A 57671-nucleotide genomic window follows, 5' to 3' on the forward strand; every position below is an offset into this window, starting at 1 on the left:
TCTTTTTATCATGTAAATATCATTTATTTTTTATTGTTCAAGCATTCAAGATTTAATAGAAACTCAAACCCTCATGCAAGAATTTATTGGCATGAACTAAAAATCTCGCCTATATACAGGATTCATCTGCGCACAAAAGAATAAAGCGCACCTGCCAAGGAGGCTCGATAACATGACAATAATCCAAAACCGTTCCATTCAATTTGCGAACAGCACGCTCATGCGGCACTTTTCCCTTCCGACTTTACGCGCATGTTATGGCATCGGCTTAGCAATCATGTTCCCAATCGGATGGGTTGTTTTACAATGGATAGCAGGTCGAAACCCTTTCTCTAATGTCTCGTTCGATATTCTTTTGTATGGCTACATTACATGCATGAGTGCAATCGTTTTCGCGAGGTTTGGTTACATCATTGGAAAACGTGAACAAACAATGACAGACCTAGCATTAAGCGATGGTCTGACCGGCTTGTATAACAAACGTTATTTCCAAACTCGGCTCGATCAAGAGTTCGAGCGCTATCAACGCTACAACACACCAATGTCTTTAATTCAAATAGACTTAGATCATTTCAAACGTGTCAACGATACTTGGGGTCATCAAGCCGGCGACATGGTTCTTAAAGAAGTTTCTAAACTCATACTTGATAATTTACGAACGGGTGAGATTGCCGCACGCATTGGGAGCGAGGAAGTCTGCATTATTGTCTGTAATTCTCAGTCTAACGAAGCCTTTCAGTTAGCAGAACGTTTAAGAAAAAGGATCAAAGAACTACGTCTTCAATGGAATGGAGAGGAAATTCGAATCAGCGCCTCATTTGGTATTACTCAAGCAAGTCCAAATGTTCTTACTAAATGGCAGCTATATGAACGCGCCGACAAAGCACTATACCAAGCTAAGAAACACGGTCGCGACCTGACCTTCATTCACGATGAAAGCACTAGCTCCAGAGCTACTGAAGTTGCGTAAGCGATAGCCCTCGTTCACGCAACAACTCAACAACACCTGCTGGCCCATCTAAGTGGCCAGCGCCCACCACAACGAAACACACACGCGTTTGCATACATGCAACAATTTTATCGGCCATCGTACGATTTCGCTCAAAAAACAGTTTTTCAAAATAAGGTTTCAATTCGGGAAAATCACGCATTGGTTCAGCAATAACCATGTTATAAAGAGCAACTCCATCCGAGTTTTTCCATGCCGCTTCTATCGCTTGCCATTGTTCTTGGTAGTCCGCCATCGCGAGTAATGATTGCCCAAACACTGCTTCATTTATCGGCAAGTGTTCAAGCAATTCCATTTGAAAGGCAAGCCCCTCTAACTCTTCGACCGGTTTTTTATACTGCGCTCGATCAAGGAAATAACGGTCAATGCCATAACTCGCTTCATAGCCGAGCGACTGAGCTTGGAGAGCGGCTAAGCTCAGTCCAAGAAAACCAGGCCGGTATGATCCAAACAAAGCGTCAGGCTCACTGATACCCAAAGCACGAAACATCATTTCAATACGTTCAACCAAGGGTGCAGAAAGTTCATCGCGATAATGCACGCCTTCTGGATATAGAGCATATTTTGACATCAATGCATTCATATCAGCCTCTGAAACGCGACTTTCATCCGCTTCCACCAAGAGAACATCTGACTTTGTAAAACGATCAAGAATCTTCTTGTCGAATGGATAAAAGCTGCTATTTGCCATGTGAACCGCCCCTATCAAGTAAGCACTTGCATACTTGTCAGAGTCTTTTTTTACATCCCAGCTCAAACCAACATAAGACTCTCGCGCCAGAACAGAGCAAGAAAAGACGAGAACAATCAAAGCCAACAAAGTCGCTTTCATAACTGGCTATTCCTCTTCCAGACTAATACCCAAATTACTAACACCGTTATCATGAGCCAAAGTTCGAATTTGTATCATCAGATCTTTTGAAAGTTTATCGGCGCTGCGCAGTATGTCGCATAACTCCTGCTGAAAAGAAAACTCTCTCGCCATCAAATCATGCTTCTCAAAAAGACGAATCAAATCATTTTCATCTAAGCCTTCGCCTTCAGAGAATTCGAGAAACTCTGTCACGCTTGTAATAGATAATTGACTGCCTTCCTCTGCTCTCTTCTTATCTCGATTCAAAGCAGAGAGAAGCGCGAGCTCCCATAGACTTAAGCCAAGATTGCAAGGAATGGCTCCGAATGCAGTTTCTGCATCTTCGACAAAGTGCGCGGCCACCGTATCAAGGCACAAGACCAAACTTTCATCATTGGGCGCCATGACTCCAGACTGCCAACTCGAATCAAGTAAAGAGGAAAAGCCCTTAGGAAAAAATTCAGGATCAACATCGAGACGATCAGTACTCTCTAAAAACAAACGAATATTTGGTAAAGAGCGCTCTACCAGAGCCAATAGAAAAGCCGTCTCTCTCCATCCAGACAAAGCCTTTACCGATTTCATTAATTTTTTAGGGTTCATAGTTGTTTGTTCCTAAACAAAACTTTACCAATACGCGGCACATGTCTATTGCAATGCTGCATAAAAAGCCATTATAAAAAGAAGTTGAAAATCGCTTCATCAAGAGAATAAAGAGAGTAACAATGAAATTAGAATCACTAGCATTACATCATGGCTACGAATCCGAAGCTACTACCAAATCTGCTGCTGTACCGATCTATCAAACCACATCATTTACCTTCGACAACACCCAACACGGCGCAGATCTGTTTGACCTGAAAGTACCCGGAAATATCTATACGCGAATCATGAACCCAACCACAGGCGTGTTAGAGCAACGAATCGCGGAAATGGAGGGTGGCATCGGTGCGTTGGCGGTTTCATCTGGCATGTCGGCCATCACATACTCTATTCAATGCTTAACTCGTGCTGGAGATAACATAGTGAGCACGAGTCAATTATATGGTGGCACTTACAATCTGTTTGCTCATACTTTTCCGCAACAAGGAATAGAAGTAAAAATGTGTGACCATCGAGATTTCGAGAAAATGGAATCCTTGATTGATGATAAAACTCGCGCACTGTTCTGTGAATCGATTGGAAATCCCGCCGGCAACATTGTTGATATCAAAAAGCTATCTGAGATAGCGCATCGTCATGGCATTCCAGTTATCGTCGACAATACCGTTGCAACACCTTACATCTGCCAGCCTTTCAAACTTGGCGCCGATATCGTTGTTCACTCTCTAACAAAATACATTGGCGGCCACGGCCTAGCGATCGGTGGCGCCATTGTTGACTCAGGGAATTTTGATTGGGCGGCAAACAAAGAGCGCTTCCCTCTATTTAATGAACCTGATCCGTCATACCATGGTGTGGTCTATACCGAGGCAATGGGTCCTGCTGCCTTTATTGGCCGCTGTCGCGTCGTTCCTCTTCGTAATACCGGTGCCGCATTATCGCCGCATAATGCCTTCTTGATTCTCCAGGGCTTGGAGACCTTAGGCCTTCGTATGGAACGTCACTGCAACAATGCCGAGCGTGTGGCTGAACATCTTGCAAGCCATCCCAAAGTAACTTGGGTTAACTATGCAGGTTTGCCGACCAGTCCTTACTATGAAAACTGTAAAACCTTATGTGGCGGACGCGCCTCAGGCATACTCAGCTTTGGCATCAAAGGAGGCAAAGAAGCCGGTACACGATTTATCGATGCCTTGCAGATGATTCTTCGCCTCGTAAATATTGGCGATGCGAAATCTCTTGCTTGTCATCCAGCTTCAACGACTCACCGTCAACTTGATGCAGAAGAACTAGCTGCGGCAGGAGTGAGTGAAGATCTAGTACGAATTTCTGTAGGGATAGAACATATTGACGATATTATCGCCGATATAGATCAGGCGCTCGAGCAAGCATAACTCGATTGCTTAATACCAAACTTTAGAAACGAAAAGGGAGCGTTATTACACTCCCTTTTTTGAATCTGAGCTCTCATTTGACTTAGGTTTTCGGCAAGGTCACCCCAGTCTGGCCTTGATACTTACCACCGCGATCACGATAGCTAGTCTCACACACTTCGTCCGACTCAAAGAACAACATTTGTGCAACGCCTTCGTTTGCATAAATTTTTGCAGGCAAATTCGTAGTGTTCGAAAACTCAAGCGTTACATGCCCTTCCCATTCTGGCTCCAAAGGCGTGACATTTACGATAATGCCACAACGCGCGTACGTTGATTTGCCAAGACAAACAGTCAGCACGCTTCTTGGAATACGAAAATATTCCACGGTACGCGCTAATGCAAAAGAGTTCGGAGGGATAATACAAACGTCGCTATCGATATCAACAAAGCTCGTTTCATCGAAATTCTTCGGATCTACCGTTGCAGAATGTACGTTCGTAAAGATCTTAAATTCGCTCGAGCAACGTACATCATACCCGTAGCTAGATGTGCCATAAGAAATGATACGCCCATCATTTCCTTCACGTACTTGTCCCGGCTCAAAAGGTTCAATCATGCCCTCTTGCTCAGCCATTCGACGAATCCACTTATCAGACTTAATCGCCATCGGTTTTCCCCACTATTCAAATTGCGAGCAATCATACAGCGAGAGCATGCGAGAAAAAAGACTCCCGCCGTGCACAAAACTGGAACTTGCTCAAAAAACGCGCAATAATCAGTGATTCGGAACAGGATGTATTCGAGACACGTCAATGCTCATGCCAAAGGCGATATTATGGACAAAAAAGGCATCAAACTACTACGCCCTCAAAAGCTAGGTGACCGTTTAGCGTGGTACTTCATTTCCATCGGTTTAATTTTCACACTCGCCGTCTTCATTACCCTCATTGAATACGAAAACCGTATACATACCGAAAAAATCCAAAGTAGCAGTAAAGAAGCCGTCGGCGCAATCAAAGCGCAATTAGAACGCAACTTATGGAATGTCGACGATGAAGGCGTTCAAACACTTCTTGATGGTTTATCTAGATCTCCAGCAATTACCGGAGTTCAATTAATAGACGAAAATGGTTTTGCAAAACGTTCAGGTAATTTTGAAGATACTGACGCCGACCTCGAGCAAGTCCTTTACTACGAACAACAATACCTAGGCACCCTTCAAGTACAAGCAAGCAATTCCTATTTAAACCACGAGTTTGTCGACAGAATTAAACTGCTAGGCATCGCAGCCGCAATTTTTATCGGCTTATTCGCATGCTTTCTTCAAATCATCGTTCGTCGACTTGTGACCGATCACTTGGTCACAATTAGTACCGCCACACGAGATATAGAGCGAACGAAACAAAATCAATATACGCCTATTAAGCTGAATCGTTCCCCGATCAACGATGAATTAACCGATCTAGTTCAGGCATTGAATCAGGCACAGCAGCAAGCGATTGAATTCCGCCAAGCACGCGAGTCATATGAAAATCAATTGGAATATCAGGCAAGTAATGACGCTCTCACTCATTTGCCTAATCGACGTCATATCGAAAAACATCTCACCAATGAAATGGAAAAAATCTCGAAACAAACAGGAGCAAATCGCTTAGCCTTATTCTTTATTGACTTAGATGGATTCAAAGAAGTGAATGACAGTCTAGGCCACAGTGTTGGCGACCGCGTTCTTCAAGCAAGTGCGAAACGTTTAAAAGAACTTATTGCCAATAATAACAATGGCTACGTCGCGCGTTTTGGGGGCGATGAATTCATCGCTACATGCTCCTGCAATACAAAGCGCGAAGCCGAAGATATTGCGGAATCAATCATTCATTCATTTCGTGAAAACTTTGCGCATAACAATGCACAACTGCAGCTCGGGTGTAGTTTAGGTACAGTGTTTTTCCCTGATGATGGTGTAACAACAGAAGAATTGATTCGCAAAGCAGATACCGCGATGTATCACGCCAAAAACTCAGGACGTAATACTTTCGCCTTTTTTGAACCCAGCATGTTGCAAGACGTCATGCTCAAAAACACGATCAAGAACAAACTCCAAAATGCGCTACGCGACGAAAAGCTCGAAATTTATTATCAGCCACTGGTTAATCTCAGAGACATGTCGATTAGTGGCTTTGAGGCATTATTGCGCTGGGAAGATGAAGACTTAGGAGAAGTGAGACCCGATCTTTTTATTCCCATTGCTGAACAAACTGGATTGATATTCCATCTTGATCGCTGGGTATTAAGGACCGCATCAAAGCAAGTCAAAATCTGGCGCGACAAATTCGATCGACCCTTCAATTTATCCGTAAACTTCAGCCCAACGAACTTCCATCATCGTGAGATGATGCCTTGGATTCATAACGATCTCGCCCAAGAAAGCGGTCTTGAGTGGGTCGAATTAGAAGTAACAGAACGTCTGGTTCTTAATTACGATGACAACGTAATACAAGGTTTGGAGGAACTACTGAAACTTGGTGTCAGCTTCAGTATTGACGACTTTGGGACAGGCTACTCATCACTCGGTTACATCAAAAAGTTCAGTCATATTTTGTCGAAGATCAAAATTGATCGTTTATTCGTACACGAAATCATCAATCACAGCTCTGACCGCGCATTGGTGCAAAGTATCGTGACGCTTGCTAAAAGCTTGAATATAGAAGTATTAGCAGAAGGGGTAGAGTCTCGTCGCCAAGAAGACGTACTTATTCAATTAGGCTGCGACTACGCCCAAGGATTTATTTATGAAAAACCCTTGGGCGTTGATGATATTCCCGAGTTTTTAGATACATGGCTGAAAACACCACGTGTCGTTCGTAGCTATTAATCGGTCGATACAATAATTTCGGGGAAGTTTCCTTTAGCATCTTGCGTTTGTTTCGAGATTTCGGCACCAACTTTTCGCGCAATGTCTTTGTATAGCAGAGCTACTTCACTATCTGGTTCTGCTGTTACTGTCGGAGCACCAGCATCCATATGTTTACGAATGGTTTGATGCAGAGGCATTTCACCCAACACAGTTGTGTCATAAGCTTCCGCAATGCGTCGACCACCACCTTCACCAAATAATGGTTCATGATAACCACACGCACTGCAAATATGCATACTCATATTTTCAATAACGCCAAAGACTGGAATGTTCACTTTGCGGAACATTTCGATTCCTTTTTTACAATCTAACAACGCTATATCTTGAGGCGTCGTTACGACAATCGATCCTGTCACGGGTACTTTTTGCGCCAAGGTCAACTGGATGTCACCCGTTCCAGGTGGCATATCAATGATCAGGTAATCTAAATCGTTCCAACGTGTTTGCGTTAATAATTGCATCAGCGCACCACTTACCATTGGTCCTCGCCATACAACTGGAGTTTTATCTGTCACAAGGTAAGCCATGGACATCGACTGAATACCATGCGCTTCGATCGGCACAAACATTTTATCTTCGTAGGTTTCTGGGCGTGCATCTTCAGCAATGCCTAACATCATGCCAACACTCGGGCCGTAAATGTCCGCATCCAAGATGCCAACACTAGCACCTTCCTGTGCAAGCGCTAATGCTAGATTCACAGCACTAGTACTCTTACCTACCCCACCTTTACCAGAGGCAACCGCAATAATGTTTTTAACATTGCTTAAACTCGGCAAGTTATTCTGGGCCTCGTGCGCAAGCACGCGTTGTCCCACTTGGACATCTACACTCGCTACCCCATCTAAATATTCAATCTGAGTACTGAGCAGTTGCTGCACTGCGCCGTGTAACCCTAAGCTTGCATAGGGCAGTTCTATACGAACCGAGACCTTTCCGTCTATCTCCTCAACCGATTTAACTGCACCAATGTCATACAAATTTTGTTGTAAATAAGGGTCGATGTATTGCGCAATCGCATCCTTTAATTCTTCAGCGTTGACCTGACTCATAACTTATCCCCTTATACATAACACTGACTTGAAAGTTGGCTTCACCCCTCCACTAAATCGAGGCAGATAAAAAAAATTCAAGCTTATAAAGCGAATCTAAGCATATAAGCGTAAGAAAGATGAAAAGTATCGCTTAGATCGGTATGATAGCGCCGCATTTTTCTGTGCTAGGCTCATGCAGCTTAGCAGTGCGATCACAACTTCCTTTTGAATGTTTGAGAGACTTATTCAGTGCGTAAAATTCTTGTTACTAGTGCTCTACCCTATGCGAACGGCCCGATTCACTTAGGCCATTTACTTGAGTATATTCAAACGGATATTTGGGTACGTTTTCAAAAGAGCCGCGGAGAACAATGTACTTATGTGTGTGCCGATGATGCGCATGGCACTGCCATCATGTTACGCGCCGAAAAAGAAGGCATTACACCAGAACAACTAATTGATCGCATCAACCAAGAGCACCAGCGCGACTTTGCTGGATTTTCAGTCGGTTTTGATAACTACTATTCAACGCATTCACCTGAAAACCAAACGCTCGCAGAATCAATCTACACCGCACTAGACAAAAACGGAAAGATCGCCCGTCGTAGCATTACGCAAGCATACGACCCTGAAAAAGAACTGTTCCTAGCAGACCGTTTTGTTAAAGGAACCTGCCCGAAATGTGGCGCTGAAGATCAATATGGTGATAACTGCGAGAACTGCAGTGCAACCTATTCACCAATGGAGTTGATCAACCCTGTTTCTGTAATTTCTGGTGCTACACCAATTGAAAAAGACTCTGAACACTTCTTTTTCAAACTTCCTGAATTCCAAAACTTTTTAAGCGAATGGACACGCAGTGGCACGCTGCAAGATCAAATCGCAAATAAGCTTTCTGAATGGTTAGATGCCGGACTTCAAGAGTGGGATATCTCGCGTGATGCGCCATATTTCGGTTTTGAAATTCCGGAGCAACCAGGCAAGTACTTCTACGTTTGGCTAGATGCTCCGATCGGTTACATGGCGAGTTTCAAAAATCTCTGTGATCGTCGTGACGATCTGGATTTTGACGAATATTGGAAGAAAGACTCAATCACAGAGCTATACCACTTTATTGGTAAAGACATTATCAACTTCCATGCTTTGTTCTGGCCAGCAATGCTGAGCTGCGCTGACTGTAGAACGCCTACTGCCGTTCATGCGCACGGTTTTGTCACTGTTAACGGCAAAAAAATGTCGAAATCTCGTGGGACATTTATTAAAGCAAGCACCTATCTTGAACATCTAGATCCAGAGTACTTACGTTATTACTTCGCGGCAAAATTAACGTCGAATGTCGATGATCTCGACTTAAACCTCGAAGATTTTGCTCAGCGAGTTAATTCGGATTTGGTTGGCAAGGTCGTCAATATTGCGAGCCGTTGCGCAGGATTTATCACTAAAAAGTTCGATGGACAATTGGCTGCTCAAGCAAACAACGAGCTGCTGCAGCAATTCATCGAAGCCGGTGATCAAATCGCTGATTTCTATGAAGGCCGAGAGTTTGGTAAAGCCGTACGTAAAATTATGGAGCTTGCGGATATCGCAAACCAATATATCGATGAACAGGCACCATGGGTTGTTGCAAAAGATCCTGAGCAGAGCGAGCTTCTGCACGAGATCTGCTCCAACGGCATAAACATGTTCCGCCAGTTAATGACGTATCTTGGCCCAATTTTGCCTGTCATGCGTGAAAAATCAGAGGCCTTTCTTAATACAGAATTATCGTGGAATGCGCGAGAAACTCTCCTGACAGCGCATGCCATTACGAAGTTCAAGCCACTTATGACACGTGTCGAAATGCCTAAAATCGATTCTATGCTTGAGGCTTCAAAAGAAGCTGCAGCTGCCGAAGCGCAATTAGGTAAGAAATACGATGCGTCGGCCAAACAAGAAAATAATGCCGAGCCGATTGCAGACGAAATTGAGTTTGATGACTTCGCCAAAGTTGATTTACGCGTAGCCCTTATCAAAAACGCTGAACACGTTGATGGTGCGAAAAAACTACTCAAGCTAACGCTTGATTTAGGCTTCACCGAAAAACAAGTGTTCTCAGGTATCAAGTCTGCCTATGCGCCTGAAGATCTCATTGGTAAGCATACGGTGATGGTTGCCAACCTCAAACCAAGAAAAATGAAGTTCGGTATGTCTGAAGGTATGGTTCTAGCAGCGGGCCCTGGTGGCAAAGACATTTGGCTTCTTGAACCTCATGAAGGCGCTCAGCCTGGCATGCGAATTATGTGAGACGCCTGAGAAGTAAGCAGCATGACGGAATATCTACTCATATTAGTGAGCACAATTTTGGTCAACAACTTTGTGCTCGTGCAGTTCCTCGGTTTATGCCCATTCATGGGTGTATCGAATAAGCTTGAAACGGCAATGGGGATGTCCTTTGCGACAACCTTCGTGCTTACTTTGTCTTCAGTGTGTGCGTATCTCGTATACACCTATCTACTAGAACCTTTCGATCTTGCGTATTTGCAGACGATCTCTTTCATTCTAGTTATTGCAGTTGTCGTGCAATTCACAGAACTCGTTGTACGCAAAACAAGCCCTTTGTTGTACCGCGTACTGGGTATTTTCCTTCCGTTGATCACAACAAACTGCGCAGTACTTGGCGTTGCTTTACTCAACATCAAAAAACAAAACGGATTTGTCGAATCCATTCTGTATGGCTTCGGCGCAGCGATTGGGTTTTCTCTCGTTATGATCTTGTTTTCAGCGATGCGAGAACGCCTCGCATTTGCTGATATTCCGAATGCATTTAGAGGCTCAGCTATCGGAATGATCACCGCTGGTCTTATGTCATTAGCATTTATGGGCTTTACCGGATTGGTGGCGTTCTAATGTCCATTGCAGTAACCGCAATTATCGTTTTATTAAGCTTAGCCGCAGTCTTTGGTGCGATTTTAGGATTTGCAGCGATACGTTTTCGTGTAGAAGGCAACCCTATCGTTGATCAAATTGATGATCTACTACCCCAAACTCAATGTGGACAATGTGGTCACCCAGGATGCCGCCCATATGCTGAAGCCATCTCAAATGGTGAAGACATTAATAAGTGTCCGCCTGGTGGTGAAGCAACGATCCAAGCTCTTGCAGATCTTTTAGATGTCGAGCCTTTACCACTCGATGCAGAGCATGGTGAAGAAAAAGCGAAGCAAGTGGCCGTCATTCGCGAAGACGAATGCATTGGCTGTACCAAATGCATTCAGGCGTGTCCGGTCGATGCAATATTAGGCGCAGCCAAGCACATGCATACGGTCATCGCATCAGAATGTACAGGCTGTGATCTGTGTATTGAGCCTTGCCCAGTCGACTGTATCGACATGGTTGAAGTAGACAATGGCATTGCAGGTTGGCACTGGTCAGCACCGCAGTCGTCGATCATAACGACAGATAAAGGTGCAGCATAATGGCAAAGCTTCGTATTGCGCATACTAATTCACGCACACTGCATGACTTTCACGGCGGTATACACCCTGAAGAAAACAAGACACAAAGTACCCAACTAGGTATACAAAAAACGAGTCTACCTTCGACACTCATCGTTCCGCTTCAACAACACGTAGGGAAGTCCGCAAAGGTCCTTGTGAACGCTGGCGACCGAGTTCTGAAAGGCCAATTAATTGCAGACGCAGATGGTGTAATCAGCGCCTGTGTGCACGCACCAAGCTCTGGTGTGGTTCGAGAAATAAGCGATCAAGCCATCGCACACCCATCAGGATTAAGCGCTCCATGTGTTGTCATTGATACCGACGGCGAAGATCAATGGTGCGAACTAGAAGCACATGAAGATTATCTAAATCTTGAGCGCGAAAAGGTCCTTAAGTGTATTCGTCGTGCGGGCGTTGCTGGCATGGGCGGAGCTGGCTTTCCAAGTGAAGTAAAACTCCACCCAGCAAACCAAAAGAAACTCAAAACATTGGTCATTAATGGTGTGGAGTGCGAGCCATATATCACCTCCGATGACATGTTAATGCGCACCTATGCCGACGAAATGCTACGCGGCATAGAGATCATGGCGCGCCTACTTGAGCCGCAACATATCGTATTAGCGATCGAAGACAACAAGGCTGAAGCTTATACCGCAATTCAAGAAGCACTTGCCGAACATCAAGGCCATACTAGTGCCAGCCAATACACGATTGAACTGGCAGTCATCCCCACTAAATACCCATCTGGTGGCGAAAAACAGCTTATCTATATTCTGACAGGTGAAGAAGTGCCTAGCGGCGGCATCCCTGCCGATATCGGCGTCGTATGCCAAAATGTCGCAACGGCTCGTGCAGTGTATCGCGCAGTTCGCTACGGAGAGCCATTGATCTCGCGCATCACAACGCTCACCGGTGATCAGTTCAAAAAATCATGCAATGTTGAATCGCTTATCGGTACACCGATGTCGCACTTGCTCCAGGAATTTCAGTTTCAAGATAGTCGCGATGCGCGCTTAATCATTGGCGGTCCAATGATGGGTTACACCATCGAACAGCTCGATACGCCGGTCGTTAAAACAACAAACTGTATTCTTGCGCCGTCTGCCAAAGAGTTGCCATTTGAAGATCAAGCTCAAGCCTGCATCCGCTGTGGCCTTTGTACAGAAGCCTGCCCAGCAGAGTTATTGCCTCAGCAAATATATTGGTTCTCTCGTTCTGCCGAGTATGAAAAAGCTGAACAGCACAATCTATTCGATTGCATCGAATGTGGCGCCTGTGCCTATGTTTGTCCTAGTTCCATTCCACTCGTTCAGCACTACCGACACGCAAAAGGTGAGATAAAAGCAAAACGCCTGGACACAGACAAATCAGAAAAAGCCCGTATTCGTTTTGAAGCACGCCAAGAACGTTTAGAACGTGAAGCGCAAGAAAAAGAAGCGAAACGAAAAGCACGCGCAGAAGCAGCAGCGAAATTACAAGCCGAGAAAAAAGCAGCGGCAGCCAATGCCGAATCTGTTGATCCCAAAAAAGCCGCTATTGAAGCAGCATTAGCGCGCAAAAACGCGAGCAAAGCAGAAACCGCTTCGGCACAAGTCTCCGTTGAAGAATTACAAGGCAACTTAGACAAAGCCCAAAGCAAGCTCGATAAGATGATCGATGCACTCGAAGATGCCAAGGCCAATGCACCGGATAATGTTGCCAAACTGCAGCGCGCGGTCGAGAAAAATCAACTACGCGTGAATCAGGCGAAACAAGCACTAGAAAAAGCGCAAACCGTTAGCGCGCCAACACCACAAGCGGTCCCAGAAGTGTCCCTTGAAACGCTGCAAAGCAATGTCGATAAAGCGCAGGCGAAACTCGATAAGATGATCGATACGCTCGAAGATGCAAAAGCTAACGCACCCGAGAACGTCGAAAAATTCCAACGCGCCGTTGATAAAAATAAAGCTCGCGTAGAACAAGCGAAGCAAGCATTGAACGATGCACAAGCGGCCTCATCAGAGAATAAACCAGAGCCGAAAACTGAAACAGTCCATGTTGAGGTATTAGAAGCTAATCTAGAAAAAGCGCAGGCCAAACTCGATAAGATGATCGATACGCTCGAAGACGCAAAAGCTAATGCTCCCGAGAACGTCGAAAAATTCCAACGCGCCGTTGATAAAAACAACGTGCGTGTAAAAGCCGCGCAAGACGCACTAGCACAAGCTAAGAGCCAAGAGGTTGAAAAATAATGGGACTACTTACTCGAAGCTCACCACATACTAAACAAAATCAAAGCACCTCTAGCATCATGCGCTGGGTTATCCTGTTATGTATTCCGGGCTTGATCGCGCAAACTTACTTTTTCGGCTGGGGCAACCTACATAATGTGCTCCTTTGCAGTATTACCGCAGTGCTCAGCGAAGCTGCTATTTTAGCCTTACGCAAACGTCGTATCGGTTTTTACTTAAGTGATTACAGTGCCTTGCTGACAGGGGTGCTGCTAGGAATAGCGCTACCACCATTAGCGCCATGGTGGATAAGCGTTATTGCCGCAAGTTTCTCAATTATCTTTGTGAAGCAACTCTATGGCGGTCTGGGCTACAACCCGTTCAACCCGGCTATGGCTGGCTATGCGCTCGTGCTCATCTCCTTCCCTCTTGCTATGACGAGCAACTGGGCAAGCCCGACCACACTTCAAGAAAATTTCCCTAGCGTCCAACAAACGCTCGCTAGCATTTGGGAAATAGAGAATGCTCCCGACGGATACTCTGGCGCGACACCCTTAGACGTATATAAGCATGAGGTGAAAGCGAGCACTTATGAAGCGATTACCAGCCAAGACATCTTTGGTTCGGGAATCGTTCTTGGTTGGGAATGGGTAAATGTAGCCTTCTTACTTGGCGGTCTTGGTCTTCTGGCACTAAGAATCATACCTTGGCAGACACCTGCAGGCGTATTACTCGGCTTAGCACTTCCATCAATTTTATTTTCGTCTAACCCCGACCAAGCCGTGCCATTAAGTATTCACTTACTTGCGGGTGCGACGATGTTTGGTGCTTTCTTTATCGCAACGGACCCAGTCTCTTCATCAACAACACCACGCGGTCGTTTTATTTTTGGTCTAGGTGTTGGCTTATTTACCTACATTATTCGAACCTGGGGCTCTTACCCTGATGCAATTGCTTTCGCTGTGCTACTGATGAACTTTGCAGCCCCCCTAATCGATGTCTATACGCAACCGCGAACCTTTGGCCATAACAAAGCAAAACGCGGCCCTAAGGCGAAGGTATAAGAATTATGAGCGATATGGATCAAAACGATCAGCCAAACGAAACGCCAAGTACTTTTCAGTCAGCAGTGCGTGCTGCGATTGGTCTCGGCTTATTCGCTATATTAACGGCTGGCTTAGTCGCACTTGTACAAACCAATACGAGTGAACGAATCGCTGAACAAGAAAAGAAAGCTCGTCTAGCGGCCTTATACGCCCTTGTTCCTGAATCTCTGCGTAGCAATGACCTTCTCGCTGATAGCTATTTACTAAGCTATCAAGGCGTCGAACGAGAAGTATTCCTTGCAAAGAAAGATGCGCGTACGACAAGCTTAATTTTCCCATGGACTGCGCCCGATGGTTACACCGCTCCGATTGAGTTACTTATTGCTGTAGGTATTGACGGAGAGTTAATCGGCGTCAGAGTGCTTACTCACAAAGAAACACCAGGGCTTGGCGATAAAATTGAATTGAGCAAGTCAGATTGGATTCTAAGTTTTAACGAAAAGTCTCTATCAAACACAGATACCGAAGCATGGAATGTTAAAAAGGATGGTGGCGAATTCGATCAACTCACCGGCGCGACCATCACTCCACGTGCCATTGTTTCGGCGGTATACGACGCTCTAACTTTTTTCGAGACACACCAAGATCAGCTTTTATCTCAAGCACCAAAATCTAAGCTGAGTCTTTAAAGCCACATTAGGCAGGAATAACGATGTCGAATTTAACTGAAATCAAAACCCTAAGTAAGAATGGTCTCTGGTCTAATAATCCAGCAATCGTTCAATTACTCGGTTTGTGCCCGCTGTTAGCCGTAACAGGAACCGTCGTCAATGCGATTGGTCTTGGCTTAGCAACGATGCTGGTATTGTTGATGTCGAATATCGCGGTGTCTTTGATTCGGAACTATGTGAACGACTCTATTCGCCTTCCTGCTTTCGTAATGATTATTGCTTCGCTCGTAACTTGCGCGGAGCTACTCATGCAAGCCTTTACCTATGAGTTGTACCAGATTCTAGGCATTTTCATTCCGTTAATCGTAACTAACTGTGCGATTTTAGGACGTGCCGACGCCTATGCTAGTAAGAACAATCCACTTTTCGCCGCAGTTGATGGCTTTATGATGGGCTTAGGATTTCTCATCGTGTTGGTTCTTTTGGGCGCTGCACGCGAAGTGATTGGCCAAGGAGCATTATTTAGCAACATGCACCTCATTTTCGGTGACATGGCGCATGCTTGGGAGATTACACTTGTCGATGATTACAGTAACTTCCTGTTTGCGATATTGCCTCCTGGAGCCTTCGTCGGCATGGGTCTAATCATCGCCCTGAAAAACTGGATAGACACAGAAGTTGAGCGCCGACAAGTGTCCAATACAGAGCAAATAAAGGGCTCAAAACGCGTTCGAGTAACAGGAAATATTTCCTAAATTTCTATTTTGAGCATTCCCAAAATCTTGTACTAGACTTGCTTCCACATTAAGTCAGTAGAGATGTTTTTTGATGGGTGCACAAAAAGTCGTGTTTTTTCACGCTGCAGGACGCGATAGCTCGAGTTACGGCGAGTTAAATGAACTCGAAGGATCACTGCATCTCACACTTCCTACCGACACAGCATCATTAAGCTCAAATGACGATGTTGTGAAAGGCATTGCGCATCATCCGCACGCCATTCTTTTCGATATCGTCGAAAACGTTGACTACCACGCTCTCATTGACCATCTAGAGCAGAGCTTCCCCGAAAACACCCCAACAATGCTGGGCTTTATCGATGATTCACTAGAGCAGAAGCCCTGTAACATGCTAACCACCTTGCCTTTGGATAGTTATATCGGACACAACTGGGAAAAAAAGCGGGTGGAGAATAAGCTTCAGTCGTTTGTGAAGCTAAAAAAACATAACCAAGAAAATTAAAAACAAGCACTGATACTGCATTAACAGCAATGCGGGCAGCATCAGAAATTGGCTTATTAATGCAATTAGTCGAGTGGTTGCAAGAATCGAGCAGCATCGATGATGTGGCAAACGCTCTGTTCCGACTATGCAACAGCATGGAGTTGTCGACCTATACCCTAATTCTCGACAACAACGAACGACATTATTACCCAGAGGGCGCTGTTCACGGGGCCGCTGAAAAGATTCTTGATGAAGCAATTACAACGGACATTCGTGTTCTTTCAAAGAATCGCATTTTAGTTTTCAAACTCGAATATCTTGTTATGGTTGTGACAAATGCTCCTTGGGAAGATCAAGAAAAGTACGGTCGATTACGCGACATTCTGTTGCAAGGCGCAGCTCTGGCTGAAGCAAAAGCCCGAACCATCGCCGTCAATAACTTGATTAATAGCCAGCATGACCAAGTGAATTCAATTATGGATTTAATCAAATCGGTCTCGGCAGAAACTCAGATGTATGCGCGCGATATTATGAAGAATCTATCGGACGAGTTACACATCGCTGCGATGACTTTAGATCTCACAGAAGAACAAGAAGCGAAGCTGCTGCAACTCTCAAGTGAAGCCTTTGATTCAATGGAAGTGCTCTATCAAAATAGCGATGCCTTAGAATTGCACTTTCATAGTCTAATCAGCTCGATCACAGCGGTAGAAGCGTTAACAAAAAATGTCGTCACAAAATCTGAACCAGAACCACCAAGTGACGACGACGTAGAACTCTTCTAGGCTCTTTTTAACATTGTTTACAGCATTCGCTGACAACCATGTCACGTTCATCTCATTACACGCTTGCCGTGCTTTACCCCTGTTTGTAGGATAGCGCTCTCGAAAGCTAACTTATTTATAAGGGAATGTTTCTTCGATGAAGAAGTTGATCATCACCAGTCTTGTGGCCATGACTGTTTTGTTTAGTGGCTGCTCATCATTTCAAAAAGAGCGCGATCTTGAATTGTATCTAGTCGGTGCTGCACTCACTTATGCGGCGGGCAAACATATTTGTCGAACAAGTAACCACGATGAAAAGTGTGGTCTTGGCGCAGCTGCAGCTTTCGTTATCTGGTATTAAGAACCACTTTCTTGTGAAGCGCGAGGTTGAGCCAGCCAGCGCTTCAAAAGCGATTTATCTTGCAGATAAGGCTCTAGCGCTTTCGACCAAAAGTTCATTCCTGCTTCATATTGTCCTTGGCATAAGCCATCACTACTCGCCACGCGAATACCTTGAGCATCATAAGCTTGCATAATGCAAAGCACTTGGCTTAATCGGTACTCATCCGCCGCAAACTCATTTTTGAATCGCTGCGCCTCAATTGATGCGACAGCACGATCAATTAGCAAAAACTCTTCTGCAGCATCTAGTAAATAGTCTTGGCCGACACGTTCATCGTTGAGCAAAATGATGGTTGCCAAGGCATCAACTCGCTCGGCCTCCCAGCCGGTAATGCGCAATGACTGCTCAACTGAAATCGCACGAATTAGCTCCACTAAAAAATAGAACTGTAAGGTTGTATTAAAAATAGTGTTCTGTACTTCTGGCTGATGTGGAAAGCGCGCTTGTAGATCATCATTCACGCGATAGAGATTAGATAGCGGCAGATAAACACGACGCTCACTTTGCTCATAATAGGCATAGGGGCGCGCCGACACTTCTATCCTAATAGGCTCGTCTAACGACAATTGCTTAGTGACAAAAGACTCTATTGGTAAAGAGAAGTCGTCAAAAATACGCTCGTTTAGGCGGCTATAATCTAAAGCATATGCAGGCTCGCTCCACGAGATTAATGCATTCTCATCAGCCAAAACTGGTTTGGCAAAAAGCAATACAAACAGAAGAGTGAGCCGCATAAACATCATCATGCTAACCGTTTAATAATCTAGCAGCGTCTTTTGCAAAGTACGTCAGAATGGCATCGGCACCAGCACGTTTGATACACAATAAAGATTCCAAAATCATTTTGTCGCGATCTAACCATCCGTTTTCAAATGCTGCCATATGCATCGCATATTCGCCGCTCACCTGATACACAAAAGTCGGCACACGCAACTCAGTTTTAACGGCTTGTACCACGTCTAAATACGGCATGCCTGGCTTAACCATCACCATATCGGCTCCTTCTTCAAGATCTAAGGCCACTTCATGAATCGCTTCTTGCAAGTTAGCAGGATCCATTTGATAGGACTTTTTATCCGCTTTACCAAGATTTGCTGCTGAGCCAACCGCGTCTCGGAAGGGTCCATAATAGGCCGATGCATATTTCGCCGAGTAAGCCAAAATAGAAGTATTTACATGACCCGCTTCTTCTAATGCTTCACGCACAGCAGAAATACGACCATCCATCATGTCGGACGGCGCTACAATGTCCGAACCAGCTTCTGCATGAGATAAAGCTTGTTTCACTAATGCTTCGACCGTTTGATCATTTAGCACATAGCCATCATCGTCTATCAAACCGTCTTGGCCATGGCTAGTAAAAGGATCTAAAGCAACGTCGGTAATGACCGCAAGTTCTGGAGTGGCATTTTTCAAAGCACGGACAGCCCGCTGGGCTAAGCCATCAGCATTCCATGCTTCTTTTGCACAATCAGACTTTGCCGATGGAGGCGTCACTGGGAACAGCGCGACAGCTGGTATGCCTAAAGCAACTAGCTCTTTGGCTTCTTCGACCAGAAAATCGATACTGACACGCTCAACACCTGGCATGGATGGCACAGCCTCGCGCTGTTGTTCACCCTCAATCACAAACATCGGATAGATCAGATCAGAAGCTTGCAAAGTATTCTCTGCAACTAAACGTCGGGTTGCATCTTGAGCGCGCAAACGACGCATACGAGTGTTAGGAAACTGTCGTGATAGCGAAAAAGCCAAAAGTAACTCCAAAAACTAGGTAATCGTTGATAGGGCTATGCCTATTGAACTAAGCTGATTATAGTAAGTCTTATCTCGCTGAGCATCCACTAAGTAAGAGCATTTCATGTCGGTCAAAAAACTCATTCTCATTATTGCCATCGCGGCTGCTTTTGTCGTGTTTTACAGTCTTGGTTTAGATCAATACCTAAGCCTGGATTATTTTCTAGCGCAGCGCGACGCTCTACTTGATTATCAAGCTAACGAGCCTTTTAAAGCTGCCATAATTTTCTTCCTAATCTATGTCGCGGTCACCGCGCTGTCACTCCCAGCAGCCACACTGATTACACTCGCAGCAGGTGCAATCTTTGGGCTCGTGCAAGGGCTATTGCTCGTCTCATTTGCTAGCACAATAGGCGCAAGTATCGCGTTCTTAATGGCGAGAACTCTGTTCCGCGATTCGGTACAGCAACGCTTTCAATCTAGCTTCAGTAAAATCAATGAAGGCATTGATAAAGAAGGGGCATTTTATCTATTCGGTTTGCGCCTCGTACCCATCTTTCCATTTGTCGCAGTCAACTTACTAATGGGGCTGACAAACTTTCCATTGCGCCGCTACTTTTGGGTGAGCCAGCTAGGTATGTTGCCGGGCACATTTGTCTACGTGAATGCGGGAACACAGTTAGCAGAATTAGATTCGTTATCAGGCATCGCATCTCCTGCAATTTTATTGTCCTTTGCTGCCTTAGGCATATTCCCGTTTGTCGCCAAACGCGCACTGGAACGTATTAAGGCCCAACGCGTTTACAGCGAGTACGATAAGCCAAAGAGCTTTGACTCAAACATGGTAGTAATCGGTGCAGGTGCTGCCGGTTTAGTAAGCTCTTATATTGCTGCGGCAACAAAAGCCAAAGTCGATCTTATCGAGCGCCATAAAATGGGTGGAGATTGTCTGAATACAGGATGTGTACCGAGCAAAGCATTGATTCGATCGGCGAAGATCAAGCATTACGTCGATACCGCAAACACCTACGGCGTGAATGTAGAAAACACGAGCGTTAACTTTGAAGCTGTCATGGAACGCGTGCAAGAAGTTATCAAGAAAATTGAACCTCATGATTCCATCGAGCGCTATACCGATCTGGGAGTGAACTGCATTACAGGCAGCGCCAAAATTCTTGATCCCTGGCGTGTTGAGGTAAACGGCGAAACAATTGCCGCTCAAAATATCGTCATTGCGACGGGCGCTCGTCCGACCATGCCAACTATCGAAGGGCTCAATACTGAACTGGCATACAATTCAGATACGATTTGGAATCTTCGTACACCACCAAAATCTATGGTTGTCGTTGGAACAGGCCCGATCGGCTGCGAACTCGCTCAAAGCTTCCATCGTTTAGGTGTGAACGTCACCTTGGTAGGTCGCGACATGCGCCTATTGCCAAAAGAAGATGAAGATATGTCTTCGCTCGTACTGGCGAAAATGCGCGATGAAGGCATGAATATTTTACTTGGCCATTCTGTTGTCCGCGCTAAAGACACTACTGATAGCTCGCAGCAGCTACTCGTTCTCGACGCTGGCGAACAATCCAAAGAGATCGAATTTGACTGCGTGTTGTTTGCTGTTGGTCGTACAGCGAATACCCGAGGTTTTGGTCTTGAAGAACTAGGTATCGAAAATTCAGAAAACGGCACGATTGAGGTCAACGAATATCTTCAAACTAAATATCCAAACATCTATGCCTGCGGTGATGTTGCTGGTCCTTATCAGCTTACGCATGCAGCTTCGCATCAAGCATGGTATGCATCGGTGAACGCCCTATTTGGCACACTGAAACGCTTTAAAGCAGATTATCGCGTGATTCCTTGGGCGACCTTCACCGACCCTGAAATCGCGCGAGTAGGCTTAAGCGAAGATGAAGCAAAACAAGCTAACATCGAATATGACGTGCACCGCTACGGGATTGATGACTTAGATCGCGCCATTGCCGATAGCGTCGATTATGGTCAAGTAAAAGTGCTGACAGAAAAAGGCAAAGACAAAATACTAGGCGCTTGCATTGTCGGACATCATGCTGGCGACTTGATCACCGAGTTCGTGACGGGCATGAAGCATAATCTTGGCTTAAACAAACTTCTGGGAACGATCCATATTTATCCTACCCTAGCGGAATCGAATAAATACTTAGCCGGAGAATGGAAACGCGCTAGCGTTAAACCGAGCACTCTAAAGCTGGTAGAACGATTCCACCAATGGCGTCGAGGTGCTTAGATAATACTCGGTAGAATTGCCCCTACGACAATACTGCCGGAAGCCACAAAACAACATGCACCGAAAACTTGCGACATACGAACACGAACAGCTTGCTTTCGGTCATAGAAACTCTTACGCCATTGGTTGAAAGCCGTTGGCTCACGCAAACAATAGCGCACGTCACCGTTTTCAATATCAAGCGTTTGTAGGTTCTCTGTTTCGTCTTGCTCTCGTTTAAAACGAACGATCACAAATAAGCAAACTGCAACAACGAACGACGCAATAATAATGTGCATCAAACCGATGCCTGAATCAGGAACAAGTGCTGAAATCAACATACCGCTAACAAGCAGGCTCAACATCAAACTTAATGCGACAAAAGTACGGCAATTACGCGAGTGACTTCTGCGTGACTTAGATACGTGAAGCTTAATTTTGTCGCCAATATGGAAGCGATCAGCCGCTTCAGGGTCGATACAAGTGAAGCTTACAGGGCCGTCTTCACTTCTATATTCTAGAACAGGGTAGTAACCACTTTTGGTCGTTCCACGATGAGAGGATGGTGAAAAGACATGTTGAACACTTTTAACAAGTGCATTCATTTTGTGCGTACTTTGAAGGAACCTTACATAGTCCCGCGTCAATAACAGCCCAGCAATTGCCATGGTCGCGGCCATTGCTATATTGTACATCTCAACCAACATCTACTACTTACAACCTCTTATAACACGCGTTTAGCAACATCCTGTCTACACGTTTGCGTTTTCGCTGCCGTCATTCTTATGCTTTCTAATCAACAGCGTCACACTAAAAAGGAGAATTGCTTCTCATTTGGGAGGGTGATTATGCGCACAAAGGCAGTGCTTTGCAAGCACGCATAAAAAAAGCGCGTATAAACGCGCTCACATGAATACTACTTCTTACCTAAAGCCGGACTGAAATCTACTTACTTCTTACTACACTACTGCTTACTACTGGCTACGCCCTAAATTGGGGCAGAGCCATAATTCATTGTTGGTTTTTTAGGAGGATCTGCTCGTACATTGTCAGCAATCTGGCTAACTGCGCCACCTTTACTCAAAAACGCGTCTACATCTGCGCTGAGTTGCTGTCGAACATTATTACGTAGGTTGGCCGGAGACTCGCTCGAACACGCAGCGATAGGCCCATTGGCTTGCTGAGACATAGTGATACCTTTTTACCCGCACGGTAAAGCTATTTAGTTGTCATTACTGCGCCACTTTGTGTGGCTTAATTTTATAGTTTGTAGCCGGTCGGTCTGTAAGGTCTGGAGCTTGGTAGAACTCGTTAATGACCTTCGCCAATTTTTAGCTTACGTAATAAATATAAAGCACATTCTAGCTTTTGCAAGGTAAATGCTTGTTTTTTATAGCTTGACATTTATTTACCTATTAACAGTTGTTGTTTTATGTAACGAGATTATTGAATTTCAGGTGTTTTTCGTTACCCGCCAAGCAGACGACCAAAACTAAGCTAGGGTTAAAAATATAGCGCAAGGGAAATGACGGCGCGCTAACACCTCTCCAATGTCATTTCCCAAATCCCTAGTTGTTATAATACTTTCGGGCTTCCTTTTAGGAAGCCTTTTTTTATCAATAACTTAGAGCACGCCGTAAAGAGTTTTACATTCTGGCGCTACCATGGTGCTACCGTAAAAAAACGAATATCGACTATAAAAACCCTCCATAGAAACCACATAGCCTCGAAACTTATCGACACATCAATTTAGCTTGCAAAGAATCCAAGCCCAAATAAATGCAGCGCGCACTAATAGACAAAAGCCGACATAAAGCTAAGGCAAATTTCTGATGTTAATTAGGCAGATTTCTTGGGGGAACGGACGAACTGAACAAGATTATTCGAAACTAGTTACGCCTTCTTTTTTACTAAACTCTCAGGAAAGGCATTAGTTTATCTGCGTTGTAAAAGTCCATTAGATGGTGTTATCAAGGGGAAAATTTAAGAAGTTCTTTGGGTGTAAATGAATTAGCGTCAGCCGCCTGCCAATACATAGACCATTCGTCAGCTTGTTCTTCTTCATTAATGAGAGCTCCCTCCGTGAGCGGCGGAAATGTTAGACCGCCCTCAAAACTCAGCCCATTTGCGTTTCTGCGTCTTATCATAAAGGGCTGCAATTGGTCTGGGTTTTCCAAACCCATCGCGCCAACCAGCTCTAAAAAGCTATCTACGGTTGCCTTTTGAAAGTTCTTAATACGCTCTGATTTGCTCTCGACATTAAGCGCCTTGGAACGCACCGGGTCTTGTGTTGCGATACCTGTAGGGCAATAGTTGGTATTGCAGGACTGCGACTGGATACAACCTAGAGCAAACATCATGGTACGAGCTGCCGAAACAATATCTGCCCCAAAAGCGACTTTTGTTAAAAGATCAAATCCAGAAGCGGTTTTACCAGAACTAATGATGCGTATCTCATTCCTCAGGCCACAACCAAGCAGTGCATTATGAGCAATGTAGGTGGCTTCCAAGCATCCCATACCCAATCGATTGGAAAATTCAACAGGAGCAGCCCCCGTTCCACCTTCCGCCCCATCCACCGAGATAAAATCAGGCGAAATACCCGTTTTCAACATCGCTTTGCAGATGGCCAGAAACTCTGCTGGGTTGCCCATACAGAATTTGAAACCCACGGGCTTTCCGCCTGATAGTTCCCTCAATCGTTTCACAAAATTCAACAAGTCTATAGGGGTGCGGCATAGCGAATTAACTGGAGGAGAAATACAATCCCGATCCTTGGGGATACCTCTGATACGTGAAATCTCATCACTGATCTTTGCCGCCGGCAGCACTCCACCATGGGCTGGTTTCGCGCCTTGTGATAGCTTTATCTCTATCATTTTGATGGCGCCTTGGTTCGCTAATTCACTAAACGCGCGATCAGAAAAATTACCATGGATATCTCTACAACCAAAAAATGCCGTACCCAATTGCCAAACCAGATTGCCCCCATGTTTTAGGTGAAATGGGCTGACTCCGCCCTCGCCGGTATTGTGGAAGAAATCACCTTTAGCTGCGCCTTTGTTCAATGCCTCAATAGCGTTTTGGCTCAGCGCACCATAACTCATCGCTGAAACATTTAGGCGTGAGCAGGAATAGGGTTTTCTGCACTCTTTCCCCCCGACCATAACTCTAATATGTTCTGGGTGAACTTCTTTTGGGGCTAGCGAATGCCAGGCACATAGATAGTTTTGCTGGAAGATATCTCGTTCTGTACCGAAGGCCTTCGTATCAATTTCACCCTTTGCTCTTTGATATACAAGTGACCGCTGCTCTCGATTAAATGGCAGCTCTTCCGTATTATTTGCAATAAAGTATTGATGAATTTCAACTCGGTAAGACTCAAGAAAATAGCGGATATGTGCGACGACGGGGTACAGCCTGTTTAAAGTATGCGCACTGTAGTTTAAATCGTAAAACCCGACCACAGAGTAGCTGATAGTCAGTACCAACATAACCGTGAAAAATGTTTGACCGGTCACCATCCAAAGTGACAAAAATAGCAGGTTTCCGAATACAGAAACCAAATAAAAAACTTGTTGCATTGCAGTCATCACATACTCCACTCATTTGCTATATCGTTGCAATTTTAAGGCGTACTAAATTAATTGGCATCGTAAATCTGAAACACATTTAACCCTCCGATGTTTGATCAGGCGGAAGAGATTATATGTACGCCTTGAGTCCTTCATGGCGGCCCTGGTGTTCCGATCTCTTCAGAATGACCGACACAAACAAGACCTGGCGTAACTGTCCGCAAATGGCTATCTGAGATGCCGAAGGTTTCTTTTATCTGAAGTGAAAGGGTGATACAAACCTTTAGCAGAAATCAGTTGCAAAGCTCCGTTGGCATCATAGAGTTGGACATTTCTCATTCGTTTTTGAACTAAGCTATCTACACTTAGTGTTCACCGCCTGCTAGGCCGATACCAGCCAGTATTGAACCCAATACTTTCATTCTAAGCCCTGCAGCCTTAACAACTCCGGTAGCGGCGACAATGTGCCCGAAAACCCCTTCCAAGTTATTGGTATAGGTCTGTACGATACAACCCGAACCATCCAGCAATAAGGCTTCATGCTCATTGTGAATAAGTTCCAGCATGGCATGAATTGTTCCGCGCTGTGATGCATTTTGTAGATCTTTTAAGTCATCACTGGGGGTCACTTGACCCGTCGCAACAGCGGGCTGCAGTAAAACGATCCGTGCAGGAAGTATTGCATTTCTATAAGATAGGCTCGCATTAGTGTCACAAGCGATTTCTGCTGGCATTCCCTCATAAAGGGTCGTTTTCGAAACCTGAGAAAATCCTGCAGAAACACGTACTGATGTGTTTTCAGGTCGATCGGGAATGATGACCATCGATGGTCTCAATACAAGTGTAGTCGTTGGGCTGCCAACGCTGAGTGCCAGCTGGGTTACGGTTCCATTTGTGAACGATCGAACCTCTGTAAAATCCAAGGCTGTTCTCGCTTTTTCAATCGCGGCTTCGGATGCTGCCAGTCTTGCGGGGATACCCTCTGTTAGTTCAACATCAGTAAGATCAAGCTGAGCTTTCGCTGCATCCAGATCCGCCTCTCCCACCTGAACTTGAGACCGAGCCTCAATCACATTATTTGTTGTACCATAACCTCGTTTCAGTATGCTTTTTGCATCGCGTAGTTCATCTCGCAGACTTACCAATCGAGCCTGAATCTCGCGAACACTGGCTTCAGCTATAAGTTTGTTATCTTCTGCTTTGGCTTGCTCAGCTTCAATGACCGCCAATTGAGCCTCTGCCTCAGACAATGCTGCGAGCTGCGCACTATTTTCAATACGAAACAAAAGATCTCCGGTATTTACTCGCTGGCCATTTTTTACATAAATGTCTGTCACTGGTCCTGAAGTTTGAGCAACGACCGAAACCGTCCTAAAAGGCACCACGCCTGCATACGTTTTTGGGTGAAAATAAAAAATAACTACAAACACAGTAAAAGCCATTATCGCCCACAAAAAAACAGCTGTTTTCATATTCCAAACCGTCATTGACTCCCCGCGCCGGCGCAGCTGGAAATAACGTATGACCGCAGGAAACGACGTAAATAAAAGTTCAAACATCGCGCACCTTGTCAGCACCTTTAACCATATCAACTTCGTTACACTCATGTTGTCCAGTATGACCTTGCTCCATCCCGGAGTGTGGGGCTGGTAGTCTATCTGACGATGATTTATGTAGGTGGAAACGTGACCAGTCCGCCATCAATGCTATAAGAATTGCACTGAGAGGGAGGAAAGCATGAAAGTGATCAACGGGAAATATCTCATATACTAAAGCGATAGCGAGTAAGGTAGGAATAGTTCGAGCTAGCGGTGTATTTGATGACTTTCGTTCCGCCCAGCGGTCAAATGCCGCGTAAAGATAGACAACACCATACAAACCTACCAAAAGCAGAATGATAACGATCACTGCCAGATAGTCCGTATGCCCGGGATCAATAAACCAATGAGGCTGCGCATGCCCGACCCCCTCTTTTTCTGAAATCAATCATCTCTCCTTAGGAAAATATAGTCATTTATGATTCTGTGTTTTTTCTTGATGCTCGCTCTTTAACTATGGTTGAGCCCTGTTGCGAAACGCGATTTAATGTTACGTCAGAAACGCACTATATTGCTACCGATCCTCAGCAAGACACTTGTTCATATAATTTAATGGCATGTTATCGTGAGTCACGCTTCGAACTGGACCTACACGGGGTATAGAAACTGTATCAAGTTTTTTGCGAAATTTTCACGTTTCTTCTCGCGTTTGCAAACTAGAGCCTAGCTGTTTCTCGTTATTAACCGAATGTTATGAAAGACCAGTAGCGCAATCGTTGCTTTATTAAAGTTACTTAGAATAGTTTTATTTATTGAAAGCTGAGGGCATGCTCATTGGAACTAATATTTAGTTACTGGATATTTTAAAAGTCTCTTTTGAGCAAGGACTATCCAAAACTTATTATCAGTTCAGGAGTATAACTTATTCGTTGCAACGAAGGTGTTGTCAGACTAGCAATTAGTGCTTTGCATTTGAATAAGAATTTAAATGTCATTTAGCAGAGCGATTAATAATGTCTTCTTTCATCTTTAATTGAACAAAGGAAACTACAAGTGCGAAAGGGCCGCTAAGTTCGGGCCATAGACGTCGTACACTCCTTATCTGAACTTTTACTTCTGGCCATGAGGAAATCAAAACAAAGCCTACAATTTCATCGGCTTTGTTGTATCTTCGTACTAAACCCAAGTTATGATAGCTCAGAACCCAAGGTCTCCTTTCTTCTTGAAGTAGGCATCGAGAATGGTTCAGTGCCAAGATCTGCAATTGTCTATTTGCGAATGGAAAACCAATGTCCGCTTTTCATTCCTTGTGTGCATCATAACTGAACACAATTGGCTTTAGCCTTTAGTGCCATTCTAAACTAAGTTCTTTGTGTGTTGCTGCGCAGTCTTTGAGATAGAGATTAATTAAGTTTTGATAGGGTATGCCATTGGACGCCGATAACGACTTAAAGTACTCAATAACGTCCTCATCAAGACGAATGGTGATTTGCTTTTTAAGTTTTTTCGCGTAAGGGTTTGGTACTGAATCTGAAAAATCGTAGTTGTCACGCATAACTAAAAGCCCTCATATTGCTTACTTTCACGCTTGTCAGCTTTCCGAGCTGAAATAATACGAATGGTATCTTCAGAGTCTCGATAGCAATGACAAACGACTAGTGTTTTTAAATATGAGCTTTGTCCCAAAAGGATAAAACGCTCTTCACCTTCTGAGCTATCTGGATCGGGAATCAGCCGCGCCGCATTGTCGTAAAAGACAGACTTGGCTTCTTCGAAGCTAACTCCGTGCTTCTTAATATTTGATGCGGCTTTATTTGCATCCCATTCAAATTTGTACTTGCTCATAATTACATTGTAGTTATGTTATGGCTTGAATGCAATTTTCAGTACTGGCTTGCGTTGTGTATAAAGTGTTCTAACGAGGCATATATTTCTACGACCGTTGATAATTCCATATAAAATCGAAAAATACCTACCCTTACTCAGTACATTGTCAGCTTTGTTAGCAGAGCGAGCATTAAAATAGGTATTGGAGCAAGGTCTTCAACTGTCTATTTCTGTGCATTCACAAACCAGATTCCGGATACCCCAGGGCACCCTCTCTTGCGCATTGCGCAATTCACCTTGTCGCGCTTCGCTGTCCGGAATGACGAACGGGAGGATGGTCGCTTCTATTTATTCCCAAACATAGAATGCTAAACAATAACTTTTTATGCGTAGGGTTAAACAAACAATTCGATAGACAACAAAAAAGGGCGCTCAATGAGCGCCCTTCTTCTTAGATCTTACTAAGGACTAGTTGATTAGTCTTTAGTGAACTCTGGGTATGCTTCCATACCACATTCTGAAAGATCCACACCTTCGTACTCTTCTTCTTCAGAAACTCGTAGACCGATAACCGCTTTGATTACGCCCCAAGCGATCAAGCTTGTTACGAATACCCATGCGAAGATTGTTACCGCACCTACTAGCTGACCCATGAACGTAGCGTCTGCGTCTGAAAGTAGTACCGCGAAGATACCCCAAAGACCAACAACACCGTGTACAGAGATCGCGCCGACTGGATCGTCAAGCTTAAGCTTATCAAGAGTAACGATTGAGAATACGACGATCACACCACCGATTGCACCGATTACAGTAGCAAGTAGTGGAGATGGATCTGCAGGCTCAGCAGTGATAGCAACAAGACCAGCTAGTGCGCCGTTCAATGCCATTGTAAGGTCTGCTTTACCGAACAAGATGCGTGCAACGATAAGAGCAGCAATCAAACCACCCGCTGCAGCAGCGTTTGTGTTCAAGAATACGCTAGCAACTTCGTTTGCTACAGCGATACCGCCAAGCTTCAAAGTAGAACCACCGTTGAAACCGAACCAGCCCATCCAAAGGATGAAAGTACCAAGAGTCGCTAGTGGAAGGTTAGCGCCTGGGATAGCGTTAACTTCACCGTTAGGACCGTACTTACCTTTACGAGCACCAAGAAGGATAACACCAGCAAGTGCAGCTGCTGCACCAGCCATGTGAACGATACCAGAACCTGCGTAGTCGCTGTAGCTAAGCTCATACAAGCCGAATACTGCGTCGCCGTTCCAAGTCCAAGCACCTTCCATTGGATAGATGAAACCAGTCATGATTACCGCAAAAACTAGGAAAGCCCAAAGCTTCATACGCTCTGCAACCGCACCAGATACGATAGACATTGCAGTTGCAACGAATACTACCTGGAAGAAGAAGTCAGACGCGCCTGAGTACTCACCCATGTCGCCGAAACCAGCTTCAGTTGCAGAAGCAAGTACGCCAGCGATTGCAGCTTCGTCCATAGAAGCAACGCTGTCAGTAGCACTTAAGAAGTAGCCGCCGCCGTACATGATTTCGTAACCGCATACTAAGTACATAGTACAAGCGATCGCGAACAACGCGACGTTTTTAGTCAAAATTTCAGTCGTGTTCTTAGCGCGAACAAGACCTGCTTCAAGCATGGCGAAACCTGCCGCCATCCACATTACTAATGCGCCGCACACCAAGAAATAAAAGGTGTCCATCGCATATTGAAGTTCAAATATGTTATTGGATAACTGTTCCATGATAGCCCTCCGTACCTAGGCTCTTATGATTTATAAAATGGTTATACAGCGTCAGTGCCGGTTTCGCCGGTACGGATACGAATCGCTTGCTCAAGAGCAGAAACGAAGATCTTACCGTCACCGATTTTTCCTGTGTTTGCAGCTTTAGAGATTGCTTCGATTACTTGATCAAGTAAATCAGAGCCAATAGCTACTTCGATTTTTACTTTTGGAAGGAAGTCCACAACGTATTCCGCACCGCGGTATAGTTCTGTGTGACCTTTCTGACGACCGAAGCCTTTTACTTCAGTTACCGTAATACCTTGCACGCCAATTTCAGATAATGCTTCTCGCACATCGTCCAGCTTGAAAGGCTTGATAATGGCAGTTACGAGTTTCATATATGTCTCCTTATTATGCCGCCTATTTCATTATTATTTCTGTCTCGACTGGGCAGCGAGTCTTCTGCTGCATCGTAGTGAACTGATAAAGCAGTCTGTGTGCCAATGATTAAAAGTTCATAATAATCAGTCGCTTATGAATATTTTTTGATGTTTTGTTTTTGAAAAGTGCGCTTAAGAAGGGCGAGTATGTGTGCTACGCACTGTTTTGGTGCTTTATTTTGGTGCGTATTCTTCAACTGTGATTCGATGGAGGGCAATGGTAGACTTGGCGCCAGTTTTAGACAGTTGGTAAGAGACTATGTTGAACCCTCAGCAATTATTCGGAGTGATTCAAGATCAGGTTAATCAAGTTTTTCCTGAATTTGGTAAAGCTGCACAGGACGAGATTTCAAACAATCTGAAGATTGTTATTTCTAGTGTTATCAATAAGTTGGATCTAGTATCTCGTGAAGAGTTCGATGCACAACAAGCAGTGCTAGAGCGCACGAGAGAAATGCTTGAACAGTTAGAAAAGTCTGTACAGGACTTACAAAGTAAAATCGACGAGTAACACTCGTTTGGTCAAAAAGCTTTGCTAAGGATGGCAAAGTAAAACTTGCACCATGGTTGTGCAATATTTGAGCAAGGATGCGTAATGAGTTTGTCTATTGTGAAAACGCGGGCATTGTTCGGCGTTGAATCCCCTTCCGTGCGTGTTGAAACGCATCTATCCAATGGTCTGCCTTCATTTACCGTTGTTGGTTTACCCGAGGCGGCCGTAAAAGAAAGCCGTGAACGTGTGCGCTGCGCACTTATAAATAGTGGTTTTGAGTTCCCGATGCGCCGCGTGACCGTTAATTTAGCGCCTGCAGACATACCGAAAGAGGGCGGCCGTTTCGATTTAGCTATTGCTGTTGGGATCTTGGCGGCAAGTGGGCAATTGAATGGAGTTGATATTAGCGCTTGCGAGTTTATTGCCGAGTTAGCATTAACTGGAGAGTGCAGTCCCGTCACGGGTGTCTTACCTTCTTTGATTGAAAGCCTCGAGTCTAGCCACCGTGTGTTTGTTGCAAAGGATGATCTCCGTTATGCTCACTTATTAGGTGCAAAATCGATCTATGGCATAGAAGACCTTCGGCAGTTGGTGGAATATCTTCGCGATCCTGAGCGTGCAACGACATGCCGATATACTGCAGAAACTTCTGATCAAGACCTAGATGCTCAAATAGATGATCTGTCGGATGTTCTTGGTCAGTATTCTGCGCGTAAAGCGCTAGAGATAGCTGCAGCGGGAGGGCATAACTTATTGTTATTTGGTCCGCCAGGAACAGGCAAAAGTATGCTTGCTTCGCGTATCAGCGGCATATTGCCTCAACTTAATATCAAACAAGCACGCGACGTAGCCGCTTTATATAGCTTAACCAATACTCCGAGAGATGAGGGGGATTGGTTTACACCACCATTTCGTTCACCTCATCATTCGTGTTCGGCGGTTTCTCTTGTAGGAGGTGGCGCTAAACCTAAACCCGGCGAAGTGTCTTTAGCGCATCAGGGTGTTTTATTTTTGGATGAGCTGCCAGAGTTCTCGAGGCATAGTCTTGAGATGCTACGAGAGCCTTTAGAGTCGAATGCGATTTCGATCGCGCGCGCACAGCATCAAATTACCTTACCTGCGAATTTTCAATTTATTGCTGCCATGAATCCATGCCCGTGTGGCTATTTAGGGCATCCAACGATTGCTTGTACTGATACGCCGCAACAAATCGAACAGTATCGCCGAAAATTATCGGGCCCTTTATTAGATCGAATTGATATGTATGTTGAGGTGCCTTTTCAGTCGGCACGGGTTTCTCTTGGCGCTAAGGAAAAAGCTGAATCGAGTGCACAGGTGCGAGCACGTGTTGAGCAGGCACGTGAGATACAAATGCGCCGCCAAGGATGTTTGAATAGCGAGTTACATGGTGAAGACTTATCGCGAATATGTGCGTTAAGTGAAGTCCAACAAGATTGGTTAATCGTAACGATTGATAAATTGGCTTTATCGAACAGAGCCGCGCATAGAATGATGCGTCTCGCGAGAACCTTGGCGGATTGTTCTGGGCAGGCGGTGATTAGTCAGGGGCATTTGTCTCAAGCCTTGCGGTTCAGATCTGTGCTATCCAAGGTTTGATACTTTTTAAAAGGCAAAAAAGAGGAGTCACATTGTGACTCCTTAATAGGGGTTTCTTCAAGGAAGACAGAACCACGATCGCTTCTTCGTGAATCTGTGCTGCTAAGTATACGATCAATTTTTAACCTATCCGTGCAAAACATCACCAAATATGTAACAGATCGTTAAATCGTTATGGCCTTGTGTTCTCGATCACGCTTTAAATGTGCACGAAGTGGGTCTTTCATAAGAATCCCTGACTAACTTGCTAAGAAATCACGCTAAATCTAAAATCCTCCCCCGTGTAATAGATTCAAAATTAAGGACTTTCAGTGACAGATCAAGACAACCCAATGCAGCGAGTTATACGCAGTTTCGTAGTGCGAAGCGGGAGAATGACCGCTGGGCAGACCCGAGGGTGGGATTCATATTGGGAAGCCTTTGGCCTCGATCCTGAACAAGAACTAAATTTCGAAGAGATATTTGGCAATACAAACCCGGTTGTGTTCGAGATTGGTTTCGGTATGGGCAGTTCATTATTTGAAATGGCGAAAGCTGACCCAAATACGAATTTCGTCGGCGTTGAAGTCCATCGACCCGGAGTTGGTGCCTTACTCGCTCAGGCGGGAGACGAAGGGCTCACAAACTTACGTCTGTTGTGTTGCGATGCGGTTGAGTTGCTTAAGAACAAAGTGCCTAACAACAGCTTGGCGCGTTTACAGTTATATTTCCCAGACCCTTGGCATAAAAAACGTCACCACAAACGTCGTATTGTTCAGCCAGAATTTGCTGCTTTGGTTGCCACTAAGCTTTCCGAGGGTGGAGTGTTTCATATGGCAACAGACTGGGAGCCTTATGCAGAACATATGGCTGAGGTTATGGATGCAGCACCTGATTACAGTAATTGTGCAGAGACCGGCTCGTATTCTTCCAAGCCTGACTACCGACCTACTACTAAGTTTGAAAAACGTGGAGAGCGTTTAGGGCACGGTGTGTGGGATTTGCTTTACCGTAAATCTGTTTAGAGATTTGTTTGATGCTGAAACTGCCATTCATTGCGCGGCAAGCAGGAAGTCGTGAAATAGTCCCGCCGCAAACGTCTGCGGGTTCATTTCATACCTCGGTTTCCGAGCTCGTGAAGCAAGCGGGAGTCGGTCTTGAATATGATCCGGCAAGCCTTGATCGTATCCCACAACTTGGTCGTTTAATCATCCTAGCAAATGATCCTTTACCGGGCGTTTCGAGCTTAGCGTTATTGCACCTAGTCTCGCAGGTAAGATCAGATGTTGCCTGTATTGCAGAGACAGGCAATCGATGGCTGACGGACTTGCCTGATGGCACACAATTAAATGCAGCCCAACAGTCGTCAGAACAAACAAAGCACAAGGCATTAGAGCATCTTGCAAATGAGGGTGTGCTCATTATTCAGCCTGTTCATTTGGGACGTTCCGAAGGTGTTCCTAAAATCACGCAAGAGCGCTGGCCGACAGACTTTCTTGCCATTGCAGAGCATTCACAAAGCCCCTTATTGCATATTCATGTCTCGAGTTCCGAGCAGCCTTATTTACAACAAGCACGTCTTTTTTATCGTGGGCATGGCCTTGTTCAAGATTTCGCTCAAACACTCGCGAAGAAGTTTCTACCGAACGTTTACGACCAACGTTTGCTTGTTGGCGAGATAATCGATTCCACGGATTACAAAGATCTACCCCTGCAAGATAAGTACAAAGCGAAGCTATTACGAAAACAGTTATATCGTGCGGTTAAAGGGAAGAGTTCTTATTTCAAGACCTTGCCAGCGATTGCACCGGCCGAGCCAAGGTCCTCGTTATTGGACGAGCTTCAGCACGCTAGTTTGCTTGGTAAAACAAAAGACGGAAAGTTGATTTACTTGTGTTCAGTAAATGAGGGCTCTTCTTTATTGAAAGAGATCGGTCGGCTACGAGAACAGGCCTTTCGTTTAGTCGGAGAGGGCAGTGGCAAAGCCTGCGATGTTGATGCCTTTGATCTTTACTATCAGCATATTGTTCTATGGGACGAGTCGGACCAAGAAGTCGTTGGTGCATATCGTTTACGGTCAACGCATGATATTGCGATTGATCAGTTATATACATCGACACTAATGCATTATTTGCCTAATGCTGAGCCAACCTTGGCACGCGGTGTCGAACTGGGCAGAAGCTTTGTTCAACCAAAGTATTGGGGCTCTCGCAGTCTTGATTACTTGTGGACGGGGATCGCCGCGTATATTCGACAAAACTCTCAAGTTCGCTACTTGCTCGGTGCAGTGAGTATTTCAAATGCCTTTAGCCAAAAAGGTAAGGACCTCTTGCTTGGTTATTACGGTAAGTACTATTTTTCACATACACCGATTATCGAATGTAAACGACCTTACATGATGGGCTATCAAGCCAGGGCCCACAATCAGCACCTGTTCGATGGTTTAGATGCAAGAGATGCCTTTGTTGTGTTGCGTGAGCAGCTGGGTTTGATTGGTCACTCTGTTCCTACGCTTTACAAGCAATACTCTGAGTTATGTGATGACGGTGGAACCCGATTCCACGGCTTTAATATCGACCCTGATTTTCAAGACTGTATTGATGGTTTGGTGGTAGTGGATTTGAGTAAATTGAAACCGCTTAAGCGCAAGCGTTATGAGTTAGTTGATCACGACTTTTTAGCGTTTGAATTAGAGGGTGCAGTCGATGTCTGATCAAGAGTCTGTGAACCTAAAGTCAATTACAGAAGACTACGCCTTTCGTTTTGGAGGGATTGCCCGACTCTATGGCATGAACGCCTTGCAGGTGTTTTTAAATAGCCATATAGCTGTAGTGGGTATTGGTGGTGTTGGGTCATGGGTAGCTGAAGCGTTAGCGCGTTCAGGTATTGGTGAGATCACTTTGATTGATTTGGATGACGTTTGTGTTTCCAATATCAATCGACAAGTCCATGCCTTGCAGAATACGGTTGGCCATATGAAGACCGAGGTAATGGCTGAGCGTCTTAAAGAGATCAACCCTGATATTCAAGTCCATGTGAAGCACACATTTCTAACGCCTAAAAATGTCGGTGACTTACTCACTACAGAATTTAGTTATGTATTTGACGCCACGGACAGCGTGAAGGCAAAAACTTCTATTGTTGTGCATTGCCGTCGAAACAAAATTCCATTGATGGTTTGCGGCGGCGCTGGCGGACAATTGGACCCGACACAAATCCAGATTGAAGATTTGGCACGCACCACGCAAGACCCATTGTTGGCGAAGATTCGAAACAACTTGCGTCGCTTACATAACTATTCCCGCAATCCAAAACGTAAGTTTGGCGTTGAGTGTGTCTACTCAACCGAACAATTAAAGTATGCCCAACTCGATGGCAGTGTATGCGCTTCGAAACCTGATGGAGCCGGACCTGTTAAGTTGGATTGCGCTTCAGGCTTTGGTGCAGTCACATCCGTCACATCTGTGTTCGCAATGGTGGGCGTATCGAGAATCCTTGCTAAACTGGCTAGATAAGTTTTATTTTAGCCAGTTTGCCTGCGTTGAGCGGGCCATGGAGATGTGTTGATCCCCAAGGAAAGCCTCGATGCTTGAACACAGCGTTATTACTCTCGCTTCAATCGGCGTCGTTTCATTAATTTGTCAGTGGGTCGCATGGCGTTTACGCCAACCGGCTATTTTGTTCTTGCTTGTTGCGGGAATCATCCTTGGCCCGTGGCTGGGATGGTTGAACCCAGATGGCCTTCTCGGAGACATGTTGTTTCCGATTATCTCTCTTGCTGTAGCGGTTATCTTATTTGAGGGAAGTTTAACCCTTAAGTTTTCTGAGCTCGGTGGCCACGGCAAAATGGTACGTAACCTACTAGCCTCAGGCACCGTTGTTACTTGTTTTATTGCAACCTTTGCCGCGTATCTAGCGCTCGATATCCCTTTATCTCTCGCAATGTTGTTTGGTTCGATTGTCGTAGTCAGCGGACCCACGGTGATCATGCCCTTACTTCGCTCTGTCAGACCCTCCGGACGAATTACTAATATCTTAAAATGGGAAGGCATAGTCATTGACCCAATAGGAGCTTTACTCGCCGTATTGGTATTCGAATTTATTATCGCAAGTGGTGATGGCGGCAGTGCGTTTTTACAAACACTCGGCACATTCGGAGCCACATTAGTTTTAGGCCTAACCTTAGGCGGCGCTTCTGGGTATATATTGGGCGAAGCCTTGCGCAGTCATTGGCTGCCGCAGTTTTTATTAAATACGGGCACGCTGACGTTTATGCTCGGCGTATACGCGCTCTCTAATTTTTTGGTACATGAGTCGGGTTTGCTTACGGTGACCGTCATGGGAATTTGGTTAGCCAACATGAGAGGCGTGCCGATCGATGAGATTTTAGAATTTAAAGAATCTCTTTCTGTATTGCTGATCTCTGCATTGTTCATTTTACTTGCCGCCAGAATGGAATTAGTCGCTCTGTATGACTTAGGCATTGCGGCAGTATGGATTATGCTCGCACTCATATTTTTGGCTCGCCCGATTTCCGTGTTTGTCGCAGCGATTGGCACTGACTTAAGTCGGCAAGAAAAATTTTTCTTATCTTGGATTGCGCCACGGGGTATCGTCGCGGCTGCGGTATCTTCGTTATTTGCGTTTAAGTTAGAAGAGCAGGGAATGGTTGAGGCTGGAGTGCTGGTGCCTTTAGTGTTTCTTGTGATTGTAGTGACTGTGGCTTTGCAGAGTGTGACCGCACGACCATTAGCGAAAGCCTTAGGCGTGCAAGAAGCGGATGATCATGGCTTTTTATTCTTGGGGGCAAATCCACTCGCTCGTGATATTGCCAAAGCATTCTCAGAGCGTGGTGTGAAAGTTATTGTATCTGATACCAGCTGGGAAAATGTTCGTGCCGCTAGAATGGCAAGTTTACCGGTGTACTACGGGAATGCCGCGTCAGAACATGCTGAGAATAATCTTGATTTGACCGGAATAGGGCAATTCTTAGCGATTTCACCTTACAAACAACTGAACGCTCATGTGGTGTATCACTACCTTGATCACTTTGGTGCAAAGCATGTGTTTGCTTTTAAAGAAGCGGAGCAAGAGCAACGAGCCAGCCATCAAGTATCAGAGACGTTCATGCAAACCAATAGCTTGTTTCAAGATGGCTTGAGTTACGCCAAGTTGGCAAGTCTGTATGCGAAAGGTGCGACAGTGAAACTCACACAACTGAGTGATGAGTTTTCTTTTGAGGATTACAAACGCGAGAATGATTCGAGAGCGACATTGTTATTTGGCATTTCGAGCGATGGCTGCGTTTATCCTATCGGCGGTAAAGAAAGTGTTGAGCCGCAGAGCGGTTGGGCGGTAGTAAGTTTGGTGCAAAAGAAAGAGGACGTGGCGTAAGTTTTTAGGAATCCTAAGCTAAAGGATTAGGATTCCCATTGTTTAGCCTGTTCTAAATCACTGTCTTTTGCTTCAACCCAGACTGTTTTTTCGCCGACTTCTTTTTTCCAGATTGTCGCATCTCGTTTTAAATAATCCATGATCAAACAGCAGGCAGCGAAGGATGCATCGCGATGAGAAGAGCTGACGGCCACAACAACGATTTGATCATCTAGTTTAAGTTCTCCGACACGATGAATAATGCATGTTCCTAGGATAGGCCAACGTCGTTTCGCCTGATCAACGATTTTCGCTAATTGCTTTTCAGTCATGCCTGGATAGTGTTCAAGCACGATGCTTTCTACGCCAGATTGATCTCCAAACTCTCGCACTAAACCTGTAAAAGTACAGATTGCACCAGTTTTTCCTGGATGTTGTTGGCGTAATTGCTGATGAATCTCTGCAATATCAAAATCATTTTCTTGGACTTGGATCATCGAGCTAGCCGCCTGTTACTGGAGGGAAGAAAGCAATGTCATCGTCGTTGCTAATGGGCGCTGAGAAATCGGTGACTTCTTGGTTTACTGCAACGAGTAGCTTTGTAGAGTTTAAGGCAGAAGCCCAAGGTTCACCTCGGTTTGCTAGCTGTTCTTTGAGTTCTTGTACCGTTGATATAGTCGGCTCATTGACTTCAAGTTCGCCACAATTTAACTGTTCTTTTAAGCTCGCGAAAAATAGTACTTTCATTACTGATCCAAGGTAGTTTCAGGAAGTTGAAGAAGATGAGAGAAAGGAATAAACGTCACTAAGTCTCCAGCTTGTGGGCAGGTATTTTCGGGAATAACTGCGAAGCCTTCAGCCCAACATGATGAGCTCATCATGCCAGAACTTTGATTCGGATGCGCGATGATTTGATTGTCCTCGTTCAGGCGCACACGGATAAATTCGCGTCGAATGCTAGCTTTCTTCCAGTTAAAGCCCAGAGGGAACTGGTGAGTGCGTATCTGCGTTACTCTGCAGCCCTGGCGTTTCAATAAAACAGAGCGTGCCAGCATTAAAAATGTCACGAGTACTGCACTCGGGTTTCCCGGTAATCCAAGAATAGGTGTATCGCCAACTTTGCCAAGCATGAATGGTTTGCCCGGTTTAATTGCAATGCGCCAGAAATCTATTTCGCCAAGTTCTTCGATCGCGGCTTTTATATAATCTTCTTCGCCAACAGACGCGCCGCCCGAGCTAATGATAATGTCTGATTCCGCAGCCTTGTTGAGGGCTTCGATCGTCGCGTCTAGCTTGTCGGCGACACATCCGATATTGCGGACTTCAAAGCCAAAGCTACGGATTAATCCTTCCAAAAGGTATTGGTTCGAATTATAGATTTGTCCGGGTTTTAACTCGCTTCCTGGTTGCGCTAGTTCGTCGCCGGTCGATACTACTGCAACGGTTAGAGGGCGATATGTTTTTATCTCCGCGATACCAGAAGAGGCAAGCAAAGAAATATTCTGTGGGCGCAGAACATCGCCTTTGCGGAGCAATGTATCGCCTACTTGAAAGTCTTGCCCCGCTGGACGAAGGTTCTGATTCAAAGATAAATTTGAGCTGGTGCTTAACAGAGTTGTACCGTTAAGTTCGCTTAGTTCGGCACTCTCTTGCATCAGTACGCAATCAGCACCTTCTGGTACAGGAGCTCCAGTAAAAATGCGAGCAGCTTCGCCTTCTTTAAGCTGCCCTGGTGCACTGCCTGCAGGAACACGCATCGTGACAGGGAGGGCTGACTTTTGAATATCGCTAATACGAAACGCGTATCCATCAACAGCACTGTTGTGAAACGGTGGTTGGGAAATGCGCGCTTTTATATCGCTTGCGGATACTCTATTTAGCGCTTGCTCAATGGGCGTAGTTTCTTCTTGCGAGCAGGTTTGAACACGAGAGGATAATTGTTCGATAGCATCTTCAAGAGGGAGTAGTTTGCTGGCACTCATACCGATTTTTTTGGCCTTATAAGTTGGTTTGCTTGCATCAAGTGTATTTTGATCAAAAACTTTAGCTTGTGAAGCGATTTTTTGCGCAATAAAACTAGCTATTGTAAAAGAATTGATCTATCTTAAGTTTGTAGCCGTAACTAGCAAGGCTCAATGACTAATTGCGCTCGCAGCGCGTTTCCCTGAAATTTCCTAAATCCTTCGAAAAACACAACTCTGTGTCCTCAAGACAATTGCTATGAATCTTACCGAACTTAAGAAAAAATCTGTTCCTGAATTATTAGAAATCGCTTCAGAGATGGGGCTAGACAACCTAGCACGCTCTCGTAAGCAAGATGTAATCTTCACAATCCTAAAACGTCACGCGAAAAGCGGTGAAGACATTTTTGGAGATGGTGTACTTGAAATTCTTCAAGATGGCTTCGGCTTCTTGCGTTCTGCTGAGGGTTCATACCTAGCAGGCCCAGACGATATTTATGTTTCGCCGAGTCAAATTCGTCGTTTCAATCTTCGAACGGGTGATACGATTTCTGGAAAGATTCGACCACCAAAGGATGGCGAACGTTATTTTGCTTTATTGAAAGTTAGCCAAATTAACTTCGATAAGCCGGAATCGTCTAAGAACAAAATTTTGTTCGAAAACCTTACACCTTTGTTCCCTAATGATCGTTTGGTGCTAGAAGTTGGTAATGGTTCAACAGAAGACTTATCTGGTCGTATCCTCGATTTAGTAGCACCAGTAGGTAAAGGCCAACGTGGCTTGGTGGTATCACCACCGAAAGCTGGTAAAACCTTGATGATGCAGCAGATTGCCCAATCGGTTACAAAGAACAATCCTGAGTGCCACTTGATGGTTCTTCTGATTGACGAGCGTCCTGAAGAAGTAACAGAAATGCAGCGCTCAGTGCGTGGCGAAGTGGTCGCGAGTACCTTTGATGAGCCGCCAGCACGTCACGTTCAAGTAGCTGAAATGGTAATTGAAAAGGCTAAGCGTCTTGTTGAACACAAACAAGATGTGGTCATTATTCTCGACTCGATTACACGTCTTGCACGTGCTTACAACACGATTATTCCAAGCTCTGGTAAGGTTCTTACCGGTGGTGTTGATGCGCACGCACTAGAGCGTCCAAAGCGTTTCTTTGGTGCAGCACGTAACGTCGAAGAAGGTGGCAGCTTAACCATCATCGCAACAGCACTTGTTGATACTGGTTCGAAGATGGATGAAGTCATCTACGAAGAATTCAAAGGCACAGGTAATATGGAAGTGCATTTAGATCGTCGTATCGCGGAGAAACGTACTTATCCAGCGATCAACATTCGACGTTCTGGTACACGTCGTGAAGAGCAGTTGATGTCGGATGATGAGCTACAACGGGTTTGGATCTTGCGTAAGCTTCTTCACAACATGGAAGATGATGTCGCAGCAACTGAGTTTTTGATCGACAAGTTGAAAGATACTAAGACGAACGACGAGTTCTTCTTAGCAATGAAAAAGCGTTAGTACTTATTAATACTAAAAAAAGCCGGCTAGTTGAGTCGGCTTTTTTATTGTTCTCGTAAAACACCGTATGAAATATAAAGATCTCAGAGATTTTATCTCACAGTTAGAAGAGCAAGGCGAACTTGTACGCGTTAAAAAAGAAGTAGATCCAAATTTGGAGATGACCGAAATTTGTGATCGTACGCTTCGAGCCGGTGGCCCGGCTATTTTATTTGAAAATCCAAAAGGCTCCGATATACCGGTCTTAGGAAATCTTTTTGGTACACCTCGGCGCGTAGCCTTGGGGATGGGGCAAGAGAATGTGACGGCACTTCGAGAAGTCGGAAAGCTTCTCGCATTTTTAAAAGAGCCTGATCCACCAAAAGGTTTAAAAGATGCTTGGCAGAAACTTCCTATCTTCAAGCAAGTTTTGAATATGGGGCCAAAGGTGCTCCGTAACGCACCTTGCCAAGAAGTCGTGATCGAGAAGGATCAAGTCGATCTCAGTAAAATCCCAGTTCAAACCTGTTGGCCGGGGGATGCAGGCCCCTTGATTACATGGCCGCTTGTGGTAACGAAAGGTCCTGATCCTGAGAGAGAACGCCAGAATTTAGGTATCTACCGTCAGCAAGTCATTGGTAAGAATCGCCTGATCATGCGCTGGCTATCGCATCGTGGTGGCGCGCTTGATTTACGTGAGTGGCAAGAGAAATATCCCGATAAACCGTTCCCAGTGGCGGTCGCTTTGGGTGCAGACCCTGCGACGATTTTAGGTGCTGTAACGCCGGTGCCAGACTCGTTGTCTGAATATGCGTTTGCAGGCTTACTGCGTGGCGGTAAAACAGAAACTGTAAAGACAAAGCATTCTGAGCTGACTGTGCCCGCGAGTGCTGAGTTTGTTTTAGAGGGCTTTATTTACCCCAACGACACGGCTCCAGAAGGTCCATTTGGTGACCACACAGGTTATTACAATGAAGTAGATGAGTTCCCAGTATTTACCGTGGAGCGTATTACGCATCGTAAAGATCCGATTTACCACAGTACTTACACGGGACGTCCACCTGATGAACCAGCTGTACTTGGGCTTGCATTGAATGAAGTCTTTATACCGATATTGCAAAAGCAGTTTCCTGAGATCGTTGATTTCTATTTGCCGCCAGAAGGCTGCTCGTATCGATTAGCCGTAGTGACGATGAAGAAACAATATCCCGGGCACGCGAAGCGGGTCATGATGGGAGTTTGGTCTTTCTTGCGTCAATTTATGTATACCAAGTTTGTCATTGTGACTGATGACGATGTAGATGCGCGTAATTGGGAAGATGTTATCTGGGCAATTACGACTAGAATGGATCCAGCACGCGATACTACTTTGGTCGAGAACACGCCAATAGATTACCTCGACTTCGCTTCGCCGATTTCTGGTTTGGGGTCGAAGATGGGTATGGATGCCACCAATAAATGGCCAGGTGAAACTGATCGTGAGTGGGGACGTTCAATTGAAATGGATGCGGATGTAAAAGCGCGTGTGGACTCAATGTGGGATGAACTTGGTGTCTTGCCAAAGACTTAGCGTGTTTGGTAAGTGAGTTACTCCATTACGCTTGAGCCGAACGGTCTGCAATTCGAGTGCTCTGAATCCGAAACGCTCATAGAAGCTGGGCAGCGAGTTGATATTCGTTTTCCAGTCAGCTGTCGAAACGGCGTTTGCCATATTTGCAGAGCTGAGTTAATCCAAGGTCGTATTGAAACGCGCACCGGCGAGCTTGTTTCGCCAAACGATACGAACGAAATTTATGTATGTCATGTTAAGCCTCACACTGATGTGACAATTTATATGGACGGGGTGTTAGGCCCTGGTGAATTACCGATGAATACATTTAGTTGCCAGATTAAACAGGTGTCTGAGATGCAGGCGCATGTTTATAAAGTTGTACTAGAGCAACCAGCCGGAAAGTTGAAAGAATTTTACGCAGGCCAGTATTTAGCCTTGTTGTTGCCTGAGCGTGAAGACGAAACATACTTTTCTATTGCGAGTGCGCCGAATCAACGAGAGATTGAGCTGCATATTCAGGCTGATCCTCATTTGGAAAAAGCGCTTGAAGTAGTTCAATTTTTACAAACGAGTGCTAGCGTGCAAGTGAAGCTGCCGTTTGGAAAGGCTTGCTTAAGTTCGGTACCAAGCGAACCAGTTTTGCTACTTGCTGCGGGCACAGGTTTCGCACAGATGAAGAGTTTAATTGAATACTTGCTTGGCAACGGATTTGATAAAGAGCTCAGTTTGTATTGGACCGCTCGCAAAGAAAGTGATTTGTATGCGCTCGACTATGTTAAAGATCTAGAAGATCGGTACGAGAATGTGCATATTCAAACTATTGTTGCTGATGATGACCAAGAGCAGAGCCAGAGCACTCAGCACCACTCCTTGCTAGCTGATGCAGTGTTAGAAGGGCATGGTGACTTGTCTGGCTTTAAGGTCTTTGTTGCGGGGTCGCCTCGCATGGTTTACTCAGCAATGGATGCTTTAGAGGATGCAGGCCTCGAGCATGAGAATTTCTATTCTGACGTGCTTGAGTACGTGAGTCGTGATCAGATCTAGATCATAAATTCAGCAGGGTTAACGATTTGGCTTAACCTCGTGTATTTACTAACGGGGCTGAGGTAATTCAGGAAGGTGCAATTGCTGCATTAAATGCTCTAGTTGTTTGTCGGTATCCTGTGCTGGCTTGTTCAAGTGGCAAGATAATCGATAGAGCTCGGCGCTCGCTTCTAGTGAAGGTTGCTGAGCTAGGCTCGATGAAAAGTACTCTTGCGCTTTTCCCCAAAGCTCACATCGTAATGATAGTCGCCCAAGCGCTAACAGCAAACGTGGGCTATTAGGTCGCGACTTTAACCATTTTTCAGCATGTAGCAATTGCTTCGTCGCGTCTTTGCCCTTTGCTCGCCCATACGCATCGATCAGATTTTCGCTCCACGATTTTTCTAGGGCTTTTCGAAGTATGACTTCTGATTCAGCACTTAAGCCGACACTCATTAGCTCTCTCACATAGGCGTGAATGACGTGCTCATCAAAGCGATATTTACTTGGTACACGCTGCCATACTTCAGCAAGAGATGACTCCAAACTTTCGACATAAACACCATTTTTTTGCTCGGTTTTAAGGCGTGTAGCATAGGTCGCAAATAATTTTGCCCACGCTTGTCGTTCAAAATCTGCACTTAAGTTTAGCTGTTGAGCAAGATCTCCTTCAAAGCACGCAACAAGGTGCTCCCAATCTTCCAACGCGCGATAAACTTGCACGGTTAGTTTTAAGACATATACGTGCTTAGGGTGCTGTTTTCGTAAACGTGTTAGTACTGCAAGAGCTGCTTCATAGCGTTCGTTTTCAATATGCAAACGGACTTGCGTTAAGCTTGCTGCCAGCTCAGAGCCACCGTCGAGCTCGTGGGCTTGCTTGAGTATTTGCGCAGACTCTTTGTGATTACCTTGTTGGTTTGCCGCGTTGGCTGCAGCCAGTAAATTCACCAGAGGCATGCGTGCATGTTGGGCCGACTGTGTTAATAAGGATTTTGCAGTTTGCCAATCACCCTCTAAGAAGGCGAGAAGCCCTCGCTGTGAGTCGTTATTCGCCTTGCGTTTTGGGCGAATTTTAAACCATCGAATTGATTGATTTGAGCCGCGAATAAGTGCTTTTAGCGTACTGATGACAAACCCAAGTCCGATGAGAGCGATGAGATTCAACGACACCAAGACCCAAAGGTTGCTTTCGATCAGCCAATGCCCATAAGTGATTTTGACGTAGCCGGTATCATACTGAATGCCCAAAGTGAGCAAGGCCGCCGCAACAATCGCTAGAATGATGAAAACAAAGACTCGTCTCATTGTTCATTGCCTTCTGTTTGTACAGGATGAGGCGTATTAAATTTCTCGAGGGAGTGGTTGCGATACTTTTTTTCGACAAGCTGCTGGAGCATGGAAAGAGAACCATCAATGTTTACTTGTGTTTGGCTGAGATCGAATTGATTTATCTCATTGAGCTCGGCCGTGATCGCGTCAACAGATGCATTGTTAGTGGGCATGTATGTCGCCATCCATTCCAAGGTATTTGAAATAGATGCTTTAAACTGATCTTGGCGCTGTCTCATTAATAAAAGCTTGGCCTGTTCAATGCGTAAGGCTAAGTTTTGTTTTAAGTATTCCGCGTAATGAGGGGATGGCGGTGCATCATTCTTTTCTTCAAGTCGTTGGATCGAAACAGCCTTGTTAAATGCGGTTTTGATTTTGCTCCAAAGCATCTCATACCAAGTGAGTTCAAGACTTTGTTCTGCTGGTGTTGATGTTGACGACAAAGCTGATACTTCAATACTTTTTTCGGAGAGTTCAGTTTCTAACGTTAAGGATTCAACCACGTTTGCTAAGCCACTTAAGCGCACAATAAGTTCGTCGTTTGCGCTAATTGCCATGCTTCGCAGTGCTAATAATTCTTCAGCGATTTTAACGCGAATCGGCATTAACGCGGCATCGTCTGCTTCTGATAATACTTGATCAGCTGATCCTAACAGGCTCTCTGCGGTTATCGGATCTTTCTCAATGAGTAAACGCTGATTCGCGATACGCAATAAGTATTCTGCTTCTGCTAAGAGCCAGTCTTGTCGTGAATTACCGGTGATTTCTATAACTTGTTGATGCAAGCTCGAAAGAGATTTTTGATGCTCTGATTCTATTTTTGCTTGTTGTTTTTGTTGCGACTCAAGTGATTGTGCAAAGTTACTTTGATCATTCGAAAGCGCATCTAATGCTTGCTGGTTGTCTTTGACTGCTTTACTGAGCGAACCTAGTTGTTGACTCATTTTTGTTTGAGTGTCGATGATTTGCTTGCCGTAAATGAAGCCAAAATAGCCGCCAGTGCCAAGACAAACAAGCACGACAATGATCAATAACTTACTGAGCAAGCCAGAGGATTTTTTATCAGTACTTTTGGGCTTTGTAGAGGCCGTTGTTTTTTGAGATGGCTGATTGCCAGTTTCTGGAACAGTTTTGCTTGTTTCTACTGGCTCATTAACAGGCTTTTCGTCGCTCACGCTATGCTCTTTCTTTGTTATCGTTAGAGTAAGAGCTTAGCCTTAAAATGCTGCCTTTTCACTTAGCAATTATTCATCTAAGCGCTCAGCTGAGAGTTTAGTGTCGTGTGGTTATTTTAGAGCCTGTATCAGGTTGATGGGTTTCAGTTGCTCACTCACGGCAATCTCTTTAAATCCAAGGCGTTGAGCATGCGATGCGACGCGTTGGCTTGGAACGACCAATTTAGCATTATACGCAGAGTAATTCGTCTGCTGACTATAAGCGTGCAAATTGTCTAAGGTCTCAAGACTCAATGTGATGATGCTATCTGGTACAAAGTCATTTAAAGCGTTTTGTAATTGCTCATCGCTGTATTCTGGCTTTAAGCGCTCATAAAGATCGAGGTGATCAATCTGCGCTCCGCGGGCTCTCAAACCTTGCTCAAGTTTACTGCGCCCGTCTTTGCCTTTTACAACTAAAATACGCTCGCCTTTTACATTTTGAAGATCGGGAATATCTAATAAACCTTCACTGTTGAGGTCTTGTTGAGCGTCATATAACTGAGCTTCGGATTCGGCCAATACGCTTGTTGTTTTGCGCCCAATGCCATACCACGTTTGTTCGGCCGGCATTTGAGGCCATAGTTCGTCAACGAGAGACAGGACACGATGAGCGGCAAACTGGCTGACCACAATGACCTTGCCATATTGATCCAAATTAAAGATGTATTGCTTTGATGTCTGGCTGGGCTCAATGGGAAGTATTTGAATGCAGGGTAGGGCAATACTGCTTGCACCAACAGAGTTTAATACAGTACATAACTCCGTTGCGGAAGGCTCTGGGCGACAGACCAAAATCTTTCGCCCTTTCAATACCTGCTGGATCATCTTGTAGCGCTTAGTCTTGGTATGCTTGATCGAGAAGTGCTTGGGCGCCTTGCGCTAACAAGTCTTCGGCGACTTCTTTACCGAGTGCTTCAGCACTTTCTACATCGGCCTGCGTTGAGCCAGTTGCGCGTAATGTTTCACTGCCATCGATAGCAGACACTAATCCTCTTAAAGAAATAGAGTCATTTTCAAGCTCAGCAAAGGCAGCAATAGGTACTTGGCAACCACCTTCGAGTCGTGAGTTCATGGCTCGTTCAGCACGAACACAAAGATTAGTTTCCTCATCAATCAAAGGCTGTAGTAGGGCTTTAATTGCTTGGTCTGCACTTCGACACTCAATGCCTAGTGCACCTTGGCCAACAGCAGGAAGAGATGTTTCAGCTGGGATTACTTGTTTGATTCGATCATGAAAACCTAAACGTTTCAGCCCCGAGTCTGCGAGAATAATGGCGTCATATTCACCGGCATCTAGTTTCGCGAGACGTGTATTTACATTGCCGCGCAACGATTTAATGGTGAGGTCTGGGCGCAGCGCCGCAAGCTGAGTTTTTCTGCGTAAACTCGATGTGCCAACAACAGCTCCTTGAGGGAGCTCATCAATCGTGTTGTAAGTATTGCTGACAAAAGCATCGAACGGACTTTCGCGTTTACAAATTGCCGCTAGCTCTAATCCTTCAGGAAAATGCATCGGTACATCTTTCATTGAATGAACGGCTATATCCGTTTCGCCCACCAACATAGATTGTTCTAGCTCTTTTACAAATAAACCCTTGCCGCCAATTTTTGCTAGTGGGACATCAAGAATTTGGTCGCCCTTCGTTGTCATGCCAACAATCTCGACTTCAAGGCCAGGGTGGAGAGATTCTAATTGCGCTTTGATGTATTCACTTTGCCAAAGTGCTAGTGCACTTTCTCGTGATGCGATGCGGATTTTGCTAGATGTGGGATTGGACATGTTGCCCCTCATTACTCAAGTTTGGGGCATTATAACGAGCTTTTTGAGGTTTGTATTTCGGAGAATTAAAACTGAAGTTTCAGCTCAAATTCTATCTCGTCCTCTTTGACCTTAACTTTGGTTTTTGTGCGATCAACATAATCACTGAAGCTTCTCGCAACTTGTTTTGAAGAATTACCACCAAAGGTCATTAACTGTTCACTATCAAGATTAAAAAACTTCTTAATAACAGTTCTAACAATTTTACTGTAAGGGATTTTTGTATTGGGTTGTTGGTCAACCAAGATCGTGTCGTCTTCGCTGATTGGAATATTTGGATTGGCTAAACAATGGCTCGACGTGCTGAACAGAGCAAGCGCAAATGCAAAGATACCAGCGATTTTTTTAGCTTTATTGTTATGTTGACGCACGGATACTGACCTCGTTTTTCTTAACAACATTACGGATCATACATAAAGTTCTGCGACATTTTTGTGAACTGCTTTTATGGGCATAGTGAGAGTGAGAACGGTGTCGACTAAATGACGCCTTACTAAGCCGAAACTGTGCTGGGTGGCACAAAAAAAGATCTGTGAAATTTCTAAAACGGCTCAGAGAGAGGAGATAAGGTCGCGAACTTCACTAAAATGCCGTCGGCTAACTTCCGTTGTGAGGCCATTGCTGAGCTCAATGATGTGCGTACCCGATGCGGATTTTTTGAGTTTTCTAAGATGTTTAGTGTTAACGAGAGTGCTACGGTGCACGCGAATGAAGTGCGGGTAAAGCTCTTCGAGTTCTTTTAAGGTTTGGTTACTTAAGGTTTCGCCTTGCTTATGAATAACATTCACATACTTTTGATCGGCTTTGAATAGCAGTATATCGTCGAGGTCGATCTTTTCTTGGCCATCCCATGTGTTCGCAATAAAGAATGAATCCGCACTTTGACCTGCCTGCAGTACTTTGACAGCCTTTAAATGAGCCTGACTTAATGCTTGTGCTTGGTTCAAACTTTGCAGAAGCTGCTCTTCTCTAGCCGGCTTTAGTACATAACCTATGGCATTCGCTTGAAACGCCTGTAAGGCATATTCGTCATAGGCGGTGCAAAAGATAATTGCTGGTGGCGGTTCAAGCTTTGTGATGTGTTTAGCGGCTTCGATGCCGTCCATTTCGGGCATACGGATATCGAGCAATGCAATATCGGGATATTCCGTTCGCGCTATCTCAACAGCCTGCTGACCATTCCTCGCGAGGCCGCATACCTCGTAACCATCAATACGCTCAATAATGCGGGCTAGCCGATCTCGGGCTAAAGGTTCATCATCTGCAATTAAGATCTTGGTCGCTTCTTTCATATTAATGACTGCTTTGAATTGGCAGCCGGAGCGTTGTGGTAAAGATGTTATTGTGTTGACTTGTCTTCAGAACGGCAGTCTTTTTGTACATAGCAGAAAGGCGATCTGCAATATTCGATAAAGCGATATGATTTCCGTGCGTGTTTTTTTCTGATTCCCCAACAGGATTAGACACTAATAAATACACATGCTCGTTCTTTATATACGCTTCAAAATCGATTGTTCCTCCATCTGCTAGAGGTTGAATGCCGTGATAGATTGCATTCTCAACAATCGGTTGTAGTGTCAGAGGTGGAATCATTACCTGCAAAGTATTGTCGGCGATTTTCCAAGATACCCTTAACCGATCGCCAAGTCGTAAGCCTTCTATATTCAGATACTTTTTACACAGAGAGATCTCTTCTTGAAGCGCAACGTATCGGCGCTGTGTATTGAGAGTGGAGCGAAAAAGTTCTGATAAATCGAGTACCGCGTCCTCCGCTAGTTCAGGTTTCGTAGCGATCAAACTGGCGATGCTGTTCATGCTATTAAATAAAAAGTGCGGTCGAATGCGAGATTGAAGTGCCTCAATTCGCGCTTGTAGTTCGGCTTTTTGCTGCTGCTTCGCCAGATAGCCCAAGTAAAAGTAACGGAGTGCTAATCCGCTAATTAGTCCTGCAACAATCGTATTTTGAATAATGAAATTGGCGTTATCGACAATATGGGTTTCTACAAATCGTATGCTGGCATAACTAATCAAGGCCGTTACTAGCATAACGATAAGTAGTGCTAAAAAAGCCTGGGCAATGATGCTAAAGCGAGCATTGATTGGACGAGCAGCACAGAGTAGAACGCAAGAACTGAGTCCAATGGCATGCAATATGAGCGAGGTGAAGCCAAGGGTTTGCCAATCTAGCAGGCCATGCGTTGTTTGAATCAAAGCAATAATAAAGGCCAAAACTTGCGTGCATAAAATGACGATCGCAATGCTTTGAGCGTGACATAAATTCGGAATAAAACTGTTCGTTAGCGTCACGTCTTTTTGAGGCGCAGTGGCTTTGTTATTCATGATATACTTCGGCGCTTTACTGGGCCGCCAGAGAATTCCTGCGGCAGCAATGATTTTAGTGTAGATGGGTAATCCAGCATGAGCAATGATTCAAATGCCACCAACCAGTCTTGGGGTGGTCGTTTTAACGAGCCAACAGACGCATTTGTCGCGGAATTCACCGCTTCGGTTCAGTTTGATCAACGTATGTACTTTCACGATATTCAAGGCTCGATTGCACATGCGACCATGCTTGCAAAAGTGGGTGTGTTGAGTGAGCAAGAACGTGATCAAATCATTCAAGGTTTGAGCGAAGTGCGCGCAGATATTGAAGCAGGCGAGTTTGAATGGTCGGTTGCGCTTGAAGATGTGCACATGAATATTGAAGCGAAGCTTACCGAGAAAATTGGTATTACAGGCAAGAAGCTTCATACAGGCCGTTCACGTAATGACCAGGTTGCGACAGATATTCGTTTGTATTTGCGCGATGAAATCGACTTTATTGCAAGTGAAATTACCCGTCTTCAACAGGGTATTGTTGGCTTGGCACAGCGTGAAGCTGAAACGATTATGCCAGGCTTTACGCATCTTCAAACTGCACAACCGGTTACGTTCGGGCATCACGTTATGGCCTGGAACGAAATGTTGCAACGCGATTATGAACGTTTGATGGACTGCCGTAAGCGTGTCAACATCATGCCGCTTGGTGCCGCGGCTTTGGCTGGCACAAGTTACCCTATCGATCGCGCTCTAACTGCTGAATTGCTTGGTTTTGAGCGTCCGAGCTATAACTCTCTTGATTCCGTGAGCGACCGTGATTTTGCGATTGAGTTTTGTTCATTTGCGAGCCTCTTGTTAATGCATTTGTCGCGCGCTTCCGAAGAACTCATTTTATGGGCCTCTGCGCAGTTTGACTTTATTGATTTGCCTGATCGTTTTTGCACGGGCTCTTCAATCATGCCGCAGAAGAAGAATCCAGATGTACCAGAACTTGTACGCGGTAAAAGTGGTCGCGTAACTGGGCATTTGATCTCTCTACTTATGCTTATGAAATCTCAGCCATTGGCCTACAACAAAGATAATCAAGAAGACAAAGAGCCTTTATTCGATGTGCTTGATACCGTAAAAGGATGTTTGCGTGCCTATGCTGACATGGTTCCAGCCTTGCAGGTTAAAGCGTCAAATATGCGCGATGCAGCGTTAAAAGGTTTTGCGACGGCAACTGATCTTGCAGATTACTTAGTGGTGAAAGGTATGCCTTTCCGCGACGCGCACGAAGTAGTGGGTAAAGCAGTTGCTTATGGTATTGAACAAGGCAAAGATCTCTCAGAGATGAGCTTAGAAGAGCTTCAACAGTTTAGTGACACAATCGTCGATGACGTATTTGATGTTCTCACCTTAGAAGGCTCGGTTAATGCGCGTAATCACATTGGTGGGACGGCGCCGGCACAAGTTCGTGAAGCCGTGAAGCGCGCTGAACAGGGACTTAGTACACGCTAAGAAGACTATGATTGGAACGGTTTTTGTTTGTTTCTGTATTTAAACGAAAACCGTTCTAATTGAGCCTGTTCATCGGCAGTATTTTGCCAAGTTTAAGTTTGCTATGCCGCTAAGTCTTCAGCGAAAAATTTCTGTCGATTACACCGACGGTGTTGATCGAAAATTACTCCGACACATTCGAGATCGCTTCTTGGGTGTGAATCAACAACGCTTGGAACGAACTTACGAGGGTTTAGGTTCTCGACAAGCTGATCTATTAAGAATTCTTCCTCTTTTATACCAAGTTAACCACCCCTTGTTACCCGGTTACGTGTCTCGCGATGCACCGCGTGGTGTGTCGGAGTTTGCACCAAGCAAAGAAGCTTTATCTATCGCGGCAGGTTTTAGTCGTACCTTTCGATTTAAACAAGATCGACGACACAAGGCGCAAATTCATTCTCTATTTATTATGGGTAGCACTGGCACCTTAGCGCACTCTGAGGCCAGTGACGTAGATGCATGGTTATGTATTGATGATCAGTTAACCCAGCAAGAACAAGACGTATTGAGTGAGAAGGCTAAACTCATCGACAAGTGGGCGAATGATGAAGGGCTCGAACTGCATACTTTTGTGATGTGTGCCTCTCGCTTCAAGCATGGCGTATCCGTGCCAAGCATGGATAAAGAGAGCAGCGGCTCTGCGCAACATGTCCTATTGCTCGATGAGTTTTATCGTACCGCGATATTGCTCGCTGGTCGTTATCCGCTTTGGTGGTTAGTGCCGCCGCGAATGGAGCAAGACTACGATCAAACCGCCGCAATGCTTCTTGAAAAACGCTTTATCAAAGAAACAGAGACTATCGACTTTGGTGGGTTATACGATATCCCGAAAAGTGAGTTGGTTGGGGCAGGCTTATGGCAGCTTTATAAGAGTTTAGAGTCGCCTTATAAATCGACATTGAAACTCATGTTGGCAGAGGTCTATGCCCGTGAGCTTCCTGATTTTCCAACGCTTGGGGTTGAGTTTAAACAAGCGATTTACGACGACGAACTAGACCTAGCCAGCCTTGATCCGTATTACCTGTTGTATCGCCGTTTAGAAAATTATTTACATCGTCAGAAGCAAGAGAATCGTCTAGATCTGATACGTAAAAGTTTTTATTTGAAGGTGAATAAAAAACTCTCGCGAACAGTGCGGAAAGTGTCTTGGCAGCGACAGTTTTTGCAGGAGCAAGTTAGTGCTTGGGGATGGACAAAGAATCAGTTGCGTCACTTGGATGAACGGCATACTTGGCGTGTAAATGAAGTGGCGACGGAGCGTCAAAGTTTGTTGGCAGAGTTGACCAACGCGTATCGCTTTTTAACTAATTACGCACGCGCAAATGCCATTAGTAGCTCCATCACGCAAACCGATATGAATCTACTCGGTCGTAAGTTATACGCGGTTTTTCAACGAAAAGCAGGCAAGATCGAAGCGATCAACTTAGGCATCAGTCCGAGCATGTGGGAAGAAAATCTCGCCTTGCATCATGCTTCTAGCCAAGAATTTCAGACCGATCCAAAGGCATGGCTTTTATACAAAGAGCTTGCCACACCGGCAGATGCAGCTTTTGCCCAGCCATTGAAAAAGAACAGTAGCTTGGTGGAATTGCTGGCCTGGCTTTACTTCAACGGCATTGTGAGTAGAGCAACGCGTTTGAGTCTAGTGCCGGGTGAGAGCGCGACCAGTATCCGAGATGTTCACAGCGTATTAGATTGTCTAGAGCAAGAATTTCCATTGCCGTTACCGACACCAGATCAATCGTGTTTTGAAACGGCTGCACGCATTCGACGCATTATATTATTGATTAATATCGATGGGCCTGCCGAAGACGAGCAAGATCAGGCAGGGCAGCGAATCAGTGATCGTACAGATTCATTGTCCTACAGCTCGCAACAAGCCAATTTGGTTAAAACCATCGATCAGGTTGTACTGAACAGCTGGGGTGAAGTATCTGCCGTGCGTTATGAGGTAGGTGAGACTTTACTGCAGAACTTACAAGCTTATTTGTTGCTGTGTGCAGAGCAAGCAGGTGGGCCATTCGAATTGATCGTGCGCTGTTTTAGTTCGTTCAGAGCGAGAGCCATTGAAGACCGAGTGAAAGCATTATTTTATGAGGCTCGCTCTGTATTATTTGGCCCAGATCATCAAGTCCGTTCAGTTAGGTATATTATTGGTTTGGGCAAATCCTTCTATTTGATTCATGCAGCGAACAAGCAATTTCGTTTTGAGCTGTTCGAAACTCAAGATGTACTCTTTGAACGTTTAAGGCGTGTTGAAGGCAGTTACTTGCCGATTAGGTTCGATAGCTATGCCCTTGAACACGAAACCGTTCTGAAAACAGCGCTCGCGATGAACGAGCCAGATTTAATTCAAGTCTTTTATGTCTATCAAGAGAACGAAATTGATCTGTATGTATTAGACGAGTTTGGGGGCTTGTTAAAGGGGAGCCTTCCACGCCAAGACGAGTCGATCATGCAGTCAGCGGTGTTCTCTTTCTTAAGTACCGTGCTAGATCGCAGACAATTGAGTATGGCGCATCATCATCACGGTGTTATGCCAACGGTTGCGCTGTATGCAGTGTCCGAGTCACAAGGTGATATTCATACACGGCGCATAAAGCGGATTGATTTGCTAGAGGCAGAGCCCGTTCACGCCTTCGCTAATTATGCAGGAGACACCTTGCATTATGATTTCCATGCGCTTGGTAAAGACTTCTCTTATACCGAATATGGTGATCAACAATTCGCCGCATTAACACATAGTTTTGAGCACTCTCGTACACGCGCGGGTGCGTATTTGAAACTCACTGATCTGAGTTTTCCCGCTGATCCTTTGGGTGTATTGCGCAGTGATGGCCAAGGCTTTGGTGTTCTTGATTACTTTAAAGTATTCATTGAATTTGAAACAGCTTTTGCCAAAGCTGTTAATTCCCAGCAGCGCACATCTTAGCGTTAGTCTTTGCTTGTACGACAAGCTATAATCGCCCCATCTTTGATGTCAGAAAATCTTTTTTGGAAATCGCCATGCGCCAAATAAAGACCTTTGGTCTGCTTTTAGTTGTAAGCTCAGTGTTATTGGGCTGCGGACAAAAGGGCGCCTTGTATTTACCTGAAACAGAAGAACCTGCACAAGAGCAGTCATCTGACGCATAACTTGATTAGTAAAGGCGGCGAGCGATTTAATCGCTGAAATAGTATGGATTATTTTACTCTAAAAAATGGTCAGCTTTACGCTGAAAACGCATCCCTTCAAGACATTGCAGAGCAATACGGTACGCCAACGTATGTGTATTCACGTGCAGCATTTGAGCAGAGCTTTCTTGCTTATAAAAATGCATTCGGGGATCACGATCACCTTGTTTGTTACGCAGTAAAAGCGAATTCGAATCTCGCGGTATTGAGCATTCTTGCTCATTTAGGTGCAGGTTTTGACATCGTATCGATTGGCGAATTAAAGCGTGTACTCGCGGCAGGTGCTGACGCATCGAAAGTTGTTTTTTCGGGTGTGGGTAAGCAAGCAGATGAAATGGCTGAAGCCCTAAAAGCGGGCGTTCACTGTTTCAATGTAGAGTCTGAGTCAGAGTTATATCAGCTTAACGAAGTTGCATCGGCTTTGGGCATGGTTGCGCCGATTTCTTTGCGTGTGAATCCAGACGTAGATGCGAAGACCCATCCCTATATTTCAACGGGTTTGAAAGATAATAAATTCGGCGTATCGATTGATGTCGCGCTTGATATTTATCAAGCAGCAGCCTCACTGGAAGGTATTCGTGTAACAGGGATTGATTGCCATATCGGTTCTCAGTTAACCGAAACTCAGCCATTCCTTGATGCACTAGATCGTGTGCTGTTGCTAGTCGATCAACTACAAGACAAAGGCATTACGCTAGAGCATCTCGATATCGGCGGTGGTCTTGGCGTGCGGTACTCGGATGAACAGCCTCCAGAAACGGCCTCTTATGTTCAAGAAGTACTTAAGAAAGTAGAAGGTCGTAACCTGACTATCGTCATGGAGCCGGGGCGTTCTATTGCTGCTAACTCAGGAATCTTGCTAACGCGTGTTGAATATTTGAAGCACAACGAAGAGAAAAACTTCGCGGTTGTTGATGCTGCTATGAACGATCTAATGCGTCCGTCGCTCTACAGTGCTTGGCAAGACATCGTGCCAGTGAGTCCTCGTACAAAGAGTGAAGCGAAGACCTATGATGTCGTTGGTCCTATCTGTGAGACGGGTGATTTTCTTGGTAAAGATCGTGCCTTAAATATCGCAGAAGGTGATTTGCTTGCAGTGTGTTCATCAGGAGCATACGGCTTTGCAATGAGCTCGAATTATAATTCACGGAATCGCGCGGCAGAGCTAATCGTTGATAACGAGCGAGTGTTTGTTGGTCGAGAGCGCGAGACCTTTGAAGAGCAAATTCGCCTTGAGCATGTGTTTGAAGAGTAAGTCGCATGATTGTTGAATTCACTAAAATGCACGGCTTAGGCAACGACTTTGTTGTTGTCGACATGATTAGCCAGCATGCGCATTTTCGAACAGAGCAGATCAAAAAGCTCGCCGATCGGCGCATGGGCATTGGCTTCGACCAAATGTTACTGGTTGAGCCACCAAGCAAGCCTGACATGGATTTTAAATATCGCATCTTCAATGCAGACGGTTCAGAAGTAGAACAGTGTGGCAATGGTGCGCGCTGTTTTGCTGTATTTGTTCGTGAGCAAGGCTTGACCGATAAGTCGGTGATCAAGGTTGAAACCTGTAATGCCGATATTGAGCTAACCATTCAAGAAGATGGTCGTGTTCGTGTCGATATGGGTGAGCCAGTATTGGAGCCCGCGCAAATTCCGTTTGAAGCAGATCAGCAAGCCAGCACTTATTCGCTGGCTGTCGAAGAAGCCTATTATGAGTTATCGGCCGTATCAATGGGTAATCCGCATGGCGTGATGCTTGTTGATGATGTTGCGACAGCAAATGTTGAAGAGCTGGGGCCTCAGTTAGAAAAACATACGCGCTTTCCAAACAAAGCCAATATTGGGTTTATGGAAGTGGTCCATGCTCGCTTTATAAAGCTGCGTGTTTTTGAACGCGGTGCTGGTGAAACGCTCGCGTGTGGCACTGGCGCGTGTGCGGCAGTGGTGGCCGGGATTGAGCGTGGTCTTCTTGAAAGCCCTGTTGAAGTGAAGCTTCCTGGTGGTAATTTGATAATTGAATGGGCTGGGCGAGGCCATAACTTGATTATGGTTGGTCCTGCTGCAACGGTCTTCAAAGGACAAGTAAGAATCTAGCTA

General features: G+C 45.1%; 53 protein-coding genes. 28 read left to right on the plus strand and 25 right to left on the minus strand.

Annotation, left to right across the window (positions count from 1 at the left end; genetic code table 11):
- Positions 1 to 172: 172 nt before the first annotated feature.
- Positions 173 to 970, plus strand: a complete 798-nt coding sequence (locus tag A3762_RS09055; protein ID WP_068755031.1) for a GGDEF domain-containing protein — start codon at positions 173 to 175, stop codon at positions 968 to 970.
- On the opposite strand, the gene A3762_RS09060 is transcribed toward A3762_RS09055, so the two are convergent.
- Together A3762_RS09060 and A3762_RS09065 are read right to left on the minus strand one after the other, a co-directional pair.
- The gene (locus tag A3762_RS09060) at positions 954 to 1841 is read right to left on the minus strand and encodes a TraB/GumN family protein (RefSeq protein WP_068755033.1); all 888 of its coding nucleotides are present in this window, start codon (positions 1839 to 1841) and stop codon (positions 954 to 956) included. The two genes, A3762_RS09055 and A3762_RS09060, sit on opposite strands and share 17 nt — an antisense overlap.
- A 6-nt stretch (positions 1842 to 1847) precedes the next feature.
- Positions 1848 to 2465: a DUF416 family protein gene (locus A3762_RS09065; protein ID WP_068755035.1), complete on the minus strand. Its 618-nt coding sequence runs from the start codon at positions 2463 to 2465 to the stop codon at positions 1848 to 1850.
- 122 nt (positions 2466 to 2587) lie between these two features.
- Between A3762_RS09065 and A3762_RS09070 the strand changes: the two genes are divergently transcribed.
- Positions 2588 to 3859: an O-acetylhomoserine aminocarboxypropyltransferase/cysteine synthase family protein gene (locus tag A3762_RS09070; protein WP_068755037.1), complete on the plus strand. Its 1272-nt coding sequence runs from the start codon at positions 2588 to 2590 to the stop codon at positions 3857 to 3859.
- A gap of 82 nt (positions 3860 to 3941) precedes the next feature.
- Here the strand turns inward: A3762_RS09070 and dcd are convergent, their stop codons facing one another.
- The gene (gene dcd, locus A3762_RS09075) at positions 3942 to 4508 is read right to left on the minus strand and encodes a dCTP deaminase (protein WP_068755038.1); all 567 of its coding nucleotides are present in this window, start codon (positions 4506 to 4508) and stop codon (positions 3942 to 3944) included.
- A 168-nt stretch (positions 4509 to 4676) separates the two neighbouring features.
- Here dcd and A3762_RS09080 point away from each other — a divergent pair, with 168 nt between their 5' ends.
- Positions 4677 to 6713, plus strand: coding sequence for a bifunctional diguanylate cyclase/phosphodiesterase (locus A3762_RS09080; protein ID WP_197469162.1), 2037 nt, complete (start codon positions 4677 to 4679; stop codon positions 6711 to 6713).
- Here the strand turns inward: A3762_RS09080 and apbC are convergent.
- Positions 6710 to 7807, minus strand: a complete 1098-nt coding sequence (gene apbC, locus A3762_RS09085) for an iron-sulfur cluster carrier protein ApbC (protein ID WP_068755042.1) — start codon at positions 7805 to 7807, stop codon at positions 6710 to 6712. The two genes, A3762_RS09080 and apbC, sit on opposite strands and share 4 nt — an antisense overlap.
- A gap of 231 nt (positions 7808 to 8038) precedes the next feature.
- Between apbC and metG the strand changes: the two genes are divergently transcribed.
- The 10 genes from metG to A3762_RS09135 all read left to right on the plus strand — a co-directional run bounded on the left by metG (position 8039) and on the right by A3762_RS09135 (position 17538).
- On the plus strand, positions 8039 to 10072 hold the full coding sequence (gene metG, locus A3762_RS09090; protein WP_068755044.1) for a methionine--tRNA ligase: 2034 nt from the start codon (positions 8039 to 8041) through the stop codon (positions 10070 to 10072).
- A 21-nt stretch (positions 10073 to 10093) separates the two neighbouring features.
- Entirely contained in the window at positions 10094 to 10675 is a 582-nt protein-coding gene (gene rsxA / locus A3762_RS09095) for an electron transport complex subunit RsxA (RefSeq protein WP_068755046.1), read from the plus strand.
- On the plus strand, positions 10675 to 11244 hold the full coding sequence (gene rsxB / locus A3762_RS09100; RefSeq protein WP_068755047.1) for an electron transport complex subunit RsxB: 570 nt from the start codon (positions 10675 to 10677) through the stop codon (positions 11242 to 11244). Before rsxA ends, rsxB begins: the two co-directional genes overlap by 1 nt.
- Positions 11244 to 13496 carry an electron transport complex subunit RsxC gene (gene rsxC / locus A3762_RS09105; protein WP_068755049.1) on the plus strand — a complete coding sequence of 751 codons (2253 nt, stop codon included), beginning with the start codon at positions 11244 to 11246 and terminating at the stop codon, positions 13494 to 13496. The genes rsxB and rsxC overlap by 1 nt, the downstream gene beginning before the upstream one ends.
- Positions 13496 to 14539: an electron transport complex subunit RsxD gene (gene rsxD / locus A3762_RS09110; protein ID WP_068755051.1), complete on the plus strand. Its 1044-nt coding sequence runs from the start codon at positions 13496 to 13498 to the stop codon at positions 14537 to 14539. The genes rsxC and rsxD overlap by 1 nt, the downstream gene beginning before the upstream one ends.
- Positions 14540 to 14544: 5 nt before the next feature.
- Positions 14545 to 15210 carry an electron transport complex subunit RsxG gene (rsxG, locus tag A3762_RS09115; RefSeq protein ID WP_082869034.1) on the plus strand — a complete coding sequence of 222 codons (666 nt, stop codon included), beginning with the start codon at positions 14545 to 14547 and terminating at the stop codon, positions 15208 to 15210.
- A gap of 23 nt (positions 15211 to 15233) precedes the next feature.
- Positions 15234 to 15947 (plus strand): electron transport complex subunit E, encoded by a 714-nt coding sequence (locus tag A3762_RS09120; RefSeq protein WP_068755054.1) that lies wholly within the window; start codon positions 15234 to 15236, stop codon positions 15945 to 15947.
- Between the two features lie 73 nt (positions 15948 to 16020).
- Positions 16021 to 16431 carry a hypothetical protein gene (locus A3762_RS09125; protein ID WP_068755056.1) on the plus strand — a complete coding sequence of 137 codons (411 nt, stop codon included), beginning with the start codon at positions 16021 to 16023 and terminating at the stop codon, positions 16429 to 16431.
- A gap of 59 nt (positions 16432 to 16490) precedes the next feature.
- Positions 16491 to 17198 carry a hypothetical protein gene (locus A3762_RS09130; protein ID WP_156493351.1) on the plus strand — a complete coding sequence of 236 codons (708 nt, stop codon included), beginning with the start codon at positions 16491 to 16493 and terminating at the stop codon, positions 17196 to 17198.
- 136 nt (positions 17199 to 17334) lie between these two features.
- On the plus strand, positions 17335 to 17538 hold the full coding sequence (locus A3762_RS09135; RefSeq protein WP_068482850.1) for a hypothetical protein: 204 nt from the start codon (positions 17335 to 17337) through the stop codon (positions 17536 to 17538).
- Here A3762_RS09135 and A3762_RS09140 read toward each other — a convergent pair.
- Together A3762_RS09140 and hemB are read right to left on the minus strand one after the other, a co-directional pair.
- On the minus strand, positions 17535 to 18314 hold the full coding sequence (locus A3762_RS09140) for a DUF4344 domain-containing metallopeptidase (protein ID WP_197469163.1): 780 nt from the start codon (positions 18312 to 18314) through the stop codon (positions 17535 to 17537). The two genes, A3762_RS09135 and A3762_RS09140, sit on opposite strands and share 4 nt — an antisense overlap.
- Before the next feature lie 13 nt (positions 18315 to 18327).
- Entirely contained in the window at positions 18328 to 19335 is a 1008-nt protein-coding gene (gene hemB / locus A3762_RS09145) for a porphobilinogen synthase (protein ID WP_197469164.1), read from the minus strand.
- A 106-nt stretch (positions 19336 to 19441) separates the two neighbouring features.
- On the opposite strand from hemB, the gene A3762_RS09150 reads away from it, so the two are divergent.
- Positions 19442 to 21586, plus strand: a complete 2145-nt coding sequence (locus A3762_RS09150; RefSeq protein ID WP_068755062.1) for an FAD-dependent oxidoreductase — start codon at positions 19442 to 19444, stop codon at positions 21584 to 21586.
- Here the strand turns inward: A3762_RS09150 and A3762_RS09155 are convergent.
- From A3762_RS09155 to glnK, 9 genes are all read right to left on the minus strand, one after another.
- Complete coding sequence (locus A3762_RS09155) at positions 21583 to 22260, minus strand: DUF3592 domain-containing protein (protein WP_156493352.1); 678 nt, start codon at positions 22258 to 22260, stop codon at positions 21583 to 21585. The genes A3762_RS09150 and A3762_RS09155 overlap by 4 nt on opposite strands.
- Positions 22261 to 22553: 293 nt before the next feature.
- Positions 22554 to 22754, minus strand: a complete 201-nt coding sequence (locus A3762_RS09160; RefSeq protein ID WP_068479576.1) for a hypothetical protein — start codon at positions 22752 to 22754, stop codon at positions 22554 to 22556.
- 781 nt (positions 22755 to 23535) lie between these two features.
- A complete protein-coding gene (locus tag A3762_RS09165; RefSeq protein WP_068755066.1) occupies positions 23536 to 25158 on the minus strand; it encodes an FMN-binding glutamate synthase family protein in 1623 nt (540 codons plus the stop codon).
- A 347-nt stretch (positions 25159 to 25505) separates the two neighbouring features.
- Positions 25506 to 26612 carry an HlyD family secretion protein gene (locus tag A3762_RS09170; RefSeq protein ID WP_197469165.1) on the minus strand — a complete coding sequence of 369 codons (1107 nt, stop codon included), beginning with the start codon at positions 26610 to 26612 and terminating at the stop codon, positions 25506 to 25508.
- 79 nt (positions 26613 to 26691) lie between these two features.
- Positions 26692 to 27126 carry a hypothetical protein gene (locus A3762_RS09175; RefSeq protein WP_068480646.1) on the minus strand — a complete coding sequence of 145 codons (435 nt, stop codon included), beginning with the start codon at positions 27124 to 27126 and terminating at the stop codon, positions 26692 to 26694.
- Between the two features lie 897 nt (positions 27127 to 28023).
- Positions 28024 to 28233 (minus strand): BrnA antitoxin family protein, encoded by a 210-nt coding sequence (locus A3762_RS09185; RefSeq protein WP_068755071.1) that lies wholly within the window; start codon positions 28231 to 28233, stop codon positions 28024 to 28026.
- Between the two features lie 2 nt (positions 28234 to 28235).
- Complete coding sequence (locus A3762_RS09190) at positions 28236 to 28523, minus strand: BrnT family toxin (protein ID WP_068755073.1); 288 nt, start codon at positions 28521 to 28523, stop codon at positions 28236 to 28238.
- A 458-nt stretch (positions 28524 to 28981) separates the two neighbouring features.
- Positions 28982 to 30259, minus strand: coding sequence for an ammonium transporter (locus A3762_RS09195; protein ID WP_068755075.1), 1278 nt, complete (start codon positions 30257 to 30259; stop codon positions 28982 to 28984).
- Positions 30260 to 30300: 41 nt separating this feature from the next.
- On the minus strand, positions 30301 to 30639 hold the full coding sequence (glnK, locus tag A3762_RS09200) for a P-II family nitrogen regulator (RefSeq protein WP_068474092.1): 339 nt from the start codon (positions 30637 to 30639) through the stop codon (positions 30301 to 30303).
- A gap of 301 nt (positions 30640 to 30940) precedes the next feature.
- Between glnK and A3762_RS09205 the strand changes: the two genes are divergently transcribed.
- The 6 genes from A3762_RS09205 (at position 30941) to A3762_RS09230 (ending at position 38164) form a co-directional block, all read left to right on the plus strand.
- Positions 30941 to 31192 (plus strand): accessory factor UbiK family protein, encoded by a 252-nt coding sequence (locus A3762_RS09205; protein WP_068473212.1) that lies wholly within the window; start codon positions 30941 to 30943, stop codon positions 31190 to 31192.
- An 84-nt stretch (positions 31193 to 31276) separates the two neighbouring features.
- Positions 31277 to 32791: a YifB family Mg chelatase-like AAA ATPase gene (locus A3762_RS09210; protein ID WP_068474095.1), complete on the plus strand. Its 1515-nt coding sequence runs from the start codon at positions 31277 to 31279 to the stop codon at positions 32789 to 32791.
- 311 nt (positions 32792 to 33102) lie between these two features.
- Positions 33103 to 33795 carry a tRNA (guanosine(46)-N7)-methyltransferase TrmB gene (trmB, locus tag A3762_RS09215; RefSeq protein WP_231878778.1) on the plus strand — a complete coding sequence of 231 codons (693 nt, stop codon included), beginning with the start codon at positions 33103 to 33105 and terminating at the stop codon, positions 33793 to 33795.
- A gap of 11 nt (positions 33796 to 33806) precedes the next feature.
- A complete protein-coding gene (locus A3762_RS09220; RefSeq protein ID WP_068755077.1) occupies positions 33807 to 35483 on the plus strand; it encodes a lysophospholipid acyltransferase family protein in 1677 nt (558 codons plus the stop codon).
- On the plus strand, positions 35476 to 36285 hold the full coding sequence (gene tcdA, locus A3762_RS09225) for a tRNA cyclic N6-threonylcarbamoyladenosine(37) synthase TcdA (RefSeq protein WP_068474099.1): 810 nt from the start codon (positions 35476 to 35478) through the stop codon (positions 36283 to 36285). Before A3762_RS09220 ends, tcdA begins: the two co-directional genes overlap by 8 nt.
- Before the next feature lie 70 nt (positions 36286 to 36355).
- Positions 36356 to 38164 (plus strand): sodium:proton antiporter, encoded by a 1809-nt coding sequence (locus tag A3762_RS09230; protein ID WP_068755079.1) that lies wholly within the window; start codon positions 36356 to 36358, stop codon positions 38162 to 38164.
- Positions 38165 to 38190: 26 nt separating this feature from the next.
- Here A3762_RS09230 and A3762_RS09235 read toward each other — a convergent pair whose 3' ends face one another.
- From A3762_RS09235 to glp, 3 genes are read right to left on the minus strand one after another with little or no spacing between them, the layout of a single operon-like run.
- Positions 38191 to 38640, minus strand: coding sequence for a molybdenum cofactor biosynthesis protein MoaE (locus A3762_RS09235; protein ID WP_068755080.1), 450 nt, complete (start codon positions 38638 to 38640; stop codon positions 38191 to 38193).
- A gap of 4 nt (positions 38641 to 38644) precedes the next feature.
- Positions 38645 to 38890: a molybdopterin converting factor subunit 1 gene (moaD, locus tag A3762_RS09240; protein WP_068473184.1), complete on the minus strand. Its 246-nt coding sequence runs from the start codon at positions 38888 to 38890 to the stop codon at positions 38645 to 38647.
- Positions 38890 to 40125: a gephyrin-like molybdotransferase Glp gene (gene glp, locus A3762_RS09245; protein ID WP_068755082.1), complete on the minus strand. Its 1236-nt coding sequence runs from the start codon at positions 40123 to 40125 to the stop codon at positions 38890 to 38892. Before glp ends, moaD begins: the two co-directional genes overlap by 1 nt.
- Positions 40126 to 40363: 238 nt before the next feature.
- On the opposite strand from glp, the gene rho reads away from it, so the two are divergent.
- The 3 genes from rho (at position 40364) to A3762_RS09260 (ending at position 44201) form a co-directional block, all read left to right on the plus strand.
- Positions 40364 to 41626 (plus strand): transcription termination factor Rho, encoded by a 1263-nt coding sequence (gene rho / locus A3762_RS09250; protein ID WP_068474170.1) that lies wholly within the window; start codon positions 40364 to 40366, stop codon positions 41624 to 41626.
- A 67-nt stretch (positions 41627 to 41693) separates the two neighbouring features.
- Complete coding sequence (gene ubiD / locus A3762_RS09255) at positions 41694 to 43175, plus strand: 4-hydroxy-3-polyprenylbenzoate decarboxylase (protein ID WP_068755084.1); 1482 nt, start codon at positions 41694 to 41696, stop codon at positions 43173 to 43175.
- A 12-nt stretch (positions 43176 to 43187) separates the two neighbouring features.
- Positions 43188 to 44201, plus strand: a complete 1014-nt coding sequence (locus A3762_RS09260; protein ID WP_082869035.1) for a 2Fe-2S iron-sulfur cluster-binding protein — start codon at positions 43188 to 43190, stop codon at positions 44199 to 44201.
- 48 nt (positions 44202 to 44249) lie between these two features.
- Here the strand turns inward: A3762_RS09260 and A3762_RS09265 are convergent, their stop codons facing one another.
- From A3762_RS09265 to A3762_RS09295, 7 genes are all read right to left on the minus strand, one after another.
- Positions 44250 to 45485, minus strand: a complete 1236-nt coding sequence (locus A3762_RS09265; RefSeq protein WP_068755086.1) for a heme biosynthesis HemY N-terminal domain-containing protein — start codon at positions 45483 to 45485, stop codon at positions 44250 to 44252.
- Entirely contained in the window at positions 45482 to 46684 is a 1203-nt protein-coding gene (locus tag A3762_RS09270) for a uroporphyrinogen-III C-methyltransferase (RefSeq protein ID WP_068755088.1), read from the minus strand. Before A3762_RS09270 ends, A3762_RS09265 begins: the two co-directional genes overlap by 4 nt.
- A 111-nt stretch (positions 46685 to 46795) precedes the next feature.
- The gene (locus tag A3762_RS09275) at positions 46796 to 47551 is read right to left on the minus strand and encodes a uroporphyrinogen-III synthase (RefSeq protein WP_068755090.1); all 756 of its coding nucleotides are present in this window, start codon (positions 47549 to 47551) and stop codon (positions 46796 to 46798) included.
- 10 nt (positions 47552 to 47561) lie between these two features.
- Positions 47562 to 48506, minus strand: coding sequence for a hydroxymethylbilane synthase (gene hemC / locus A3762_RS09280; RefSeq protein WP_068755092.1), 945 nt, complete (start codon positions 48504 to 48506; stop codon positions 47562 to 47564).
- A gap of 65 nt (positions 48507 to 48571) precedes the next feature.
- Positions 48572 to 48916: a hypothetical protein gene (locus tag A3762_RS09285; protein ID WP_068474117.1), complete on the minus strand. Its 345-nt coding sequence runs from the start codon at positions 48914 to 48916 to the stop codon at positions 48572 to 48574.
- A 180-nt stretch (positions 48917 to 49096) separates the two neighbouring features.
- A complete protein-coding gene (locus tag A3762_RS09290) occupies positions 49097 to 49837 on the minus strand; it encodes a LytTR family DNA-binding domain-containing protein (RefSeq protein ID WP_068755094.1) in 741 nt (246 codons plus the stop codon).
- 1 nt (position 49838) lies between these two features.
- A complete protein-coding gene (locus A3762_RS09295) occupies positions 49839 to 50885 on the minus strand; it encodes a sensor histidine kinase (protein ID WP_082869037.1) in 1047 nt (348 codons plus the stop codon).
- 78 nt (positions 50886 to 50963) lie between these two features.
- Between A3762_RS09295 and argH the strand changes: the two genes are divergently transcribed.
- The 5 genes from argH to dapF all read left to right on the plus strand — a co-directional run bounded on the left by argH (position 50964) and on the right by dapF (position 57668).
- Positions 50964 to 52364 (plus strand): argininosuccinate lyase, encoded by a 1401-nt coding sequence (gene argH / locus A3762_RS09300; protein WP_068474123.1) that lies wholly within the window; start codon positions 50964 to 50966, stop codon positions 52362 to 52364.
- A 103-nt stretch (positions 52365 to 52467) separates the two neighbouring features.
- Positions 52468 to 55335: a class I adenylate cyclase gene (locus A3762_RS09305; RefSeq protein WP_068755096.1), complete on the plus strand. Its 2868-nt coding sequence runs from the start codon at positions 52468 to 52470 to the stop codon at positions 55333 to 55335.
- 74 nt (positions 55336 to 55409) lie between these two features.
- Complete coding sequence (locus A3762_RS26420; RefSeq protein WP_156493353.1) at positions 55410 to 55538, plus strand: lipoprotein; 129 nt, start codon at positions 55410 to 55412, stop codon at positions 55536 to 55538.
- 43 nt (positions 55539 to 55581) lie between these two features.
- Complete coding sequence (gene lysA / locus A3762_RS09310; RefSeq protein ID WP_068755099.1) at positions 55582 to 56832, plus strand: diaminopimelate decarboxylase; 1251 nt, start codon at positions 55582 to 55584, stop codon at positions 56830 to 56832.
- 5 nt (positions 56833 to 56837) lie between these two features.
- Positions 56838 to 57668 carry a diaminopimelate epimerase gene (dapF, locus tag A3762_RS09315; protein WP_068755101.1) on the plus strand — a complete coding sequence of 277 codons (831 nt, stop codon included), beginning with the start codon at positions 56838 to 56840 and terminating at the stop codon, positions 57666 to 57668.
- Positions 57669 to 57671 lie beyond the last annotated feature (3 nt).

Source organism: Oleiphilus sp. HI0125, from assembly GCF_001635355.1.

Excerpts from the sequence above, each read along its gene's own strand:
- A3762_RS09275 (WP_068755090.1), bottom strand. The coding sequence starts at position 47,551 with ATGATCCAGCAGGTATTGAAAGGGCGAAAGATTTTGGTCTGTCGCCCA.
- glnK (WP_068474092.1), bottom strand. The coding sequence starts at position 30,639 with ATGAAACTCGTAACTGCCATTATCAAGCCTTTCAAGCTGGACGATGTG.
- rsxD (WP_068755051.1), top strand. The coding sequence starts at position 13,496 with ATGGGACTACTTACTCGAAGCTCACCACATACTAAACAAAATCAAAGC.
- lysA (WP_068755099.1), top strand. The coding sequence starts at position 55,582 with ATGGATTATTTTACTCTAAAAAATGGTCAGCTTTACGCTGAAAACGCA.
- A3762_RS09205 (WP_068473212.1), top strand. The coding sequence starts at position 30,941 with ATGTTGAACCCTCAGCAATTATTCGGAGTGATTCAAGATCAGGTTAAT.
- rsxB (WP_068755047.1), top strand. The coding sequence starts at position 10,675 with ATGTCCATTGCAGTAACCGCAATTATCGTTTTATTAAGCTTAGCCGCA.
- A3762_RS09235 (WP_068755080.1), bottom strand. The coding sequence starts at position 38,640 with ATGATCCAAGTCCAAGAAAATGATTTTGATATTGCAGAGATTCATCAG.
- A3762_RS09305 (WP_068755096.1), top strand. The coding sequence starts at position 52,468 with ATGCCGCTAAGTCTTCAGCGAAAAATTTCTGTCGATTACACCGACGGT.
- rsxA (WP_068755046.1), top strand. The coding sequence starts at position 10,094 with ATGACGGAATATCTACTCATATTAGTGAGCACAATTTTGGTCAACAAC.
- A3762_RS09290 (WP_068755094.1), bottom strand. The coding sequence starts at position 49,837 with ATGAAAGAAGCGACCAAGATCTTAATTGCAGATGATGAACCTTTAGCC.
- A3762_RS09060 (WP_068755033.1), bottom strand. The coding sequence starts at position 1,841 with ATGAAAGCGACTTTGTTGGCTTTGATTGTTCTCGTCTTTTCTTGCTCT.
- A3762_RS09065 (WP_068755035.1), bottom strand. The coding sequence starts at position 2,465 with ATGAACCCTAAAAAATTAATGAAATCGGTAAAGGCTTTGTCTGGATGG.
- A3762_RS09130 (WP_156493351.1), top strand. The coding sequence starts at position 16,491 with ATGCAATTAGTCGAGTGGTTGCAAGAATCGAGCAGCATCGATGATGTG.
- A3762_RS09220 (WP_068755077.1), top strand. The coding sequence starts at position 33,807 with ATGCTGAAACTGCCATTCATTGCGCGGCAAGCAGGAAGTCGTGAAATA.
- dcd (WP_068755038.1), bottom strand. The coding sequence starts at position 4,508 with ATGGCGATTAAGTCTGATAAGTGGATTCGTCGAATGGCTGAGCAAGAG.
- A3762_RS09170 (WP_197469165.1), bottom strand. The coding sequence starts at position 26,612 with ATGAAAACAGCTGTTTTTTTGTGGGCGATAATGGCTTTTACTGTGTTT.
- A3762_RS09135 (WP_068482850.1), top strand. The coding sequence starts at position 17,335 with ATGAAGAAGTTGATCATCACCAGTCTTGTGGCCATGACTGTTTTGTTT.
- A3762_RS09080 (WP_197469162.1), top strand. The coding sequence starts at position 4,677 with ATGGACAAAAAAGGCATCAAACTACTACGCCCTCAAAAGCTAGGTGAC.
- A3762_RS09190 (WP_068755073.1), bottom strand. The coding sequence starts at position 28,523 with ATGAGCAAGTACAAATTTGAATGGGATGCAAATAAAGCCGCATCAAAT.
- tcdA (WP_068474099.1), top strand. The coding sequence starts at position 35,476 with ATGTCTGATCAAGAGTCTGTGAACCTAAAGTCAATTACAGAAGACTAC.
- hemC (WP_068755092.1), bottom strand. The coding sequence starts at position 48,506 with ATGTCCAATCCCACATCTAGCAAAATCCGCATCGCATCACGAGAAAGT.
- A3762_RS09150 (WP_068755062.1), top strand. The coding sequence starts at position 19,442 with ATGTCGGTCAAAAAACTCATTCTCATTATTGCCATCGCGGCTGCTTTT.
- A3762_RS09070 (WP_068755037.1), top strand. The coding sequence starts at position 2,588 with ATGAAATTAGAATCACTAGCATTACATCATGGCTACGAATCCGAAGCT.
- A3762_RS26420 (WP_156493353.1), top strand. The coding sequence starts at position 55,410 with ATGCGCCAAATAAAGACCTTTGGTCTGCTTTTAGTTGTAAGCTCAGTG.
- A3762_RS09265 (WP_068755086.1), bottom strand. The coding sequence starts at position 45,485 with ATGAGACGAGTCTTTGTTTTCATCATTCTAGCGATTGTTGCGGCGGCC.
- rho (WP_068474170.1), top strand. The coding sequence starts at position 40,364 with ATGAATCTTACCGAACTTAAGAAAAAATCTGTTCCTGAATTATTAGAA.
- glp (WP_068755082.1), bottom strand. The coding sequence starts at position 40,125 with ATGAGTGCCAGCAAACTACTCCCTCTTGAAGATGCTATCGAACAATTA.
- A3762_RS09055 (WP_068755031.1), top strand. The coding sequence starts at position 173 with ATGACAATAATCCAAAACCGTTCCATTCAATTTGCGAACAGCACGCTC.
- rsxC (WP_068755049.1), top strand. The coding sequence starts at position 11,244 with ATGGCAAAGCTTCGTATTGCGCATACTAATTCACGCACACTGCATGAC.
- A3762_RS09165 (WP_068755066.1), bottom strand. The coding sequence starts at position 25,158 with ATGACTGCAATGCAACAAGTTTTTTATTTGGTTTCTGTATTCGGAAAC.
- moaD (WP_068473184.1), bottom strand. The coding sequence starts at position 38,890 with ATGAAAGTACTATTTTTCGCGAGCTTAAAAGAACAGTTAAATTGTGGC.
- argH (WP_068474123.1), top strand. The coding sequence starts at position 50,964 with ATGAGCAATGATTCAAATGCCACCAACCAGTCTTGGGGTGGTCGTTTT.
- A3762_RS09210 (WP_068474095.1), top strand. The coding sequence starts at position 31,277 with ATGAGTTTGTCTATTGTGAAAACGCGGGCATTGTTCGGCGTTGAATCC.
- A3762_RS09160 (WP_068479576.1), bottom strand. The coding sequence starts at position 22,754 with ATGTCTCAGCAAGCCAATGGGCCTATCGCTGCGTGTTCGAGCGAGTCT.
- A3762_RS09195 (WP_068755075.1), bottom strand. The coding sequence starts at position 30,259 with ATGGAACAGTTATCCAATAACATATTTGAACTTCAATATGCGATGGAC.
- rsxG (WP_082869034.1), top strand. The coding sequence starts at position 14,545 with ATGAGCGATATGGATCAAAACGATCAGCCAAACGAAACGCCAAGTACT.
- A3762_RS09120 (WP_068755054.1), top strand. The coding sequence starts at position 15,234 with ATGTCGAATTTAACTGAAATCAAAACCCTAAGTAAGAATGGTCTCTGG.
- A3762_RS09125 (WP_068755056.1), top strand. The coding sequence starts at position 16,021 with ATGGGTGCACAAAAAGTCGTGTTTTTTCACGCTGCAGGACGCGATAGC.
- apbC (WP_068755042.1), bottom strand. The coding sequence starts at position 7,807 with ATGAGTCAGGTCAACGCTGAAGAATTAAAGGATGCGATTGCGCAATAC.
- ubiD (WP_068755084.1), top strand. The coding sequence starts at position 41,694 with ATGAAATATAAAGATCTCAGAGATTTTATCTCACAGTTAGAAGAGCAA.
- A3762_RS09230 (WP_068755079.1), top strand. The coding sequence starts at position 36,356 with ATGCTTGAACACAGCGTTATTACTCTCGCTTCAATCGGCGTCGTTTCA.
- A3762_RS09140 (WP_197469163.1), bottom strand. The coding sequence starts at position 18,314 with ATGCGGCTCACTCTTCTGTTTGTATTGCTTTTTGCCAAACCAGTTTTG.
- A3762_RS09295 (WP_082869037.1), bottom strand. The coding sequence starts at position 50,885 with ATGAATAACAAAGCCACTGCGCCTCAAAAAGACGTGACGCTAACGAAC.
- A3762_RS09185 (WP_068755071.1), bottom strand. The coding sequence starts at position 28,233 with ATGCGTGACAACTACGATTTTTCAGATTCAGTACCAAACCCTTACGCG.
- A3762_RS09155 (WP_156493352.1), bottom strand. The coding sequence starts at position 22,260 with ATGTACAATATAGCAATGGCCGCGACCATGGCAATTGCTGGGCTGTTA.
- dapF (WP_068755101.1), top strand. The coding sequence starts at position 56,838 with ATGATTGTTGAATTCACTAAAATGCACGGCTTAGGCAACGACTTTGTT.